This window comes from Enterobacter quasihormaechei (assembly GCF_004331385.1).
GTDB classification, from domain to species: Bacteria; Pseudomonadota; Gammaproteobacteria; order Enterobacterales; family Enterobacteriaceae; genus Enterobacter; species Enterobacter quasihormaechei.
The window spans coordinates 230,047-286,661 of sequence record NZ_SJON01000002.1; the positions used below are offsets into that span (position 1 = coordinate 230,047).

At 57.7% G+C, this 56,615-nt stretch carries 55 protein-coding genes, 1 tRNA gene, 1 other RNA gene and 2 pseudogenes (2 of these 59 only partly in view); 22 read left to right on the forward strand and 37 right to left on the reverse strand.

The genetic code is table 11. The features are described from left to right. Positions 1 to 1,106, reverse strand: partial view of an OmpP1/FadL family transporter gene (locus E0L16_RS03695; protein ID WP_131636349.1) — the 5' portion only. 70 nt of this gene lie to the left of the window's left edge; only the first 1,106 of its 1,176 coding nucleotides appear in the window; it begins with the start codon at positions 1,104 to 1,106; the stop codon falls past the left edge of the window. 491 nt (positions 1,107 to 1,597) lie between these two features. Between E0L16_RS03695 and E0L16_RS03700 the strand changes: the two are divergent. The 8 genes and pseudogenes from E0L16_RS03700 to E0L16_RS22280 form a co-directional block, all read left to right on the forward strand. Then, a pseudogene (locus E0L16_RS03700) lies at positions 1,598 to 1,693 on the forward strand (type VI secretion system tube protein Hcp); the annotation flags it as partial. 77 nt (positions 1,694 to 1,770) lie between these two features. Beyond that, the gene (locus tag E0L16_RS03705) at positions 1,771 to 2,142 is read left to right on the forward strand and encodes a hypothetical protein (RefSeq protein ID WP_131636350.1); all 372 of its coding nucleotides are present in this window, start codon (positions 1,771 to 1,773) and stop codon (positions 2,140 to 2,142) included. A 250-nt stretch (positions 2,143 to 2,392) separates the two neighbouring features. Beyond that, positions 2,393 to 2,752, forward strand: a pseudogene (locus E0L16_RS03710) (tyrosine-type recombinase/integrase); the annotation flags it as partial. Further along, positions 2,749 to 2,958 (forward strand): hypothetical protein, encoded by a 210-nt coding sequence (locus E0L16_RS03715; RefSeq protein ID WP_131636351.1) that lies wholly within the window; start codon positions 2,749 to 2,751, stop codon positions 2,956 to 2,958. The pseudogene E0L16_RS03710 and the gene E0L16_RS03715, both read left to right, overlap by 4 nt. 117 nt (positions 2,959 to 3,075) lie before the next feature. Continuing rightward, positions 3,076 to 3,537: a PAAR domain-containing protein gene (locus tag E0L16_RS03720; protein ID WP_207388499.1), complete on the forward strand. Its 462-nt coding sequence runs from the start codon at positions 3,076 to 3,078 to the stop codon at positions 3,535 to 3,537. A gap of 10 nt (positions 3,538 to 3,547) precedes the next feature. Then, a complete protein-coding gene (locus tag E0L16_RS03725) occupies positions 3,548 to 4,684 on the forward strand; it encodes a PAAR domain-containing protein (protein ID WP_131636352.1) in 1,137 nt (378 codons plus the stop codon). Beyond that, positions 4,668 to 4,943, forward strand: a complete 276-nt coding sequence (locus E0L16_RS22095; RefSeq protein WP_131636353.1) for a hypothetical protein — start codon at positions 4,668 to 4,670, stop codon at positions 4,941 to 4,943. Before E0L16_RS03725 ends, E0L16_RS22095 begins: the two co-directional genes overlap by 17 nt. Continuing rightward, positions 4,940 to 5,203, forward strand: coding sequence for a hypothetical protein (locus E0L16_RS22280; RefSeq protein ID WP_035889611.1), 264 nt, complete (start codon positions 4,940 to 4,942; stop codon positions 5,201 to 5,203). The genes E0L16_RS22095 and E0L16_RS22280 overlap by 4 nt, the downstream gene beginning before the upstream one ends. A 501-nt stretch (positions 5,204 to 5,704) precedes the next feature. Here the strand turns inward: E0L16_RS22280 and E0L16_RS03740 are convergent. Further along, positions 5,705 to 5,778, reverse strand: a tRNA-Gly gene (locus E0L16_RS03740). 80 nt (positions 5,779 to 5,858) lie between these two features. Beyond that, positions 5,859 to 6,599, reverse strand: coding sequence for an amidase activator ActS (gene actS / locus E0L16_RS03745; RefSeq protein WP_131636354.1), 741 nt, complete (start codon positions 6,597 to 6,599; stop codon positions 5,859 to 5,861). Between the two features lie 163 nt (positions 6,600 to 6,762). Here actS and idi point away from each other — a divergent pair, with 163 nt between their 5' ends. Next, positions 6,763 to 7,305 carry an isopentenyl-diphosphate Delta-isomerase gene (gene idi / locus E0L16_RS03750; RefSeq protein ID WP_131636355.1) on the forward strand — a complete coding sequence of 181 codons (543 nt, stop codon included), beginning with the start codon at positions 6,763 to 6,765 and terminating at the stop codon, positions 7,303 to 7,305. A gap of 48 nt (positions 7,306 to 7,353) precedes the next feature. On the opposite strand, the gene lysS is transcribed toward idi, so the two are convergent. The 5 genes from lysS to xerD form a co-directional block, all read right to left on the reverse strand. Beyond that, complete coding sequence (gene lysS, locus E0L16_RS03755) at positions 7,354 to 8,871, reverse strand: lysine--tRNA ligase (RefSeq protein ID WP_006811868.1); 1,518 nt, start codon at positions 8,869 to 8,871, stop codon at positions 7,354 to 7,356. A 9-nt stretch (positions 8,872 to 8,880) separates the two neighbouring features. Further along, a protein-coding gene (gene prfB / locus E0L16_RS03760; protein ID WP_102750013.1) for a peptide chain release factor 2 occupies positions 8,881 to 9,979 on the reverse strand; the annotation gives its coding sequence in 2 pieces (ribosomal slippage) (positions 8,881 to 9,903 and positions 9,905 to 9,979; 1,098 coding nt in all). Between the two features lie 90 nt (positions 9,980 to 10,069). Continuing rightward, positions 10,070 to 11,803: a single-stranded-DNA-specific exonuclease RecJ gene (recJ, locus tag E0L16_RS03765; protein WP_063867895.1), complete on the reverse strand. Its 1,734-nt coding sequence runs from the start codon at positions 11,801 to 11,803 to the stop codon at positions 10,070 to 10,072. A 5-nt stretch (positions 11,804 to 11,808) separates the two neighbouring features. Then, positions 11,809 to 12,522, reverse strand: coding sequence for a bifunctional protein-disulfide isomerase/oxidoreductase DsbC (dsbC, locus tag E0L16_RS03770; protein ID WP_063451984.1), 714 nt, complete (start codon positions 12,520 to 12,522; stop codon positions 11,809 to 11,811). Positions 12,523 to 12,550: 28 nt separating this feature from the next. Beyond that, positions 12,551 to 13,447, reverse strand: a complete 897-nt coding sequence (xerD, locus tag E0L16_RS03775) for a site-specific tyrosine recombinase XerD (protein ID WP_003863442.1) — start codon at positions 13,445 to 13,447, stop codon at positions 12,551 to 12,553. 101 nt (positions 13,448 to 13,548) lie between these two features. Between xerD and fldB the strand changes: the two genes are divergently transcribed. After that, positions 13,549 to 14,070 (forward strand): flavodoxin FldB, encoded by a 522-nt coding sequence (gene fldB, locus E0L16_RS03780; protein WP_063451986.1) that lies wholly within the window; start codon positions 13,549 to 13,551, stop codon positions 14,068 to 14,070. Between the two features lies 1 nt (position 14,071). Here fldB and E0L16_RS03785 read toward each other — a convergent pair whose 3' ends face one another. Then, complete coding sequence (locus E0L16_RS03785; RefSeq protein ID WP_063451987.1) at positions 14,072 to 14,482, reverse strand: protein YgfX; 411 nt, start codon at positions 14,480 to 14,482, stop codon at positions 14,072 to 14,074. Beyond that, entirely contained in the window at positions 14,463 to 14,729 is a 267-nt protein-coding gene (gene sdhE, locus E0L16_RS03790; RefSeq protein ID WP_003863437.1) for an FAD assembly factor SdhE, read from the reverse strand. Before sdhE ends, E0L16_RS03785 begins: the two co-directional genes overlap by 20 nt. Positions 14,730 to 15,022: 293 nt before the next feature. Between sdhE and ygfZ the strand changes: the two genes are divergently transcribed. Further along, positions 15,023 to 16,003: a tRNA-modifying protein YgfZ gene (gene ygfZ, locus E0L16_RS03795; protein ID WP_112791659.1), complete on the forward strand. Its 981-nt coding sequence runs from the start codon at positions 15,023 to 15,025 to the stop codon at positions 16,001 to 16,003. Between the two features lie 84 nt (positions 16,004 to 16,087). On the opposite strand, the gene trhA is transcribed toward ygfZ, so the two are convergent. Further along, entirely contained in the window at positions 16,088 to 16,747 is a 660-nt protein-coding gene (gene trhA / locus E0L16_RS03800) for a PAQR family membrane homeostasis protein TrhA (RefSeq protein WP_003863433.1), read from the reverse strand. A gap of 266 nt (positions 16,748 to 17,013) precedes the next feature. On the opposite strand from trhA, the gene E0L16_RS03805 reads away from it, so the two are divergent. The 6 genes from E0L16_RS03805 (at position 17,014) to E0L16_RS03830 (ending at position 22,931) form a co-directional block, all read left to right on the forward strand. Further along, positions 17,014 to 17,745, forward strand: a complete 732-nt coding sequence (locus E0L16_RS03805) for a MurR/RpiR family transcriptional regulator (protein WP_063867890.1) — start codon at positions 17,014 to 17,016, stop codon at positions 17,743 to 17,745. Between the two features lie 116 nt (positions 17,746 to 17,861). Then, the gene (gene bglA, locus E0L16_RS03810) at positions 17,862 to 19,295 is read left to right on the forward strand and encodes a 6-phospho-beta-glucosidase BglA (protein WP_063867889.1); all 1,434 of its coding nucleotides are present in this window, start codon (positions 17,862 to 17,864) and stop codon (positions 19,293 to 19,295) included. Positions 19,296 to 19,419: 124 nt separating this feature from the next. Beyond that, entirely contained in the window at positions 19,420 to 19,779 is a 360-nt protein-coding gene (locus tag E0L16_RS03815; protein WP_063451991.1) for a hypothetical protein, read from the forward strand. A 48-nt stretch (positions 19,780 to 19,827) separates the two neighbouring features. After that, a complete protein-coding gene (locus E0L16_RS03820) occupies positions 19,828 to 21,837 on the forward strand; it encodes a protein-disulfide reductase DsbD family protein (RefSeq protein ID WP_131636356.1) in 2,010 nt (669 codons plus the stop codon). 1 nt (position 21,838) lies between these two features. Next, the gene (locus E0L16_RS03825; RefSeq protein ID WP_131636357.1) at positions 21,839 to 22,441 is read left to right on the forward strand and encodes a DsbA family protein; all 603 of its coding nucleotides are present in this window, start codon (positions 21,839 to 21,841) and stop codon (positions 22,439 to 22,441) included. Continuing rightward, on the forward strand, positions 22,431 to 22,931 hold the full coding sequence (locus E0L16_RS03830; protein WP_131636358.1) for a protein disulfide oxidoreductase: 501 nt from the start codon (positions 22,431 to 22,433) through the stop codon (positions 22,929 to 22,931). The genes E0L16_RS03825 and E0L16_RS03830 overlap by 11 nt, the downstream gene beginning before the upstream one ends. Positions 22,932 to 22,933: 2 nt before the next feature. Here E0L16_RS03830 and E0L16_RS03835 read toward each other — a convergent pair whose 3' ends face one another. The 8 genes from E0L16_RS03835 to E0L16_RS03870 all read right to left on the reverse strand — a co-directional run bounded on the left by E0L16_RS03835 (position 22,934) and on the right by E0L16_RS03870 (position 32,963). Then, positions 22,934 to 23,677 carry an SDR family oxidoreductase gene (locus tag E0L16_RS03835; RefSeq protein ID WP_063451995.1) on the reverse strand — a complete coding sequence of 248 codons (744 nt, stop codon included), beginning with the start codon at positions 23,675 to 23,677 and terminating at the stop codon, positions 22,934 to 22,936. Between the two features lie 68 nt (positions 23,678 to 23,745). After that, a complete protein-coding gene (gcvP, locus tag E0L16_RS03840) occupies positions 23,746 to 26,619 on the reverse strand; it encodes an aminomethyl-transferring glycine dehydrogenase (protein ID WP_131636359.1) in 2,874 nt (957 codons plus the stop codon). 125 nt (positions 26,620 to 26,744) lie between these two features. Beyond that, entirely contained in the window at positions 26,745 to 27,134 is a 390-nt protein-coding gene (gene gcvH, locus E0L16_RS03845; protein WP_006811885.1) for a glycine cleavage system protein GcvH, read from the reverse strand. 23 nt (positions 27,135 to 27,157) lie between these two features. Next, complete coding sequence (gene gcvT / locus E0L16_RS03850) at positions 27,158 to 28,252, reverse strand: glycine cleavage system aminomethyltransferase GcvT (RefSeq protein ID WP_063867877.1); 1,095 nt, start codon at positions 28,250 to 28,252, stop codon at positions 27,158 to 27,160. 397 nt (positions 28,253 to 28,649) lie between these two features. Further along, on the reverse strand, positions 28,650 to 29,852 hold the full coding sequence (ubiI, locus tag E0L16_RS03855) for an FAD-dependent 2-octaprenylphenol hydroxylase (protein WP_131636360.1): 1,203 nt from the start codon (positions 29,850 to 29,852) through the stop codon (positions 28,650 to 28,652). 12 nt (positions 29,853 to 29,864) lie between these two features. Next, a complete protein-coding gene (gene ubiH, locus E0L16_RS03860; protein WP_107533691.1) occupies positions 29,865 to 31,043 on the reverse strand; it encodes a 2-octaprenyl-6-methoxyphenyl hydroxylase in 1,179 nt (392 codons plus the stop codon). Further along, on the reverse strand, positions 31,040 to 32,353 hold the full coding sequence (gene pepP, locus E0L16_RS03865; RefSeq protein ID WP_131636454.1) for a Xaa-Pro aminopeptidase: 1,314 nt from the start codon (positions 32,351 to 32,353) through the stop codon (positions 31,040 to 31,042). The genes ubiH and pepP overlap by 4 nt, the downstream gene beginning before the upstream one ends. Before the next feature lie 31 nt (positions 32,354 to 32,384). After that, positions 32,385 to 32,963, reverse strand: coding sequence for a YecA/YgfB family protein (locus E0L16_RS03870; RefSeq protein ID WP_003860099.1), 579 nt, complete (start codon positions 32,961 to 32,963; stop codon positions 32,385 to 32,387). Between the two features lie 167 nt (positions 32,964 to 33,130). On the opposite strand from E0L16_RS03870, the gene zapA reads away from it, so the two are divergent. From zapA to E0L16_RS03885, 3 genes are all read left to right on the forward strand, one after another. Then, a complete protein-coding gene (gene zapA / locus E0L16_RS03875) occupies positions 33,131 to 33,460 on the forward strand; it encodes a cell division protein ZapA (RefSeq protein ID WP_006811891.1) in 330 nt (109 codons plus the stop codon). A gap of 41 nt (positions 33,461 to 33,501) precedes the next feature. After that, positions 33,502 to 33,685, forward strand: a non-coding RNA gene (gene ssrS / locus E0L16_RS03880) — 6S RNA. Positions 33,686 to 33,709: 24 nt separating this feature from the next. Then, positions 33,710 to 34,306 carry a 5-formyltetrahydrofolate cyclo-ligase gene (locus E0L16_RS03885; RefSeq protein WP_131636361.1) on the forward strand — a complete coding sequence of 199 codons (597 nt, stop codon included), beginning with the start codon at positions 33,710 to 33,712 and terminating at the stop codon, positions 34,304 to 34,306. A gap of 260 nt (positions 34,307 to 34,566) precedes the next feature. Here the strand turns inward: E0L16_RS03885 and serA are convergent, their stop codons facing one another. Together serA and rpiA are read right to left on the reverse strand one after the other, a co-directional pair. Continuing rightward, entirely contained in the window at positions 34,567 to 35,799 is a 1,233-nt protein-coding gene (serA, locus tag E0L16_RS03890; RefSeq protein WP_063452002.1) for a phosphoglycerate dehydrogenase, read from the reverse strand. A gap of 267 nt (positions 35,800 to 36,066) precedes the next feature. Further along, positions 36,067 to 36,726, reverse strand: a complete 660-nt coding sequence (gene rpiA, locus E0L16_RS03895) for a ribose-5-phosphate isomerase RpiA (protein WP_047355196.1) — start codon at positions 36,724 to 36,726, stop codon at positions 36,067 to 36,069. 127 nt (positions 36,727 to 36,853) lie between these two features. On the opposite strand from rpiA, the gene argP reads away from it, so the two are divergent. Next, entirely contained in the window at positions 36,854 to 37,747 is an 894-nt protein-coding gene (gene argP / locus E0L16_RS03900) for a DNA-binding transcriptional regulator ArgP (RefSeq protein ID WP_003860089.1), read from the forward strand. A gap of 43 nt (positions 37,748 to 37,790) precedes the next feature. Here argP and E0L16_RS03905 read toward each other — a convergent pair whose 3' ends face one another. The 7 genes from E0L16_RS03905 to tkt all read right to left on the reverse strand — a co-directional run bounded on the left by E0L16_RS03905 (position 37,791) and on the right by tkt (position 46,150). Next, positions 37,791 to 38,513, reverse strand: a complete 723-nt coding sequence (locus E0L16_RS03905; RefSeq protein ID WP_131636362.1) for an oxidative stress defense protein — start codon at positions 38,511 to 38,513, stop codon at positions 37,791 to 37,793. A gap of 93 nt (positions 38,514 to 38,606) precedes the next feature. Beyond that, positions 38,607 to 39,242 carry an arginine exporter ArgO gene (gene argO, locus E0L16_RS03910; protein ID WP_063867866.1) on the reverse strand — a complete coding sequence of 212 codons (636 nt, stop codon included), beginning with the start codon at positions 39,240 to 39,242 and terminating at the stop codon, positions 38,607 to 38,609. Between the two features lie 145 nt (positions 39,243 to 39,387). Then, positions 39,388 to 40,242: a small-conductance mechanosensitive channel MscS gene (mscS, locus tag E0L16_RS03915; RefSeq protein ID WP_063452005.1), complete on the reverse strand. Its 855-nt coding sequence runs from the start codon at positions 40,240 to 40,242 to the stop codon at positions 39,388 to 39,390. Positions 40,243 to 40,428: 186 nt separating this feature from the next. Next, the gene (gene fbaA / locus E0L16_RS03920; RefSeq protein ID WP_063452006.1) at positions 40,429 to 41,508 is read right to left on the reverse strand and encodes a class II fructose-bisphosphate aldolase; all 1,080 of its coding nucleotides are present in this window, start codon (positions 41,506 to 41,508) and stop codon (positions 40,429 to 40,431) included. Positions 41,509 to 41,600: 92 nt separating this feature from the next. Beyond that, positions 41,601 to 42,764, reverse strand: a complete 1,164-nt coding sequence (pgk, locus tag E0L16_RS03925) for a phosphoglycerate kinase (protein WP_028014337.1) — start codon at positions 42,762 to 42,764, stop codon at positions 41,601 to 41,603. Between the two features lie 49 nt (positions 42,765 to 42,813). Next, on the reverse strand, positions 42,814 to 43,833 hold the full coding sequence (gene epd, locus E0L16_RS03930) for an erythrose-4-phosphate dehydrogenase (protein WP_063452007.1): 1,020 nt from the start codon (positions 43,831 to 43,833) through the stop codon (positions 42,814 to 42,816). Positions 43,834 to 44,158: 325 nt separating this feature from the next. Continuing rightward, positions 44,159 to 46,150 (reverse strand): transketolase, encoded by a 1,992-nt coding sequence (gene tkt / locus E0L16_RS03935; RefSeq protein ID WP_131636363.1) that lies wholly within the window; start codon positions 46,148 to 46,150, stop codon positions 44,159 to 44,161. A gap of 272 nt (positions 46,151 to 46,422) precedes the next feature. Between tkt and loiP the strand changes: the two genes are divergently transcribed. Then, positions 46,423 to 47,181, forward strand: coding sequence for a metalloprotease LoiP (gene loiP / locus E0L16_RS03940; RefSeq protein ID WP_003860073.1), 759 nt, complete (start codon positions 46,423 to 46,425; stop codon positions 47,179 to 47,181). Positions 47,182 to 47,229: 48 nt separating this feature from the next. On the opposite strand, the gene E0L16_RS03945 is transcribed toward loiP, so the two are convergent. The 9 genes in view from E0L16_RS03945 to E0L16_RS03985 are tightly spaced (at most 25 nt apart) and all read right to left on the reverse strand, a layout consistent with a single transcriptional unit that may run on beyond the window. Then, entirely contained in the window at positions 47,230 to 48,870 is a 1,641-nt protein-coding gene (locus tag E0L16_RS03945; RefSeq protein WP_131636364.1) for a thiamine pyrophosphate-binding protein, read from the reverse strand. Between the two features lie 13 nt (positions 48,871 to 48,883). Then, positions 48,884 to 50,353: an aldehyde dehydrogenase gene (locus E0L16_RS03950; RefSeq protein ID WP_131636365.1), complete on the reverse strand. Its 1,470-nt coding sequence runs from the start codon at positions 50,351 to 50,353 to the stop codon at positions 48,884 to 48,886. Positions 50,354 to 50,362: 9 nt separating this feature from the next. After that, complete coding sequence (locus tag E0L16_RS03955; RefSeq protein WP_131636366.1) at positions 50,363 to 51,133, reverse strand: aspartate dehydrogenase; 771 nt, start codon at positions 51,131 to 51,133, stop codon at positions 50,363 to 50,365. 9 nt (positions 51,134 to 51,142) lie between these two features. Next, complete coding sequence (locus tag E0L16_RS03960) at positions 51,143 to 51,937, reverse strand: SDR family oxidoreductase (protein WP_131636367.1); 795 nt, start codon at positions 51,935 to 51,937, stop codon at positions 51,143 to 51,145. After that, positions 51,921 to 52,691, reverse strand: coding sequence for an alpha/beta fold hydrolase (locus E0L16_RS03965; RefSeq protein ID WP_131636368.1), 771 nt, complete (start codon positions 52,689 to 52,691; stop codon positions 51,921 to 51,923). Before E0L16_RS03965 ends, E0L16_RS03960 begins: the two co-directional genes overlap by 17 nt. Positions 52,692 to 52,700: 9 nt before the next feature. After that, positions 52,701 to 53,231, reverse strand: a complete 531-nt coding sequence (locus E0L16_RS03970; protein ID WP_017382915.1) for a cupin domain-containing protein — start codon at positions 53,229 to 53,231, stop codon at positions 52,701 to 52,703. Positions 53,232 to 53,241: 10 nt separating this feature from the next. Further along, positions 53,242 to 54,498, reverse strand: a complete 1,257-nt coding sequence (locus tag E0L16_RS03975; protein ID WP_131636369.1) for an MFS transporter — start codon at positions 54,496 to 54,498, stop codon at positions 53,242 to 53,244. Between the two features lie 25 nt (positions 54,499 to 54,523). Then, complete coding sequence (locus tag E0L16_RS03980; protein WP_131636370.1) at positions 54,524 to 55,711, reverse strand: NAD(P)/FAD-dependent oxidoreductase; 1,188 nt, start codon at positions 55,709 to 55,711, stop codon at positions 54,524 to 54,526. Next, positions 55,708 to 56,615 carry the 3' portion of a VOC family protein gene (locus E0L16_RS03985; protein WP_107533707.1) on the reverse strand. Its footprint extends 19 nt past the window's final position, so the window shows 908 of its 927 coding nt (coding positions 20–927); the start codon falls outside the window, past its right edge; the stop codon is at positions 55,708 to 55,710. The genes E0L16_RS03980 and E0L16_RS03985 overlap by 4 nt, the downstream gene beginning before the upstream one ends.

Consider the following 56,615-nt stretch of genomic DNA (forward strand, 5'->3'; position numbering starts at 1 on the left):
GTCGGCGATTTCACATGCGAGGACTGCATATGAAGATACGAAACGGCAATACCCATATTGCTGGCCGGGGTGATCTGATACTGGGCTCCCGTGCCAAATCGCCACTCATCGCCGGTAGGTAAGGTTAAGGCCACATCACTCTGGCTTTCATACGGCGAGCTGTCGAACGCCACGCCGGCATTCAGTCGCCACTGAGGCGTTGGACGATACTGCACGCCCACCGCGCCATGCCACGTGTCCTTAAGGCGGCTGACGTTGTGCAGCTGCTGGTCCCCGACAACAATTTGCGGCGCGCCGAACCGGCTCCAGTCCTGCCAGCCGAGATCGCCCATAACCGACCACCGCGGATTTATATCATGGACCAGGCTGAGCATGATTTGCTGCGGCGCGCTGATTTGCGCCGACACCGGCAGGTCGTAGGTGCCGTTCTGTAGACGCGCTTTGCCGTCAATATTGAAGCTGTAGTCCGTTTCGCTGTTCCACGTAATACCGGCTCGCGTCTGGTCAGTCAGCTGCATCAGCAGCCCAAGCCGATAGCTCATGGCCAGGTCTTCATCGCGTTGCCGGTAGTCATCATCGTTAACGTTGCGGGTCAGCGAGAAGTAACCATAGTTAACGTTGGCAGACGCACCAATCGAGAGACGGTCGTTAAGCTTATAGGCCAGCGAGGGGCTGAGCGTCATGGCCACCATGGTGCTCTTTTTGATCAGCCTGTCGCCCGTCCAGCTGCCATAGTCGATCCCCAGGCCGTAATTACCGTAAAGCCCGACCCCGGCATAGAGATTATCGGTCACCTTCTGGCTATAAAAGGCGCTGGCATTTGGGATGGTTTTCATCACGTCGCCGGGGCTTTGATCGTTATCGTTATCCAGCTGGTTATCGATGGAGCCGTCCATCACCTGTAACCCACCGGTGACCATATGATCCGGTAACCGCGTCATGCCGGCAGGGTTGGTCATAATTGTCGAGGCATCCTGCGCACGAGCGGCCTGCCCTGCGCCGGCAAGCGCGGTATCTTCGGTGCCTGCTTCATAAAAATAGAGGGCGCTGGCATGGGCACTGGAGGCGGCTAATACGCCAGCGCACAGGAGGAGTCGTGTATTCATCTGCGATCCGGGAAATAAAAAATTTGCCGACAGATATAACAGGGGCGCCTGATGACGTAAAAAGGAAGAGGGTTTAATTTTAAATTATGCGCGCGCGTAATTATATTTATGACACTCCAGCGACAGCCGGAATACGGCACCGCGATTTTGCCTGCACCTGGAGAAGAATGTCTTACCATGCCGTTTGTATTCGTTCGGCTTAAGACAAGCGTTACTCGCTACTGGGATCGCTCTTATCCTCTCGCATGGATTCGATAAACTCCCGTTGCTCCGGTGTGAGTTCAAGCTCATCCAGCAGGCGATCTAACTCTTCTTCAGGCGATTCCTTTTGATTCTTTCTCTTCCCGCTAGCCATACTCACCCTTGAGTTATTAGGATTAATCTCAGGGTATCCAGGGTACAGGAAATGTGCAACTCACCGTGTTACGTCGATAACCGATCATAACAATGAACGAAAGGGGGAAGCAGGTACGCCAGTACAGGGAACTAATCTTTATAAAGCTGTTGCTACTGGTCAGACGCTTAACTCTGCTGAGTTCAAATGGTACAAGATCAACGACGCAGGACAGGAAGCGGAATACTTCAACTTCCTGCCTGATGTGTGAGAGTTACTTCCCGCCGTAAGTAAGTAACCTCGCTCCATCAGTGAGCATAAGGAAACAACATGGACATCATTCAAGGTAAAGACAGCTTCAACGAGATGGCAACTGGAATCCTGGTGAAACTTTTTGCGGACTATCCGTTTTACTCATCGTTCGACTTTTCAGACTTCGGCTGGAAGCCCAGAGGAGACAGAACTCAGATAGACCTGCTGTGCTATACGCTCCAGGCGCTCACCGATATGGGTTACACGGAGATAATCTCTTCAACCGACATGGACACCGCCGCCAAGTTAACACCTCGTGGTTTGAATTTACTTCAACAGCAGGCACCTGGTGCAGGCGATGCAGTTATAAACGTTCTCAAAGGAGCAGCAGGTGAGACCCGCTCTGCGGTAATCGGTGCCATCATCGGTTGGATTTTCGGCGGGAAATAGTTGAGTTTGAATACCCGTTAATTGCGGTTAACTGATAGAAAATCCTGTCTGTTGTCACTGGCTCGCCTGTGGGATGACGCGCTGTAGCGCTTCTGGTGGAGCATACGGGCTAATGGCGGGACTGCTTGCTATCCGGTCTTGATTCCCCGGCCTCAAATGCCGGAATCGGAATCAAGATGAACGGTACTTTCACCGCTATGCGGCCATGCGCTGGTGTGGATTTCAGGAAATAAAAAACCCCGCCGGAGCGAGATCAAAGGTGACAGCCGCGATGCTGTCAGTGATGGCACAACGCAAGGCAGAGCAAGCCGATATGCCAGTGAAGACGGATTTCATCTTTAGCAAGGGCGATCTCCGTAGCAAAGGCAACGCCGTAACCCGTAACACGGTATTCACTGAATTTGGGAAGATGGGACGTAGAGCCGGATTCTCTAACATGGGCAGCCATACGCCGCGAAAAAGTCGGGGGCGAATCCTATTCGAAAATGGAGTGGCTATTGAAACTATCGCCCATTTCCTGGGACAGACAGATCCGCGCTCAACCATGTATTACATCGGGTACGGTCAGGACGTGCAGGACGATTTAACAGAGGAGTTTTCTTTAGAATGATGATCGATATGAAACATTTGATTGTGCTGATAGTGGCGCTATTACCAGCCCTGGCGAATGCCGGACAGATAACCCTGATTCTCAGTAATGAAGAGGAGACAGGCAACGCGAAGATTTGCGTATACAGCAACGCCAATTATACGGAGATAGTGACGATCAGACCGTCGCAGCAATGCCGCTACACAATGACCTTTGAGGAGGAGTAACCCCCTTTACTGGTTGTTACGAAACATAATTTCGCTTAAGTCTAATACTTATTGCTCATGTGGTCATTGCTTGTAAAATAGCCACTGAAATTATTTCCATTGCAAGTAGAAGGACTTATGAAGCAATACACCAATGAACTCACCGCCGAAACGCTGGCAGCATTTGACCAATCACCATACACAGCTGAACAGCTCGCGGAAATGAACGAAGAAGCCCGTAATCTGATCGCTGAAAGAAACGCCTACAATCTCGCTCACCCAGTTACAGCCGCTTATTTGATTGCTACAGAGGGTAGCTTAACCCGCAACGGGGGAACGGTTATCAGTGAATACAACGGGCAGCAGATCGAAATTGAAGACGGAACACGCCTAAATGTATCTCTTGTGGGTGATGAAGTTCGTTATCCAGATGGAACCACCGCGAAAATCAGCACTGGAGTAGGTAATACCTCTGGTGACTCCGCCGCTCTTGTCGGTAGCTTACTCGACAACGGCGACGAAATTATCAGTAGCCCACAGAATGCCGGAAGAAGAGTAGTCCGAGCAGGGGAATCGTTGCCAGAAAACTTTCTGAAATAAGGCGGTCACTATGGCATCGGTTAACAGAGGCTGCACAGTTCACGGTAAGAACGTTGGTCTACATGGAGATAAAACATCTACAGGCGCACAATGTATTGCCGCGCGCCCCGGTATGTCTGTCATGGGCAAGTGGAAACTCTATATCGGCGATAAGACCACCCCTTGCCCGAAATGCGGGAAAGTGGGGGTGATAGTGAGCGGTGATCCTCGCTGCTCAAATAGCGCTGCAGTCGCCGTGGACGGTGCAGAAATCCACTGCGGTTGTCCACTGGGTACTAATTTTCTTATCGCGCCTGGCACCGTTGAGGTGAATACTCCTTCTTGGGCGACAGCGCCTGTAGAGCCAGTGCAACATACACAGGCAGCGAAGAAGCAAAACACCTTTGCTGACACCTGCAAGCCAGAAGATAACCAGCTATTGAACGGCGTTTACATCTGGACTGAAACCAAAAACGCAGGTCACGCTTTCGTTTCGGTGCATGAGAATAACAGTGTCTATCTCTACACGTATGGTCGCTATGGCAGAACCAATCGTGGAGGCTTTACGGGAGATGGTGTTCTTAACTTCCTGCAAGATGAAGATGCAAGGGTTTACTATCGTTCTGAACTCTATGAGATGGGTGCTCGTGTTTTCCGCATAGACGATGCTGACCCGATGAAGACAAGAGCGTTCTTCGAAGACCTATGGAACAACAGTAAGCCAGCTATACAAACATCAAAAATGCCAGAGACAACAAGGAGGAGAGGCCATACCATTGATGAGTATGACGTTACTGGCAGCAACTGCACCACACATTCAGTTGCGGGGATTAAGTTTGCTGGCTCTACGGTATTTGAGCACGGTTACACATCTACTACGACCCAACTACCTATTAAAGCTGAGGAAGATTTCACCGTTCCGGTATCGCTGCAAAGATTTCTCATCGCAAAGGGTGGAGACATGTCCTCAATGCTTGTCGTTGAGATGACCGGAGTATTCAAAGAGCAATACCCTAATTCAGGCAATTTACAACCATTCCAGGAAACTCGCGGTGGTGTAGCTCAGCATGTTGCAGCGGAAGGTGCAGCCACTGGCGATTCATTGTCTCCGTATTCCGGCGGCACTGTAGGTGGCGTATTAGGGGGATCTTATGGCGCTGACGAATAGAACTAAAACCGTTTTTCGATGGGGTGGGATTGTAATTGTATCGCTTTGCTACTTTATCGCACTGGTGCTATCTACCTTCTCTTTTTCCGCATTCAGCGAGAGTGAAAGTATGCGGTTTTCTGGCCCAATCCCATTAAAAGAGTACCAAGCATCTATAGACTCGATCATGCAAGCCACTGATGGCGTTTTTACTGTCGCCCTTTTTGGCTTTGCGATCTGCGTGCCTCTCATCCTACTAATCTTTAAAAAGGTGAGATGATGAATAAGAAGTTCTGGATCAGGTGGGTGAGTATCGCGCTGATCTGCGTAGCGTATTACGTTATCGTGCTTTATTTCGATCTGGTCTTCGCTCTTAACTTTTCAGAGACAATGAGCCAAGGAGGAGAATTTACCCCTTCTCAATGCACTTGGTTTGTTAAGGAGCTATCACAAAATCACTCTGATTCGGCTTTAGCCTCTATCATTGGTTTCGCTGTCTGCGTCCCTCTGATCCTGCTTATCTTCAAGAAAGTGAGATGACCGCAAAAGGCTGGAGAGATCCAGCCTTTCCCCTTTTCCCTTTTCCCTTTTCCCTAATTTTAGACAATCGAAGCCATAAAGCCCCGCTGGTGATACAACAACAAGCGGAGCGTAGCGACTTCATCAGACTGTCAGAGGGATCACACCTTATCAGGATAACCGTGTACCCTTGCGGGAGCGTGGCTGAAACGCTGATAGAGCCTATATGTCGTTTGTAGTTTACATAGCTCTGAGAGCCGCACATCGGGCTTGAAATGCGTATGATCAATCTGTCGATGACATAACTATGCCTGGATGGGCTTTTTCTTCACGTTGTGCTATCGCGGTGTGAGGATGCAACTGCCGCCAACGCTGAGTTATACTGTCATCTCACCATGTAACTTAGCGTGACAGTTACCAAGGGCGGATCACAATGGTAGAACCCATAGGCGACTAAAATAGGTAACTATTTAAGTTGCTGATAGAGAAGGCTTTTAAGGCTTCTCCACAAGGGGAGAGATTTGGAGCGGGCGAAGGGAATCGAACCCTCGTATAGAGCTTGGGAAGCTCTCGTTCTACCATTGAACTACGCCCGCTTTGAGGTGCGTAAGGCATTATAGACCTTACGCTTCTGCATACAAGCCTCTTCACAGCTAACTGGCGATAATCTAATCACTTAGCACTTCGGTTTGCTGCCCTGCGCCGGAAGATAACGCTGCGGATCGATGGCCGTGGCCTTATAGCGGATCTGGAAGTGCAGCTTCACCGTATCCGTCCCGGTACTGCCCATGGTCGCGATCTTCTGCCCCGCCTTTACGTTCTGACCGTTGTTGACCAGCATCGTGTCGTTATGCGCATAGGCCGTAATGTAGTCCTCACCATGCTTAATCATGATCAGGTTGCCATAACCGCGCAGCTGATTACCGACATACACCACCTTCCCGGCTCCCGATGCGTAAACCGGCGTGCCGCGCGCAGCTGCGATATCAATGCCTTTATTGCCCCCTTCCGAGAGCGAGTACGGCGCCACCACTTTTCCGCTGGCAGGCCAGATCCAGCAGCGCTGACCGACCGGCGGCCAGGAGGATTTTGGTACCTGGTAGGATGGTGTGACTTTGGCCGTTTTGCGCGTTGAGGATTTTTTCTCTGAAGAGGAACCGCCGTTAACCTTGAGCTTCTGCCCTATCTCAATGGTATACGGTGGAGAGATGTTATTCAGGCGCGCCAGCTCCTTCACGCTGGTCCCCGTGGCACGTGAGATGCGGTAGAGTGTGTCTCCGCGCTTAACGGTATAGACGGCACCGGAATAACTGCCCATATCCGACGATTTACTCCCCGAGCATCCGGCTACAAGTAGCGTCAGCGTCAGGCAGAAAACGGCAATGATCGGGTTTCTCGTCAGGCTTCCTGCAAACAAAACAGCTCCTCGGTCAGCGTGAATGGCGCACTATGATAGCAGCCCAAACTGATGCCGGTCATGCCCTTTTCCGCTCTGTGGGCCAAACCGTTCGCATAAGAATGCAGTATAATAATTCTGCTGATGGTGCTGAACCATTTGGCATTTTGGCACTGGAGCATCAATGAGTATTCAAGAACACGTTATTTTGGTAAATGACCAGGGAAAGGTGATTGGCACTCAGGAGAAGTACGCCGCGCACACGACACACACCCCGCTACATCTGGCTTTCTCTTCGTGGCTGTTTAACGCTAACGGAGAATGTCTGATTACCCGGCGCGCCTTAGGTAAAAAAGCCTGGCCTGGCGTGTGGACGAACTCCGTTTGCGGTCATCCACAGACCGATGAAGCGACGGAGCAGGCGATTATCCGCCGCTGCCGCTTTGAAATCGGCGCCGAAATCACCGACATCACTCCCGTTGCCCCGGCGTTCCGCTACCGCGAAGCCGACCCATCCGGGATCGTTGAAAATGAGATTTGCCCGGTCTACGCGGCCCGCGTCACGAATACCCTCGCAATCAATAGCGACGAAGTGATGGAGTATCAGTGGGTGGAGCTGGACGCGCTATTCCGCGCGCTGGATGCCACGCCGTGGGCGTTCAGTCCGTGGATGGTGCTGGAAGCGACAGCCGCGCGCGAAGAACTCAGCGCCTTCGCCGCGCAATAAAAAAGCCCCGGCGAAATACGCGCGGGGCTTTTTTTACATCTTAACGGCTTATTTCACCGGACGCATCGCCGGGAACAGGATCACGTCGCGGATGGTGTGGCTGTTGGTGAACAGCATAACCATACGGTCGATACCAATACCCAGGCCAGCCGTCGGCGGCAGGCCGTGTTCCAGCGCGGTTACGTAGTCTTCGTCGAAGAACATCGCTTCGTCGTCGCCTGCCGCTTTCGCATTAACCTGATCCTGGAAGCGCTGCGCCTGATCTTCTGCATCGTTCAGCTCGCTGAAACCGTTGCCGATTTCGCGGCCACCGATGAAGAATTCGAAGCGGTCAGTAATTTCCGGGTTCTCGTCATTACGACGCGCCAGCGGAGACACTTCCGCCGGGTATTCGGTGATGAAGGTCGGCTGAATCAGGTGCGCTTCTGCCACTTCTTCGAAGATCTCGGTCACGATACGGCCCAGACCCCAGCTCTTCTCCACCTTGATACCGATGCTTTCGGCGATCGCTTTCGCAGAGTCAAAGTTATCCAGATCCGCCATCTCGGTTTCCGGACGGTATTTCTTGATCGCTTCGCGCATGGTCAGTTTTTCGAATGGCTTGCCGAAGTCGAACACTTCTTCACCGTAAGGCACTTCGGTGGTGCCCAGAATATCCTGCGCCAGGGTGCGGAACAGGGATTCGGTCAGCTCGATCAGATCTTTGTAATCCGCATACGCCATGTAGAGTTCCATCATGGTGAACTCTGGGTTATGGCGCACAGAGATGCCTTCGTTACGGAAGTTACGGTTGATCTCAAACACGCGGTCGAAACCACCTACCACCAGACGCTTCAGGTACAGTTCCGGCGCGATACGCAGGTACATGTCGAGATCCAGGGCGTTGTGATGGGTGATGAACGGACGGGCAGATGCGCCGCCAGGGATCACCTGCATCATCGGGGTTTCCACTTCCATAAAGTCGCGGTTAACCATGAACTGGCGAATACCGGCCATGATCTGAGAGCGAATTTTGAAGGTCTTACGGGATTCATCGTTAGAGATGAGGTCCAGGTAGCGCTGACGATAGCGCGCTTCCTGATCCTGCAAACCGTGGAACTTGTCCGGCAGCGGGCGCAGGGCTTTGGTCAGCAAACGCAGCTCTGTGCAGTGGATAGACAGTTCACCGGTCTTGGTTTTGAACAGTTTACCTTTTGCGCCCAGGATATCGCCCAGGTCCCACTTCTTGAACTGCTCGTTGTAGATGCCTTCCGGCAGGTCGTCACGGGAGACGTACAGCTGAATGCGGCCGCCAACGTCCTGCAAGGTCACGAAGGACGCCTTACCCATGATACGACGGGTCATCATACGGCCAGCCACGGACACTTCAACGTTCAGCGCTTCAAGCTCTTCGTTCTCTTTACCGTCGAAGTCAGCGTGCAGTTGGTCTGAGGTGTGGTCACGACGAAAATCGTTCGGGAACGGCACGCCCTGCTCGCGCAGCGCTGCCAGCTTCTCGCGGCGGGTTTTCAGTTCGTTGTTAAGATCGACTACCGCGTCAGCGCCCTGTGCTTGTTGTTCAGACATGTTGGTTCCTCATAACCCTGCTTTCAAACTTGCTTCGATAAATTGGTCCAGGCTGCCGTCCAGCACCGCCTGCGTGTTACGGGTTTCAACCCCGGTACGCAGGTCTTTGATGCGGGAGTCATCAAGGACGTAAGAACGGATCTGGCTGCCCCAGCCGATGTCGGACTTGTTGTCTTCCATCGCCTGCTTCTCAGCATTTTTCTTCTGCATCTCCAGCTCATAAAGCTTCGCTTTCATCTGCTTCATGGCCTGGTCTTTGTTCTTATGCTGGGAACGGTCGTTCTGGCACTGTGTGACCAGCCCGGTTGGAATGTGGGTAATACGCACCGCCGATTCCGTACGGTTAACGTGCTGACCACCCGCGCCGGATGCGCGGTACACGTCAATACGCAGGTCCGCCGGGTTGATGTCGATATCGATATCTTCATCCACTTCCGGGTAGACAAACGCGGAGCTGAAGGAGGTGTGGCGACGGCCACCGGAGTCAAATGGACTCTTACGCACCAGGCGGTGAACGCCGGTTTCAGTACGCAGCCAGCCGTAGGCGTAGTCACCGATGATCTTGATGGTGACGGACTTAATGCCGGCAACTTCACCTTCAGACTCTTCGATAATCTCGGTTTTGAAACCGCGCGCTTCCGCCCAGCGCAGATACATACGCATCAGCATGCTGGCCCAGTCCTGCGCTTCGGTACCGCCAGAACCTGCCTGAATATCGAGATAGCAGTCAGCGCTGTCGTATTCGCCGGAGAACATACGACGGAATTCCAGCTGCGCCAGCTTTTCTTCCAGCACGTCGAGTTCTGCCACGGCTTCGTTAAAGGTTTCTTCGTCGTCGGCTTCGACGGCCAGCTCCAGCAGCCCAGAAACATCTTCCAGACCCTGCGACATCTGATCCAGCGTATCTACGATAGCTTCGAGGGAGGAACGCTCTTTACCCAGCGCCTGAGCGCGTTCAGGTTCGTTCCAGACGTCCGGCTGTTCCAGCTCGGCGTTTACTTCTTCGAGACGCTCTTTCTTGGCATCGTAGTCAAAGATACCCCCTAAGAACGTCAGAGCGCTCCGTGAGGTCCTGAATGCGGTTTTTTACCGGATTAATTTCAAACATGGTCTGTTTTCTTTTATGAGCTTGTCAAAATGCGGTGATAAGAGCGGGATTGTACCGAATCCACGCCCTTTTTTATAGAGATTACTGACGCTAAATTGGCCAGATATTGTCGATGATGATCTGAAGGGAGCGGTTACCGCGAAACTCGTTAATATCCAGCTTATAGGCCAGCTCAACCTCGCGCACGCCGTTGTCCGGCCAGATGGAGGTATCAACGTTAAACGCAATGCCGTCCAGCAGCGGCCCGCCGCCGACCGGTTCCACCATCACTTTGAGGTGGCGTTCGCCGACAATACGCTGTTGCAGCAAACGAAAACGCCCGTCGAAAAGCGGCTCCGGGAACATCTGCCCCCACGGGCCCGCATCGCGCAGCATCTGTGCCACGTCCATGGTCATTTCAGCCGGGGAAAGCTCACCGTCAGAAACCACTTCCCCCTGCAACAGCGACGGATCGATCCAGTCGGTGACCAGTTCGCCAAACAGACGCTGGAATTCGTCGAACTTCGCTTCTTCGAGCGACAGGCCCGCGGCCATTGCGTGGCCGCCGAACTTAATCATCAGGTTCGGATGAAGCGTGTCGAGACGCTCCAGCGCGTCGCGCATGTGCAGCCCCTGAATCGAGCGTCCGGAGCCTTTCAGCGTGCCGTCCCCGGCAGGCGCAAACGCGATCACCGGACGGTGGAAGCGCTCCTTGATGCGTGAGGCCAGAATGCCCACCACGCCCTGGTGCCATTCAGGGTGATACATCGCCAGCCCGCCCGGCAGGGTATCGCCGCTGCGCTCCAGCTTTTCGCACAGGGTCAGCGCTTCGGCCTGCATCCCCTGCTCAATCTCTTTACGGGTCTGGTTGAGCGCGTCCAGCTCGTTGGCCAGCACGCGCGCTTCGCCGATGTTGTCGCACAGCAGCAGCGCGACGCCAACGGACATATCGTCCAGCCGCCCCGCCGCGTTCAGGCGCGGGCCGAGGGCAAAGCCCAAATCGCTGGCCGCGAGCTTAAGCGGATCGCGGTTGGCAATTTCCAGCAGCGCCTTGATCCCCGGACGGCATTTACCTGCGCGAATACGGCTTAAACCTTGCCAGGTGAGAATCCGGTTATTGGTATCGAGCGGCACCACGTCCGCTACGGTTCCCAGCGCCACCAGATCGAGATATTCCGCCAGGTTCGGCACGGCTATCCCGCGCGATTCAAACCAGCCCTTATCGCGCAGCAACGTGCGCAGCGCCAGCATCAGATAAAACGCCACCCCTACCCCGGCCAGCGATTTCGACGGGAAATCACAGTCGCGCAGGTTGGGGTTAATGATGGCTTCGGCGGCCGGCAGGGTTTCTCCTGGCAGGTGGTGATCGGTGACCAGGACCGGGATCCCCAGCGCATGGGCATGATCGACCCCCGCATGAGAGGAGATCCCGTTATCCACGGTCATGATCATCTGTGCGCCACGGGCGTGGGCCTGATCGACCACTTCCGGGCTGAGGCCGTAGCCATCTTCAAACCGGTTCGGCACCAGATAAGTCACGTTATCGCAGCCCAGGGCCCGCAGGCTGAGCACGCTCAGCGCGGTGCTGGTTGCGCCGTCGGCATCGAAATCGCCCACCACGACAATCCGCGTCCCTTCACGGAACGCGTCGTAGAGCATGTCAGTCGCTTTTTCGATGCCGCTCAGCGCCTGCCAGGGCAGCATGCCTTTGACGCTGCGCTCAAGATCGCTTGCCGTTCGCACGCCACGGCTGGCATACAGCCGCTTTAGCAGCGGAGGAAGGTCGGCGGGTAAATCGGCCGTATCAACCGCTTCACGGCGGCGCAGTTTTATCGGGGCTTTCACGCGAATTACTTACCGCCCGTCTGTTTCTGATGCGCGTCGAGGAACGCTTTCATCTCTTTTGGACCCTGATAGCCCGGCACCACGTAACCGTTGCTCAGGACAATGGCTGGCGTTCCGCTCACGCCAAACTGGACGCCCAGCGCGTAGTGGTTAGCGATGTCGATATCGCAGGACGCAGGCTTCACGCCTTTGCCGTTCATCGCGTCATCAAAGGCCTTATTGCGGTCTTTCGCACACCAGATCGCCTTCATATCCTGCTCGGGCTGGCTCTGCACGCCGGCGCGTGGGAAGGCCAGGTAACGCACGGTAATGCCCAGTGCGTTGTAGTCTTTCATCTCTTCATGCAGCTTGTGGCAGTAGCCGCAGGTGATGTCGGTGAAGACGGTAATGACGTGTTTTTCCTGCGCCGCTTTGTAGACGATCATCTCTTTTTCAAGCGCGTTCAGGTTTTTCATCAGCAGCTGGTTAGTGACGTTCACCGGCTGCGCGCCGCTCACGTCGTACATTGGCCCCTGAATGATGTGCTTGCCGTCTTCGGTCACGTACAGCACGCCGCTGTTGGTCAGCACCGTTTTCATGCCAGCCACCGGCGATGGCTGGATCTCGCTGCTGGCGACGCCGAGTTTCGTCAGAGACTGTTTAATGGCGGCATCGTCCGCATGGGCAAATCCGGAAACTGAAGCTGCCAGCAGGGTGAACAGCGCTAAAGACTTTTTCATATATGATCCTGTAACAATTCGTCGGCACTCACGCGCGAGGGTGGTGCTGTTGGTGTAGCTGCCGCAGGCGTTCCGTCGCGACATGGGTGTAAATCTGCGTCGTTGAAAGATCGCTGTGTCCAAGCAACATCTGCACCACGCGTAAATCAGCGCCGTGGTTTAACAGATGCGTCGCGAAGGCGTGACGCAAAACGTGCGGCGACAGCTTTTCACTGTCAATACCCGCCAGTGTGGCGTAATGTTTAATGCGATGCCAGAACGTTTGTCGCGTCATCTGCTGCGCGCGCTGGCTCGGGAATAATACATCAATGGAAACGCCGTTCAGCAGCCACGGACGCCCGTGTTCCAGATACGTCTCCAGCCAGTAGACCGCCTCTTCACCCAGCGGCACCAGCCGTTCTTTGTTCCCTTTACCGATGACGCGCACCACGCCCTGACGCAGGCTGATATCGCTCATCGTCAGGCCAACCAGTTCGGAAACGCGCAGGCCCGTGGCATACAATAGTTCAAGCATGGCTTTATCGCGTAACTCCAGCGGAAGGTCAACTGCGGGCGACTGTAATAATCTCTCAACTTGTGCTTCGCTGAGATCTTTTGGCAGCCGCTGAGGCAGTTTAGGCGATGCCAGCAGTGCGCTGGGATCGTCCGCGCGGATCTTCTCGCGGTAAAGGTGCTGGAACAGTCGGCGCATGGCGCTCAGCAGACGCGCGGAGCTGGTGGCTTTGTACCCCCCTTCCATCCGCTCGGCCAGTAACCCTTGCAGGTCATCGCTTTGCGCGCTTTCAAGCGTCAGCCCCCGGTGCGCCAGCCACTCCACCAGCAGGGTAAGATCCCGGCGGTAGGCGCTGAGCGTATTTTCAGCGAGGTTTTTTTCCAGCCACAGCGCGTCGAGAAACTGTTCGATGAGTGCGAGATCCTTTTCCACATCAGCCCCTTTGGTTCTGCAATCCGCCCATTATGCCTGATTGCCATCGGTTTCTGGTACACTACGCGCAAAGTCATAGCAAGAATTGAGATTGTTACGCGATGAATATTGGTCTGTTCTATGGTTCCAGCACCTGCTACACCGAAATGGCGGCGGAGAAAATTCGCGACATCATTGGCCCGGAACTGGTGACGTTGCATAACCTGAAAGATGACTCGGTCGCCTTGATGGAGCAGTACGATGTGCTGATCCTGGGCATCCCAACCTGGGACTTTGGTGAGATTCAGGAAGACTGGGAAGCCATCTGGGATCGGCTCGATACGGTCAATTTCGAGGGCAAAATCATTGCGATGTACGGCATGGGCGACCAGCTGGGCTACGGGGAGTGGTTCCTCGACGCGCTCGGCATGCTGCATGACAAACTGGCGCCTAAGGGCGCGACGTTTATCGGCTACTGGCCTACGGAAGGCTATGAGTTCACCAGCCCAAAACCCGTCATTGCCGACGGCCAGCTGTTTGTCGGGCTCGCGCTGGATGAAACCAACCAGTACGATCTCAGCGACGAGCGCCTCCAGACCTGGTGCGAGCAAATTCTGGGTGAGATGGCCGAGCAGTTTAGCTGATTTATTCCTGCGTCGGCTGTTGCACGATTAGTCGGCGCAGATCCCGCCACTCCGCGGCATCCATACTGTCTGCTGCCAGCCACAGGTGCTGGCGTCGATTGTCCTCAACCCGACGCAGCCGTAGCATCATCCCGGTGTTGAGCATCCACGGCGTCCCTATCATCTCCCACTCTTTTCCCTGCCAGCGCAGGCGAGAATCCATCAGCAGCTTAATTTCACCCTGACGGGCGTTGATTCGACGCTGGCTTCGCACGCTGTCAAACACCACAAACGACAGCAACAGCAACCACAGAGGGGTGTAGCTAAGCGGCCACGGCACCAGTAACACCAATGCCGCGACCAGTCCGTGGAGCAGTAACGACATCCACTGTGAGCGCCACGAGACGCGAAGATCAGATTGCCACAGGACCACGTTCCTGATTCCGTGTTTGAATTAATTGCACCATCCGTTGCAACTCGGTGTCGGCGGGCTTGCCGTGATTCATCAGCCAGTTGAATAAATCCGGATCGTCAGACTCAAGCAGGCGGACAAACAGACGCTTATCGTCATCGCTTAAGCTGTCGTACTCATACTCAAAGAAAGGCATGATGGAGATATCAAGTTCACGCATGCCGCGACGGCACGCCCAGTGAATACGGGCCTTGTTGTTAATATCCATGTTCTGTTTCCTGCATTACGTTTGGCACAGTCGGTATCCCGCTCGGTATTCATTATTGCTTTCCGGGACACCTGGTAGTGTAACGTGTTTTTGACCGTTTCTTTACTGGAATATTGCGAACTACGAGCAGGCTTCCAGAATAATCCCTATTAAGACAGTGGATTACACTATTTTGCGTAGCGCTACGCATAACCAGGTAATGGCACGAATGGCCTGCTGAAAGCGCTTGCAATGAATACAGTCTCTTTTACCATTAGGTATTATCAAAGCGTTAAGCAATTCAGGACATCACTATGGCATTTACACCATTTTCTCCTCGCCAGCCCGCCGCCTCTGCGCGTCTGCCGCTGACGCTGATTACTCTTGATGACTGGGCACTGGCGACCCTGACCGGTGCGGACAGCGAAAAATACCTGCAAGGCCAGGTCACAGCGGACGTAGCGCAGTTGACTGAACACCAGCATCTGCTGGTCGCCCATTGCGATCCAAAAGGCAAAATGTGGAGCAACCTGCGTCTGTTCCGCCGTCAGGACGGGTTCGCCTTCATTGAGCGCCGCAGCCTGCGTGACGCCCAGCTCAAAGAGCTGAAAAAATATGCAGTCTTTTCTAAAGTCACTATCGCCCCGGACGATGAACACGTCCTGCTGGGGGTTGCGGGTTTCCAGGCGCGTGCAGCGCTGAAAAACTTGTTTGCCGAGCTACCGGATGCCGAAAAACAGCTGGTCAGCGAGGGAGCGACCTCCATTCTGTGGTTCGAGCACCCGGCGGAGCGCTTCCTGCTGGTAACAGACGTGGCAACGGCGGAACGGGTCACCGAGGCCCTTCGCGGTGAAGCACAGCTCAACAACAGCCAGCAGTGGCTGGCGCTGAACATCGAAGCGGGCCTGCCGGTGATTGACGCGGCAAACAGCGCGCAGTTTATCCCGCAGGCGACCAACATCCAGGCGCTGGGCGGTATCAGCTTTAAGAAAGGCTGCTACACCGGTCAGGAGATGGTGGCGCGGGCGAAATTCCGCGGCGCGAACAAACGTGCCCTGTGGACGCTGGCGGGCCACGCCAGCCGCGTGCCGGAAGCGGGTGAAGATCTCGAGATGAAGATGGGTGAAAACTGGCGTCGTACCGGCACCGTGTTAGCCGCCGTACAGCTCGATGATGGCCGCCTGCTGGTGCAGGTTGTCATGAATAATGATATGGAGCCCGACAGCGTATTCCGCGTGCGGGATGATGCGAACACGCTCAGCATTGAGCCACTGCCGTATTCACTGGAAGAGTGAGGCAATAGCGCCCGGTGGCGCTGCGCTTACCGGGCCTACAGATCCCGTAGGTCGGGTAAGGCGAAGCCGCCACCCGACAACAAACTACACCTGCCCCACATACAAATAAATCGCCAGGAAGTGGCACACGCTGCCGCCCAGCACAAAGCCGTGCCAGATCGCATGGTTGTACGGGATGCGCTTACAAACGTAGAAAATCACGCCCAGCGAATAGACCACACCGCCCACCGCCAGCAGCGTCACGCCCCCGACCGCAAGCTTAATGGCTAACTGATACACCACAATCAGCGAGAGCCAGCCCATTGTCAGATAGGTGACCAGCGACAGCACTTTGAACCGGTGCGCGATGGTCAGCTTAAACAGGATCCCCAGCAGCGCCAGGCTCCAGATCACAATCATCAGGCCACGCGACAGCGGTGAGTTGAGCCCCACCAGCAAAAACGGCGTGTAGGTGCCTGCAATAAGAAGATAGATAGCGCAGTGGTCAAATTTCTTGAGCCATATCTTCGCCCGCTGGTGCGGAATAGCGTGATACAGCGTTGAGGCCAGAAATAGCAGGATCATACTCCCGCCATAGAGGCTGTAGCTGGTGATGGCCATCGCGCTGGCGTTGGTATCCACCGCCTGCACCAGCAGCAATACTAAACCGACAATCCCAAACACCAGGCCAATGCCATGGCTTATACTGTTGGCTACTTCCTCAGCCAGCGAATATCCCTGTGCGATTAATGGTCTGCTCACCATACTTAACTCCGGGAAAACAAAAGATGATTATTCATCGCCAGTCTATGCTAACTGAGAATGATTCCAGTGAACACCTGTTAGCTAAAATAAATCCACAATAAAGATTTATCCTTATAATTCAATATAATGAAAAAATAATCCGCCGTACAGATGTAAATTATTTCATTAACGTCTGAGTAATCAATGAGATAAAACCGTCTCCCGCCGCCGGGCGGCATGGTATGATTCAGGAATAGTGTCCGACAGCGAGTTTAGCCATTGTGAGTATGTTCACCCATTCCGCCATTGCCAGCCTCAACAATCTGGAAATGATGGTCTACAACTACGTCATTAAGAACCGTGACAAAGTGATGTACATGACCATCCGCGAGCTGGCGGATGCGGCGGGCGTTTCCACTACCACCATCCTGCGCTTTTGCCGCAAGCTCAACTGCGATGGCTACTCTGAGTTCCGCGTGCGCTTTAAGCTCTACCTGGAGCAGAACGAGCCGCAGCAGGCAAATTTTGGCGCCAGCGAAATTATCAGCTTCTTTAAAAGCGTAAATAACGAAGAGTTCGATGCGTTATTAAATGAGGCCGTCGATATTATTTTATCCTCCGAGCGCATTATTTTCGTCGGCGCTGGCACGTCCGGATCGCTGGCAAAATATGGCGCGCGTTTCTTTTCAAATATCGGCAAATTCAGCAACCATATTGACGATCCCTATTTCCCGGTCACGAACGATATGGCTAAAAATGCGCTGGCTATTGTGCTCTCCGTCTCCGGCGAAACCGAAGAGATCTTACGCTTTGCCAGCCAGTTCAGCCTGCACCGCTGCAAGGTACTCTCCATTACCAGCCATGAACACTCTCGTCTCGCGAAGCTGGCAGACTTCAATCTCTCCTGGCACGTTCCGCAAACGCGAATCGGCGGCGTTTACGATATCACCACCCAAATTCCTGTGATCTATATTCTGGAATCATTAGGCCGCAAGCTGGCGAAGAAATTAACAGAATAAAACACCCTGTTTTTTTGATGTGACAAATTACAATTTCCGCAAATTGTTATATCGTGACATTTAATTCCGCTTTGCTAGACTCGAAATCATTAAGTCCTGAATTGAGAATAGCAAAGATGAAAAAACTCACCTTACCGAAAGATTTTTTATGGGGCGGCGCGGTGGCGGCGCACCAGGTTGAAGGCGGCTGGAACAAAGGCGGCAAAGGCCCCAGCATCTGCGACGTCCTCACCGGCGGCGCCCACGGCGTTCCGCGTGAAATCACTCAGGAAGTGATTGAAGGCAAATATTACCCGAACCACGAGGCCGTAGACTTCTACGGCCATTACAAAGAAGACATCAAGCTGTTTGCCGAGATGGGTTTCAAATGCTTCCGTACCTCCATCGCCTGGACGCGCATCTTCCCGAAAGGGGATGAAGCTCAGCCAAACGAAGAGGGGCTGAAGTTCTACGACGACATGTTCGACGAGCTGCTGAAGTACAACATCGAGCCGGTGATCACCCTCTCCCACTTTGAAATGCCGCTGCACCTCGTTCAGGAATACGGCGGCTGGACCAACCGTAAAGTGGTGGATTTCTTCGTGCGCTTCTCGGAAGTGGTGTTTGAGCGCTACAAAAATAAGGTCAAATACTGGATGACCTTTAACGAAATCAACAACCAGCGCAACTGGCGCGCGCCGCTGTTCGGCTACTGCTGCTCCGGCGTGGTGTATACCGAGCACGATAACCCCGAAGAGACCATGTACCAGGTGCTGCACCACCAGTTCGTGGCCAGCGCGCTGGCGGTGAAGGCCGCACGCCGCATTAACCCGGAGATGAAGGTCGGCTGCATGCTGGCGATGGTGGCGCTCTATCCTTACTCCTGCAAGCCAGAAGATGTGATGTTCGCCCAGGAATCCATGCGCGAGCGCTACGTCTTTACCGACGTTCAGCTGCGCGGCTACTACCCGTCTTACGTGCTGAACGAGTGGGAGCGCCGTGGCTTCTCCATCAAAATGGAAGCGGGCGACGAGCAAATCCTGCGTGAAGGCACCTGCGACTACTTAGGTTTCAGCTACTACATGACCAACGCGGTCAAAGCGGAAGGCGGCACCGGCGACGCCATTTCCGGCTTCGAGGGCAGCGTGCCGAACCCGCACGTGAAGGCGTCCGACTGGGGCTGGCAGATCGATCCTGTGGGCCTGCGCTATTCGCTGTGCGAGCTGTACGAGCGCTACCAGAAGCCGCTGTTTATCGTGGAAAATGGTTTCGGTGCCTACGACAAAGTGGAAGCAGACGGCAGCATCAACGATGATTACCGCATCGACTACCTGCGCGCCCACGTAGAAGAGATGATGAAGGCCGTGACCTGGGACGGCGTGGATCTGATGGGCTACACCCCGTGGGGCTGCATCGACTGCGTCTCCTTCACCACCGGCCAGTACAGCAAGCGCTACGGCTTTATCTACGTTAACAAGCACGACGACGGCACAGGCGACATGTCCCGCTCCCGCAAAAAGAGCTTCGAGTGGTATAAAACCGTCATTGCCAGCAACGGCGAAACGCTGTAATCGCTCGCCCTCTCTGCAACCGGAGAGGGCAAACCGCTTATCTTCCAGACACTTCTTTACAGCATTTGCGTTGCCAAAAGATGTTCGCCCGATAATATAGGCGTCCTGAATATTAGAGGCGAACATGATTAAGCGACAACGCAACGCTATCCTGCTTGTAGCCCTGGCCTGCCTGGTGGTGCTGATATGCACCGCCCAGCGGATGGCCGGGATGCACGCGCTTGTCATGAACGTCACCGCCGTAAGCCAGTCTGTCCAGCAGGGGCAGGAAAGTTCCGATGCACCGGTCACCCCGTGTGAGCTTAGCGCCAAATCGCTGATGTCGGTCCCGCCGGTGTTGTTTGAAGGCGCCCTGTTTGCCGTTACCCTGCTGCTGGCGTTGCTGGCAGCCATTCCGCCGCGCCGCGAGCGGCAGTGGCCTCCCCGCGTTATCTCCCCGCCCCGGTTACGGGTGCATCTGCGATTATGCGTCTTCCGTGAATGAGTCTTCGCCTGTCACTTCAGGTTAATTTATCATTTACGGAGAAAATTTATGTTTACTGTATTCAGGCGACTGCTGGTCTGCCTGCTTTGGCTATGGCTGCCCTTCAGCCAGGCTGCCGACAGCGGCTGGCTGCGCGCCGCCGATAATCAGCACGCCAGCGTCAGGCTGCGTGCGCAACCCGAAAGCACTGGCGAAACCCGCCTGCTGCTGGACGTCGCCCTGCAAAAAGGGTGGAAAACCTACTGGCGCTCGCCGGGCGAAGGCGGCGTCGCACCCGCCATTATCTGGCATCAACCCGTTGAGGCGATCTGGCGCTGGCCTACGCCGCAGCGTTTCGACGTCGCGGGCATCACCACGCAGGGCTATCACGGCGATGTGAGCTTTCCCATCACCCTGCGGGGCGACGTCCCGAAGATCCTGAGCGGCGTGCTGACGCTCTCCACCTGTAGCAACGTCTGTATTCTTACTGACTACCCGTTCTCGCTGAACATGACCGCATCCGCAGACGCCGGTTTTGATTATGATTTCAGTCGGGCCATGGGCACCCTTCCGCTCAGCGGCGGGTTGACCTCAACGCTTAACGCCACCTACGCCCCCGGCAAGCTGACCGTAACGGCGCAGCGTGAGGCTGGCTGGCAGGCGCCGTCGCTGTTTATCGACGGCATGGACGACGTGGATTTCGGCAAGCCGACCCTCGCCGTGCGCGGTGATTCGCTGGTGGCCACCGTGCCCGTGACGGACAGCTGGGGCGAGGCCGCGCCGAGCCTCAGCGGGAAAACGCTATCGCTGGTGCTCGCCGACAGCGGCCAGGCGCAGGAGTCCCGCGTGGAGATCCAGCCGGGCAGCGCCGCCCCCGCGTTCTCGTTAGGCTGGGTGCTGCTGATGGCGCTGGCTGGTGGCCTGATCCTCAACGTAATGCCCTGCGTGCTGCCGGTGCTGGCCATGAAGCTGGGCACGCTGATGCAAACCGAACGGCAGGCGCGCGGTCAGGTGCGCAGGCAGTTTCTTGCTTCGGTGTCCGGGATCGTGATGTCGTTCCTCGCGCTGGCGCTGATGATGACGGTTTTACGCTTAGGCAATCAGGCGCTTGGCTGGGGGATCCAGTTCCAGAATCCGTGGTTTATTGGCGCGATGGCGCTGGTGATGGTGCTTTTCAGCGCCAGCCTGCTGGGGCTGTTTGAAATCCGCCTCCCTTCCGGGGCCAGCACGTTCCTCGCCACGCGCGGAGGAAACGGTCTGGCAGGCCATTTCTGGCAGGGCGCGTTTGCGACGCTGCTGGCAACGCCCTGCACCGCGCCGTTCCTGGGCACTGCGGTATCGGTCGCGCTGGCGTCGCCGCTTCCTCTGCTGTGGGGGATCTTCCTGGCAATGGGCATCGGCATGAGCCTGCCGTGGCTGCTGGTGGCGGCCTGGCCGGCGCTGGCACAGCGGTTGCCGCGTCCGGGACGCTGGATGAACATCGTGCGCGTCGTGCTGGGGATGATGATGCTTGGCTCATCGCTGTGGCTGCTGAGCTTACTGACGGTGCATATCGGCACCCTGCCCGTTATCACGCTGGGCGTGCTCCTCATCCTTGCGCTGCTGCTGGTCACCGCCTGGCGCTACCGCTGGCAAACGGCCCTGCGCGCCGGAGCGTTTGCCATCGTCGTGGCCGGGGCGGTTGCGTTTGTTTCCGGCTCCGGCAGCGAGGGGGCCCGACGCGATCGCATTCACTGGCAGCCGCTCAGCGAGCAGGCCATCACCCAGGCGCTGGCGGAGAACAAACGGGTGTTCGTCGACGTGACCGCTGACTGGTGCGTGACCTGTAAAGCCAATAAATACAACGTGCTGCTGCGCGACGACGTACAGGATGCGCTCTCTGCCCCGGACGTCGTTGCCCTGCGCGGTGACTGGAGCCGCCCCTCCGATACCATCAGCCAGTTCTTAACCACGCGCGGCAGCGCCGCCGTACCGTTTAACCAGATTTACGGACCAGGGTTACCGCAGGGCCACGTGCTGCCCCCGCTGTTAAGCCGTGAAGCGGTGCTGAGCACCCTGTCCGATGCGAAAGGAAAATAATATGCGCACGTTTATCGCCTTACTGCTGCTCTCTTTATCGGCGTTCAGTTTTGCCGAGCCGACAGAGGACGCTTCCGATGACCAGCTGGCGGCGCTGCTGTTCAACGATCCGGCCAGCCCGCGAACCGGCGCGACGTCGCCGAAGCTCACCATCGTCTCCTTCACGGATTACAATTGCCCTTACTGCAAGCAGTTCGACCCGATGCTGGAGAAAATCGTACGTGATAATCCCGACGTGCAGCTCATCGTTAAACTGCTGCCGTTTAAGGGGCAAAGCTCGGTGAATGCCGCTAAGGCGGCGCTCTCGACGTGGCAGCAGGCGCCAGACAAATTCTGGGCGCTCCACCAGCGGCTGATGATGAAAAAAGGCTATCACGATGACGCCAGCATCGCCGCCGCGCGGGCCAAAACCGGAACGGACGGCATTAAAACGGATGATAAAACCATGGACAGCCTAAAGATGAACCTGATCCTGGCGCAGGTACTGAATATTCAGGGTACGCCGGCAACCATCATCGGTGACCAGATGGTGGCGGGCGCCATTCCTTATGACGATCTGGAGGGGCTGGTCAAAGAACAGCTGGCAAACGCCCGTGGCAGGTAAGCTTCCGCGCCTGCTGCGCGAGCTGGCCGTGTGGCTGCTGATTGGCGTAGCCGTGAGCCTGGCGGTGGATTATTTCCGCCAGCCCGCGCTGCCGCAGAACTTCGCGTCCACCACGCTGCAAACCCTCGACGGCGAGACCGTCGATCTTATCGCCATGAGTGAGGAGCGTCCGCTGCTGGTCTACGTCTGGGCGACGTGGTGCGGCGTCTGCCGCTACACCACGCCGTCGGTAGCGGCGCTGGCCGCGGACGGGGGTAACGTGATGTCGGTTGCGCTGCGCTCAGGCGATAACGCGGCGCTCGAAACATGGATGAGGAAGAAGAAGGCTGCGATGCCCACGGTCAACGACGCCAGCGGAGAGCTGGCGCGTCAGTGGGACGTTCAGGTGACGCCCACACTGGTGGTGATCTCTCACGGTGAAGTGACGTCGATCACCACCGGCTGGACCAGCAGCTGGGGGATGCGCCTGCGGCTGTGGCTGGCGTCGTAGCGTTACTTCCCGCCGGCCAGCTCCAGGAAGCTGCCGGTGACATAGGAGGCCTTGTCGCTCAGCAGCCAGGCAATGGCCTGGGCCACCTCCTCCGGCTGTCCGCCACGCTGCATGGGTAACAGAGACTTCACCCGATCCACACGCCCCGGCTCGCCGCCGGAGGCGTGAATATCGGTATAAATCAGGCCAGGCCGCACGCAGTTCACGCGAATGCCCTGCGCCGCTACCTCCAGCGCGAGGCCGGTCGTCAGGGAATCCACTGCCCCTTTGGAGGCGGCATAATCCACATATTCCCCGGGCGCGCCCAGGCGTGACGCCGCCGAAGAGACGTTCACAATCGCGCCGCCCTTGCCGCCGTGTTTATGCGACATGCGCTTTACCGCCTCACGGCAGCAGAGAAAATAGCCGGTGACGTTGGTGGCCAGCACGCGGTTAATACGCTCAGCGGAGAGGTTTTCGAGGGTGGATTGTTCAAACAGAATTCCGGCGTTGTTCACCAGCGCGGCGAGCGGCTCACCTTCGCGATCGATGCTGTCGAACATCGCCATCACCTGCGCTTCGTCGCTGATATCCGCGCGCACGGCAAAGGCCTGACCGCCCGCGTCCACGATCTGATTAATAACGTCCGTCGCAGCGGTGATGTTGTGATGAAAATTCACCGCTACGGTGTAGCCTTCGCTTGCCAGCTGTAGCGCGGTGGCTTTACCAATGCCGCGGCTGGCGCCGGTGACCAGTGCAATTGCCATTCACAACCTCCAGATAAAAAAAAGCCGGGTGGCGCTTACGCTTACCCGGCCTACAGTATGGCAAATAATTACTGGTATTCGCTCATCGGTACGCAGGAGCAGAACAGGTTACGGTCGCCGTAGACGTCATCAAGACGCTTCACGGTCGGCCAGTATTTGTTTGCCACGCCCGCCGGGAAGACGGCCAGCTCGCGGGTGTAACCGTGATTCCACTCTGCCACCAGTTCGTTCTGGGTATGCGGCGCGTTAACCAGCGGGTTATCTTCCAGCGTCCACTCTCCGCCCTTCACGCGGTCGATTTCGCTACGAATGGCCAGCATCGCGTCGATAAAGCGGTCCAGCTCCACCTTGCTTTCAGACTCGGTCGGCTCAACCATCAGCGTACCCGCCACCGGGAAGGACATGGTTGGTGCGTGGAAACCGTAGTCGATCAGGCGCTTGGCAATATCCAGCTCGCTGATGCCCGTCTCGTCCTTCAGAGGACGAATATCGAGGATGCACTCATGCGCCACGCGACCGTCGCGGCCAGTGTAGAGCACCGGATAGGCGTCCTTCAGGCGCGTTGCGATGTAGTTGGCGTTCAGGATCGCCACCTGGCTGGCCTGCTTCAGGCCTTCCGCGCCCATCATGCGGATGTACATCCAGCTGATAGGCAGGATAGAGGCGCTGCCGAACGGGGCCGCAGAGACCGCGCCCTGACGGGTCAGCATGCCTTCAATCTGCACCACGCTGTGCCCCGGCACAAACGGCGCCAGGTGCGCTTTGACGCCAATTGGCCCCATGCCTGGGCCGCCGCCGCCGTGTGGAATGCAGAACGTTTTGTGCAGGTTCAGGTGCGACACGTCCGCGCCAATGAAGCCCGGAGAGGTGATGCCCACCTGGGCGTTCATGTTCGCGCCGTCGAGGTAAACCTGACCGCCGAACTGATGCACCACTTCACACACTTCACGGATGGTCTCTTCGTACACGCCGTGGGTAGACGGGTAGGTCACCATGATGCACGAAAGTTTGTCGCCCGCCTGCCCGGCTTTCGCGCGCAGGTCGGCCAAATCGATGTTGCCGTTTTTGTCACACGCCACGACCACCACTTCCATCCCCGCCATCTGGGCAGAGGCCGGGTTGGTGCCGTGGGCGGAGCTTGGGATCAGGCAGATATCACGGTGGCCTTCATTGCGGCTTTCGTGATAGTGACGGATCGCCAGCAGACCGGCGTATTCACCCTGCGCGCCGGAGTTCGGCTGCATGCAGAGCGCGTCGTACCCGGTCAGCTTCACCAGCCAGTCGGAAAGCTGGTTGATCATCATGTGATAACCTTCCGCCTGCTCGGCCGGGCAGAACGGGTGCAGCTCGGAGAACTCAGGCCAGGTAATCGGGATCATCTCTGCCGCAGCGTTCAGCTTCATGGTGCAGGAGCCCAGCGGGATCATCGCCTGGTTCAGCGCCAGATCCTTGCGCTCCAGAGAGTGCATGTAGCGCATCATCTCGGTTTCGCTGTGGTAGCGGTTGAACACCGGGTGAGTCAGGATCGCGTCATTGCGCAGCATGCTTTCCTGAATGGAGCGGCTGTCGAGCGCGACCTCTTTGTCGAGCGTATCAATGTCCAGACCGTGTGCGTCGCCCAGCAGCACGTCAAACAGCGTTGCGATATCGTCACGCGTCGTCGATTCATCCAAGGTGATCCCTACCGCGTGATGAATGTCGCTGCGCAGGTTGATTTGCGCGGCCTCGGCGCGCGCCAGCACGGCGGCCTTGTCTGCCACGTCGACGCACAGGGTGTCGAAATAGTGCTCATGACGCAGCCTGAGGCCTTTTTGTTGCAGTCCGCAGGCCAGAATGTCGGCCAGACGGTGGATGCGGCTGGCAATACGTTTCAGCCCAGCCGGACCATGGAACACCGCGTACAGGCTGGCAATGTTTGCCAGCAGCACCTGAGAGGTACAGATGTTGGAGTTCGCTTTCTCGCGGCGGATATGCTGCTCGCGGGTCTGCATCGCCATGCGCAGCGCGGTGTTACCGGCGGCATCTTTCGATACGCCAATAATACGGCCCGGCATGGAGCGTTTAAATTCATCTTTTGCGCCAAAGAATGCAGCGTGCGGGCCGCCGTAGCCCATCGGCACGCCGAAGCGTTGCGCTGAGCCAAAGACAATGTCCGCGCCCTGTTTGCCCGGTGCGGTCAGCAGCACCAGCGCCATAAAATCAGCGGCGACGCTCACAATCACCTTACGGGATTTGAGTTCAGCGATCAGCGCGCTGTAATCATGCACTTCTCCGGTGGTGCCCACCTGCTGTAACAGCACGCCGAAGACGTCCTGGTGATCCAGCACTTTGTCAGCGTCGTCGACAATCACCTCAAAGCCGAAGGTTTCCGCACGGGTGCGCACCACGTCCAGCGTCTGGGGATGCACGTCTGCCGCTACGAAGAAGCGGTTGGCGTTTTTCAGCTTGCTCACGCGCTTCGCCATCGCCATCGCTTCGGCGGCGGCGGTGGCTTCATCCAGCAGAGAGGCGGAAGCGATATCCATGCCGGTCAGATCCAGGGTCACCTGCTGGAAGTTCAGCAGCGCTTCCAGACGGCCCTGAGAGACTTCTGGCTGATAGGGGGTATAAGCGGTGTACCAGCCCGGGTTTTCCAGCATGTTGCGCAGGATAACCGGCGGTAACTGCACGTTGGTGTAGCCCATGCCGATGTAAGACTTATAGCGCTTGTTGAGGCCGGCGATAGCCTTCAGCTCCGCCAGCGCGGCGAACTCCGTTATGGACTCGCCAACCTGCGGCGGCGTGGCAAGCTGGATGTCTTTTGGCACGATCTGGCCGATCAGTGCGTTTAATGAATCCGCGCCAACTGTCTTCAGCATCTCCTGCTGTTGCTGAGCATCCGGCCCAATGTGACGTTCAATGAAGGCGCCACGGTTTTCAAGCTGGCTTAAAGTCTGTGTCATGAGCGATGGTTCCTGAAACGTGCAGTGAATCGTAGTTATCTGTAACGCTGTTGCCCGGTGGCGCTAACGCTTGCCGGGCCTACGCAGATCGGTAGGCCGGATGCGCAGCGCCATCCGGCACAACGTTATTCGTCTTCCAGTAATGCTTCGTACGCGGTCGCATCCAGCAGCGCGGCAACCTGCGCTTCGTCGCTGGCTTTGATCTTGAAGATCCAGCCGCCTTCATACGGCTCGCTGTTGACCAGCTCCGGGGAGTCGCTCAGCGCGTCGTTCACGGCAACAATTTCACCGCTCACAGGCGCGTAGATGTCAGAAGCCGCTTTGACGGATTCCGCCACCGCACAGTCGTCGCCTGCGCTCACGGTTGCGCCCACTTCCGGCAGGTCAACAAACACCATGTCGCCCAGCAGCTCCTGCGCGTGCTCGGTGATCCCAACGGTGTAAGTGCCGTCCGCCTCTTTGCGCAGCCACTCGTGTTCTTTGCTGTATTTCAGTTCTGCTGGCACATTGCTCATTGAAGTTCTCCTGATAAAAATAATTAGGCGACCGGCTTACCGGCGCGAACAAAAATCGGTTTGGTCACGTTGACCGGCATTTCGCGGTTGCGGATCTGCACCACCGCCGTTTCGCCAATGCCCGCCGGCACGCGCGCCAGGGCAATACTGTAGCCGAGCGTCGGGGAGAAGGTTCCGCTGGTGATCACGCCTTCGCGATGATTGCCGTCAGCATCGGTGAAGCGCACCGGCAGCTCGCCGCGCAGCACACCTTTTTCCTTCATCACCAGGCCAACCAGCTGTTCGGTGCCCTTCTCGCGCTGCATCTCCAGCGCTTCACGACCAATAAATTCACGGTCGGCCGGTTCCCACGCGATGGTCCAGCCCATGTTGGCCGCCAGCGGAGAGACGCCTTCATCCATCTCCTGGCCGTAGAGGTTCATGCCCGCTTCCAGACGCAGCGTATCGCGCGCGCCCAGACCCGCAGGCTTCACGCCCGCCTCAACCAGGGCACGCCAGAAATCGGCGGCTTTCTCGTTCGGCATGGCAATTTCATAGCCCGCTTCACCGGTGTAGCCGGTGGTGGCGATAAACAGATCCCCCGCCTGCACGCCGAAGAACGGTTTCATCCCTTCGGTGGCGTTGCGTTGCTCGTCGCTGAACAGAGACGCGGCTTTCGCCTGGGCATTGGGTCCCTGCACGGCGATCAGCGACAGGTCGTCACGAACGGTGATATCGATGGCGTAAGGTTCAGCGTGTTGGGAAATCCAGGAGAGGTCTTTTTCGCGAGTGGCGGAGTTTACAACGAGGCGGAAGAAATCTTCGGTGAAGTAGTAGACGATGAGGTCGTCAATCACGCCGCCCGAGGCATTGAGCATGCCGGTATAAAGCGCTTTGCCCGGCGTCTTCAGTTTGGCGACGTCGTTTGCCAGCAGATAACGCAAAAACTCCCGGGTGCGGCTTCCGCGCAGGTCGACAATCGTCATGTGTGACACGTCGAACATACCGGCATCGGTGCGCACCGCGTGGTGCTCATCAATTTGCGAGCCGTAGTGCAGCGGCATCATCCAGCCGTGGAAGTCCACCATGCGGGCGCCGCATAACACGTGCTGTTCGTACAAAGGAGTCTGTTGAGCCATCTTTTCCTCGTTGAAAAATTCACCGTGAAACCCGGTGTCGGCCTCGCAATCGGTAGCCGACGCAAACGTTCTCTTTTACCTGAACTTACCACCGAAACCGGCGGTTAACCATAAGGTAAAGCGGGTCATCACATTAGCTTATGGCTAAAAAACGCAGGAAAGCGTACAGAGTATTTGACTGGGAAAATGCGATTAAACCCGCATAATATTAACAATGATCTAACAGGATTTAGCGGATGATGATATTTCGTGCGGAAAAACGGGCCGAATTTCCGTAACATAAAAATTGTAAGATTAGATTTTCTAATGCGAAAAATGGCGTGAAATTAGATTATTTCAAACGAGGAATTTTCCCCGGCGCAGAGGCCGGGAAAATAAAGTGTGACGGGGATCGAGATTAACGTAACCAGTCGGGTAGATCGTTGAGGCCCATTGCCTGACGGAGAAGCTGAGGCTTCACGCCGGGAAGGGTATCGGCAAGCTTCAGACCGATATCGCGCAGCAGTTTTTTCGCCGGGTTCGCCCCGGCAAACAGCTCGCGGAAGCCCTGCATGCCCGCCAGCATCATCGCCGCGCTGTGTTTGCGGCTGCGCTCGTAGCGACGCAAATACAGATGCTGACCAATGTCTTTGCCTTCACGATGCAGACGACGCAGCTCTTCAACCAGCTCAGCCGCGTCCATAAAGCCGAGGTTAACCCCCTGCCCGGCCAGCGGATGAATGGTATGCGCCGCATCCCCCACCAGCGCCAGACGGTGCGCCGCGAACTGCCGCGCGTAGCGGCCCGTTAACGGAAACGCACGGCGCTCGCTTTCAAGCTCGCACAGGCCCAGACGGTTATCAAACGCCACGCACAGTGCCTGACTGAAGGCGTCCTGCGTCGCCTCCTGCATCTGCTGCGCTTTCTCCGGCTCTAAGGACCAGACGATGGAGCACAGATGCGGATCGGCAAGCGGCAGGAAGGCCAGAATGCCGTCGTTGTGGAAAATCTGGCGTGCGACGCCGCCGTGCGGCTCTTCGGTGCGGATTGTGGCAACCAGGGCGTGATGACGGTAATCCCAGAAGGTCAGCGGAATATCCGCTTTGTTACGCAGCCAGGAATTCGCGCCGTCGGCACCCACCACCAGACGCGCGGTCAGCATGTCGCCGCTTTCAAGGGTGATAAACGCGTCGTTCTCGCCCCACGCCACCTGCTGAAGTTTCGCCGGCGCGATGAGGGTGACGTCGCTGCACTGCTGTGCTTTCTGCCACAGCGCGTAATGGATCACCGCGTTTTCAACGATGTGTCCAAGATGGCTGTAGCCCATGCTTTCATCGTCAAAGGCGATGTGGCCAAAGCTGTCTTTATCCCACACCTCCATTCCGTGGTAGCAGCTTGCGCGCTGCGCCACGATCTCTGACCAGACGCCGAGGTGCGTCAGTAATTTTTCGCTGGCTGCGTTGATAGCTGAGACGCGCAGCTCCGGCGGGGCATCCTGCGCCACGGGCTGCGGCGCGTTTTGCTCAAGCACGGCCACGCGCAGGCCGCTGCCCTGTAAACCACAGGCCAGCGCCAGTCCTACCATTCCGCCGCCGACAATGGCGACATCAACATTTTGCACGGTGATTACTCCTTAACGCGCGACCCAACCCAGGGTCCGCTGCGCCAGCACGTCACGTGCCGGAATGAACAGTTCCATCGCCATCAGCCCGAGGTTGCGACCCGCAACCAGCGGCGCCCAGCGATTGGCAAACAGGTGGACTAAACCGTCGGTAACGCCAATGGTCGCCGCCTTGTCCGCCTGACGTCGTTTCTGATAATGGCTCAGCACTGAGTATGCGCCACAATCCTGTTGTTCGCTCCACGTCCGGGCCAGGAGCTCGGCCAGACTCATCACGTCGCGCAGGCCAAGGTTGAAGCCTTGCCCGGCGATGGGGTGCAGCGTCTGCGCGGCGTTGCCGACCAGCGCGACGCGGTGGGAAACCGTCTGCGATGCGGTCGTCAGCGAGAGCGGATAGGCCACGCGCTTACCGGCGTGGGTGATACGTCCAAGCCGCCAGCCGAAAGCCTTTTGCAGCTCGGAACAAAAACGTTCATCGGACCAGGAGAGCACCTCGTCGGCGCGATCCTGCGCATGGCACCACACCAGCGAGCAGCGCCCGTTCGACATCGGCAGCATGGCCAGGGGGCCGTGCTCGGTGAAACGCTCAAAGGCCCTGCCGTTATGCGCGCCTGCCGTGGAAACGTTAGCGATAACCGCCACCTGACCATAGGGTTGAGCGCGCGACTCTACGCCGCACTGCGTGGCGATCGACGAGCGTGAACCATCCGCCGCCACCAGCAGTTGCCCCTCCAGCGTGGTGCCATTGTCCAGCGTCACGCTGACGGCCTCGTCGCTGCGGCTAAAGCTGGCGACGCGCGCCGGACAGTGCAGCGTGACGCCAGGGGCATCCTGTAACAGACGGAACAGCCGCAGCCCCACGTCATGCAGTTCAACGACCTGCCCCAGCGCCTCAATTCGGTAATCGTGGGCATCCAGCGTCACAAACCCGGCGTGGCCGCGATCGCTGACGTGAACGGTGCCGATGGCCGTCGCGCAGTCCGCTATCGCCTGCCAGATGCCAATGCGCGCAAGCTGCTGGCAGGTTCCCTGGGCCAGTGCGATGGCGCGGGCGTCGAAACCGGGATGATCGGCCGCCTGCGGCGCAACCGCCTCAACAAGATGCACCGGAAGCTGACCTTTGGTTAACTGCGAAATGGCCAGCGCCAGGGTAGCGCCGGTCATGCCTCCGCCAACGATGATCACGCTCATACGCGTGCCGCCGCCATCAGCGCCTCGATATCGTCGGCGTTTTTCACCACGGTCGCGGTCAGGTTTTCGTTGCCGGTTTCGGTGATGACGATGTCGTCTTCAATACGAATGCCGATCCCGCGGTACTGGTCCGGCACGTCCGCATCCGGCGCGATGTACAGCCCCGGCTCAACGGTCAGCACCATGCCAGGCTCCAGCACGCGCGAACGATCCGTACCGTATGCGCCTACGTCGTGTACGTCGAGCCCCAGCCAGTGGCTCAGGCCGTGCATAAAGTACGGGCGATGGGCGTTTTCAGCGATAAGCGTGTCCACTTCGCCTTTCAGGATACCAAGCTTAACCAGACCGCTGATCATGATGCGCACCACCTCGCCCGTCACGTCCTGGATAGAGGTGCCCGGACGGAACAGCGTCAGCGCGGTTTCAAGCGACTCCAGCACGATGTCATAGATTTCACGCTGCGCGGGCGTGAATTTGCCGTTCACCGGGAAGGTGCGCGTGATGTCGCCCGCGTACCCCTGATATTCACAGCCGGCGTCAATCAGCACCAGATCGCCGTCGCGCAGCTCACTTTCGTTTTCGGTGTAGTGCAGAATGCAGCCGTTTTCCCCGCCGCCAACGATGGTGTTGTAGGACGGGAAGCGCGCGCCGTGGCGGTTAAATTCATGGTGAATTTCGCCTTCCAGCTGGTACTCGAACATACCGGGACGGCACTTTTCCATGGCGCGAGTATGCGCCAGGGCGCTAATTTCGCCCGCGCGGCGCATCACGTTGAGTTCTTCTTCTGACTTGAACAGACGCATCTCGTGCACCACCGGACGCCAGTCCGTTAGCGTGGCGGGCGCGGAAAGGTTCTGCCTGGAGCCTTTGCGCAGCTTGTCCAGCGCGGTAAACACAATCTCATCCGCATAGGCGTATTCGCCCTGTGCGTGGTAGAGCACGTCGAGACCGTTAAGCAGCTGGTAAAGCTGCTGGTTGATTTCGCTGAAGGCCAGCGCGCGGTCTACGCCCAACTTTTCCGGCGCTGCCTCTTGCCCCAGGCGGCGGCCAAACCAGATTTCCGCAGTTAAATCGCGCACGCGGTTGAAGATCACGCTGTGGTTGTGGGTGTCATCGCTTTTAATCAGCACCAGCACCGCTTCCGGCTCGTTGAAGCCGGTGAAGTACCAGAAATCGCTGCTCTGTCGATAGGGGTATTCGCTGTCGGCGCTGCGCGTCACTTCCGGCGCGGCAAAAATCAGGGCGGCGCTACCCGGCTGCATTTTTGCCAGCAGCGCCTGACGACGGCGAGAATACTCTTGATTCGAGATAACCATGACACCCTCCTGTGCGTTATTTTTCTTAATGTAAGGTCGGCTTACGAACTTCCGGCGCGGTCGGCTGCGAGCGCGTGAAGTTGTCGTGGCACAGCAGAGACGCCACGCGAACGTATTCGATAATCTCTTCGAGAGACATCTCCAGCTCTTCCTGATCTTCGTCTTCGTCGTAGCCAAGCTGCGCAATGTTGCGCAGATCGTCGATCGCTTCACCCGCTTCGCCGGTCACTTTATCCAGTTTAGGCTGGGTGACGCCGAGGCCGAGCAGATAGTGATTTACCCAACCCGCGAGCGCATCGGCGCGATCGAAGACGCTGACATCATCGCCTTCAGGCAGATAAAGCTGAAAAAGAAAGCCATCGTCTTCCAGGGAATCGCTGGTTGCCGCATGCATTTTGCGCAGCGCTTCCGCCAGCTCGTGACCAAACGCCAGCCCTTCGTTGGTGAGGTCGTGGATCAGCGGCTGCCAGGAGCTGTCGCTGTTTCCGCCGCACAGTATGCCGCTGATCAGACCGTGCATTTCGGCAGGGGTTAAACCGACTCCCTGCTGGTTCAGTAACTGGTTTAAATCCTTGTAACCAGGCATTTCGTTCTGTATAGACATACGCATTCATCATCAAAGGGAGGATATTCATGATATGCTACCACTTTGGACCCTGGTGATACCAGAAAAGGGCTTGTATCTTCACATCAGGGTAGCTATAGTGTCGCCCCTTCGCAGCCCCCGGGGCAGTAAGCGAAGGCAGCGCAGTCAATCAGCAGGAAGGTGGCATGTCTGCACAACCCGTCGATCTCCAGATTTTTGGCCGTTCACTGCGAGTGAATTGTCCACCTGAACAAAGGGATGCCCTGAATCAGGCTGCGGACGATTTGAATCAGCGGTTGCAAGATCTAAAAGAACGCACTAGAGTCACAAATACTGAGCAGCTGGTTTTCATCGCCGCGTTGAACATCAGCTATGAACTGACTCAGGAAAAAGCGAAGACCCGCGATTACGCGGCCAGCATGGAGCAGCGCATTAAAATGCTCCAGCAGACCATAGAACAGGCGTTGCTTGATCAAGGTCGCAATCCCGAAAGACCGGGACCAAAGTTTGAATAACACTTCGCAGTTGACTATGGTAGAGTAACTGTGAAGACAAAATTTCTCTGAGATGTTTGCAAGCGGGCCAGTCCCCTGAGCCGATATTTCATACCACAAGAATGTGGCGCTCCATGGTTGGTGAGCATGCTCGGTTCGTCCGAGAAGCCTTAAAACTATGACGACACATTCACCTTGAACCAAGGGTTCAAGGGTTACAGCCTGCGGCGGCATCTCGGAGATTCCCTCTCTCTTCTTCTACCGACTACCATGACTCAATTCCCTGAAGTTTCTGCCTCACGCCAGGACATCCGTCAGCTCATTCGCCAGCGTCGTCGCGCCTTAAGCGCCGAACAACAGGCACACTTTGCCCAGCAGGCCGCCGCCCGCATGATGGCCTATCCGCCCGTAGTGATGGCAAACACCGTCGCGCTGTTTCTCTCGTTTGACGGCGAGCTGGACACCCAGCCGCTTATCGACCAGCTCTGGCGCACCGGGAAAAAAGTGTACCTGCCGGTACTGCATCCGTTCAGCCGGGGCAATCTGCTGTTTCTGCACTACCATCCGCACAGCGAGCTGGTGGTGAATCGTCTGAAAATCACCGAACCCAAACTCGACGTGCGCGACGTGCTGCCGCTTTCTGAGCTGGACGTGCTGATTACGCCGCTGGTGGCATTTGATGAACAGGGCCAGCGATTAGGCATGGGCGGGGGATTCTATGACAGAACGCTGCAAAACTGGCAGCGCTACGGATTGCAGCCGGTAGGGTATGCGCATGATTGCCAGGCTGTAGAAGCGTTGCCTGTAGAGAAGTGGGATATTCCGCTGCCGGCGGTAGTGACGCCCAGCAAAACGTGGCTTTGGTAGCATAAAGCCGGGTGGCGGCTGCGCCTTACCCGGCCTACATAAAACCTCGGAATTTGTAGGTCGGGTAAGCGTAAGCGCCACCCGACACCACAAACCGCACGACCATCGTAGGTCGGGTAAGCGTAAGCGCCACCCGACCCCACAGACCGCACAACCATCGTAGGTCGGGTAAGGCGTAGCCGCCACCCGACACCACAAACCGCACAACCGTCGTAGGTCGGGTAAGGCGTAGCCGCCACCCGACACCACAGACCGCACCATCAGTACAACAGACGCGCGCGAATCGTCCCCGGAATGGTCTTCATGCTCTGCAACGCTTTCTCGGCGATGTCTTCATCCGCTTCAATATCAATCACCACGTAGCCCATCTGCGAATTAGTTTGCAGGTACTGCGCGGCGATGTTAACGCCCTGCTCGGCAAAGATCTGGTTGATGGCAGTCAGCACGCCCGGACGGTTCTCGTGGATGTGCAGCAGACGGCGACCACCGTGCAGCGGCAGAGACACTTCCGGGAAGTTCACCGCAGAGAGCGTTGAACCGTTGTCAGAATATTTGCTCAGCTTACCTGCCACTTCGAGGCCGATGTTCTCCTGCGCTTCCTGGGTCGAGCCGCCGATGTGCGGCGTCAGGATCACGTTGTCGAACTCGCACAGCGGAGAGGTAAACGGATCGCTGTTGGTGGCCGGCTCCGTCGGGAATACGTCGATAGCCGCCCCCGCCAGATGCTTACGCTTCAGCGCGTCGCACAGCGCAGGAATGTCAACTACCGTACCGCGCGCGGCGTTGATCAGCAGCGAGCCCGGCTTCATCAGCGCCAGCTCCTCCGCGCCCATCATGTTTTTAGTGGAGGCGTTTTCCGGCACGTGCAGGCTGACCACGTCGCTCATGTTCAGCAGGTCAGACAGATGCTGCACCTGCGTCGCGTTACCCAGCGGCAGTTTGCTTTCGATATCGTAGAAAAATACGTGCATACCGAGGGATTCCGCCAGAATACCGAGCTGCGTACCGATATGACCGTAACCGATAATCCCCAGCTTTTTACCACGCGCTTCGAAGGAGCCCGCGGCCAGCTTGTTCCACACCCCGCGGTGCGCTTTGGCGTTGGCTTCCGGAATGCCGCGAAGGAGCAGCAGCAGTTCGCCGATCACCAGCTCCGCTACGGAACGGGTGTTCGAGAACGGCGCGTTAAAGACCGGAATACCGCGCTTAGCGGCGGCGTTTAGATCAACCTGGTTGGTGCCGATGCAGAAACAGCCGATCGCCACCAGCTTTTCCGCCGCAGCAATAACGTCTTCAGTCAGTTGGGTACGGGATCGCAGGCCAATAAAATGGGCATCACGGATGGACGCTTTCAGCTCTTCGGAGTCCAGCGCGCCTTTGTGAAATTCGATGTTGGTGTAACCTGCCGCACGAAGGCTATCAAGCGCTTTCTGGTGCACGCCCTCGACCAGCAGGAATTTAATCTTGTCTTTCTCCAGTGATACCTTTGCCATTTACCCGACCCTGTTTTTTATCTGAACTGATGTTGTGCTGGATTGAAATCCCGTGCAGCCAACATATCAAAAAAAACTATTGCAGCAATATGAACGTTTGCGTCGGCACTCTGAAGAAAAGTCATACAGGGCAAAATGACAGAGGAAAATGCTGCGGATAATTGTGAACGTGGAAGGATCGGCAAATGAGGTGGAAAAACGTGACACAAGTCACCGAATTTAGCGCTTCAAAATTTTTTTAGCGGGGGGAGCGCTCCCCCCGTCAGATCATTTTACGATGGTTTTCACGCCGTCAGCCGTGCCGATCAGCGCCACGTCCGCGCCGCGGTTGGCAAACAACCCTACGGTCACGACGCCCGGAATGCCGTTAATCGCATTTTCCAGCGCAACGGCATCGAGGATTTCGAGACCGTGAACGTCGAGGATGACGTTGCCGTTATCGGTCACCACACCCTGACGGTATTCCGGACGACCACCCAGCTTCACCAGCTGACGCGCTACGGCGCTGCGCGCCATCGGGATCACTTCAACCGGCAGCGGGAAATTCCCCAGAATATCGACCTGCTTGGAGGCGTCCGCGATGCAGATGAACTTGTCCGCTACTGACGCGATGATCTTTTCACGGGTCAGCGCCGCGCCGCCGCCTTTGATCATCTGCATGTGGCCGTTGATTTCATCCGCGCCATCAACGTAAATGCCCAGGCGGTCCACTTCGTTGAGGTCGAAAACGGTGATGCCAAGGCTCTTCAGCTTTTCCGTGGACGCATCGGAGCTGGAAACTGCGCCCTCGATCTGCCCCTTCATCGTGCCCAGTGCATCGATAAAGTGTGCCGCCGTCGACCCCGTACCCACCCCGACAATGGTACCCGGCTGTACGTACTGGAGAGCGGCCCATCCTACTGCTTTTTTCAGTTCATCCTGCGTCATGATCGTTTTGCCTGTGGTATGAAAACTCAGGGCGCATTATAGAACACGTCGAATGGATTTCGTCTGCCACGAAGGGAAAATTGTGTCATAGTGCAGATTAAGCAAAATTAAGGAGTCAGCCAGAGCAATGAAACGTCCGGACTACAGAACACTACAGGCACTTGATGCAGTTATTCGTGAACGCGGTTTTGAGCGCGCGGCGCAAAAGCTGTGCATCACCCAGTCCGCCGTATCACAACGTATCAAACAGCTTGAAAACATGTTCGGGCAGCCGCTGCTGGTGCGTACCGTGCCGCCGCGCCCCACGGAGCAAGGGCAAAAGCTTCTCGCCCTGCTGCGCCAGGTTGAACTGCTGGAAGATGAGTGGCTGGGCGATGAACAGACCGGCTCTACGCCGCTGCTACTGTCGCTGGCGGTGAACGCCGACAGTCTGGCAACGTGGCTGCTGCCGGCCCTTGCGCCGGTGCTGGCCGACTCCCCAATCCGCCTGAACCTTCAGGTTGAAGACGAGACCCGCACTCAGGAGCGCCTGCGCCGTGGCGAAGTGGTTGGGGCGGTCAGTATTCAGCCTCAGGCCCTGCCAAGCTGTCTTGTCGATCAGCTGGGCGCACTGGATTACCTGTTTGTCGGTTCAAAAGCTTTTGCCGAGCGCTACTTCCCGAACGGCGTGACCCGCGCCGCGCTGCTGAAAGCCCCTGCCGTCGCGTTCGACCATCTGGACGATATGCATCAGGCCTTCCTGCAACAAAACTTCGACCTGCCGCCGGGCAGCGTGCCGTGTCATATCGTTAATTCCTCCGAAGCCTTCGTACAGCTCGCGCGTCAGGGCACCACCTGCTGCATGATCCCGCATTTGCAGATTGAGAAAGAGTTAAAAAGCGGTGAGCTGATTGATTTAACGCCGGGGCTGTATCAGCGCCGGATGCTGTACTGGCACCGTTTTGCGCCGGAAAGCCGCATGATGCGCAACGTCACGGATGCGCTGCTGGCGTTTGGGCATAAGGTGTTGAGACAGGATTAAAAAGAAAAGCCGGGTGGCGGCTACGCCTTACCCGGCCTACGGATTACTGAGCTGGCTTTTCAGTTGGCTCAAGCTGGAACACCACATCAACCTGATCGTCGAACTGAATGGTTGGCTGCTCGTAGGTTTCCTGAGCAGAAACCGGCGCGGCGTCTGCCTTCATCATCCGCACCATCGGGCTTGGCTGGTAGTTAGAGACGTGATAACGCACGCTGTAAACCGGGCCGAGTTTGCTCTTGAAGCCGGATGCCAGCTGTTCCGCCTGATGAATGGCATCATTAATTGCCGCTTTACGCGCTTCGTCTTTATATTTCTCCGGTTGTGCAACGCCCAGCGAGACGGAACGGATTTCGTTCAGGCCTGCTTTCAGCGCACCATCCAGCAGCGAGTTGAGCTTATCGAGCTGGCGCAACGTCACTTCAACAGTACGCACGGCGCGATAGCCTTTCAGGATGCTTTTACCGTTCTGGTAGTCGTAATCCGGTTGAGTACGCAGGTTCGCAGAGCTGATATCTTTTTTCGCGATACTGTTCTGTTCCAGGAAAGAGAGGTATTGCGCAACACGATCGTCTGCCTGTTTCTTGGCGGAAGCCGCATCTTTCGCCGCGACGTTCACTTCAATTGCCAGGGTTGCAACATCCGGAACCGCATCCACGCTTGCGGTGCCTGAAGTGACAATGTGCGGGCCGTTTGGCAGTTCATTCGCCTGCACCGACACCGAACCTAAACTTACTAATGCCGCCAGGGCCATCACCTTAAACTTCACTGTCATTCCTCCATGTTGCGAAGAGTGCCCCATCAACAGGGCTCATGCCAGCAAGCTTAGCGGCTCCTGCTCAGATGTCCATAAGACAAACGCTTAGTTGAACAATCCCTGTACGTGATGAATGCCCTCTTTCGCCAGCTGGAAGGCAATAAACCACATCACCAGCCCCACCAGCGTATTGATAATGCGCTGCGCTTTGGCGGTACGCAGTCGTGGCGCCAGCCACGCCGCCAGGATCGCAAGACCGAAGAACCAGAGGAAGGAGGCGCTGACCGTACCGAGCGCAAACCAGCGCTTCGGCTCAACGTCCAGCTGTCCACCCAGGCTGCCGAGTACCACGAACGTATCAAGGTAAACGTGCGGGTTAAGCCAGGTCACGGCGAGCATGGTGACGATAATCTTCCAGCGCCCCTGCTTCATCACTTCGGCGCTCGCCAGCTCAAGATTACTGCTCATGGCCGTTCTCAGGGCACCGAATCCGTACCAGAGCAGAAACGCCACGCCGCCCCAGGTAACCAGCGCCAGCAGCCACGGCGACTGCATCAGCAGCGCGCTGCCGCCAAAAATTCCGGCGCAAATCAGCAGCAGATCGCTCACCGCACACAGCAGAGCAATCATCAGGTGGTACTGGCGGCGAATGCCCTGGTTCATCACGAACGCATTTTGCGGGCCGAGGGGGAGGATCATGGCTGCGCCTAACGCAAGCCCCTGAAAATAATAAGATAACATGACGTAATTCTCACAAAGTTGTCCTGGAGGCAGACTATACTGCGGGAATGTCATTAGAGGAAATGGATAATATTAATCGGGGATTAGTGAGGCTAATAACAAAAAAGCCCGGTGGCGCTCGCGCTTACCGGGCCTACTGGTAAAGTTACTCTGCTTCTTTGACTTTTTTGACGTTGACGTCCATCTGCGGGTACGGGAAGCTGATGCCGTTGGCATCGAAATCGCGCTTGATGCGCTCCAGCACGTCCCAGTAAACGTTTTGCAGATCGCTGCTTTTGCTCCAGATGCGTACCACAAAATTAATGGATGACGCGCCCAGCTCGTTCAGACGAACGGTCTGCTCGCGGTCCTTCAGAATGCGGTCGTCAGAATCAATGATGTTAGCGATCAGCGATTTCACCTGGTCGATATCGGAATCGTACGCCACGCTGATGATCAGCTCGTTACGACGCACCGGCTCGCGGGAGAAGTTAATGATATTGCCCGCAATGATTTTCCCGTTCGGTACCACAACAATACGACCGTCGACGGTACGCAGGGTGGTAGAGAAAATCTGTACCTGCAACACGGTACCGGCGATGCCGCCTAAATCCACATATTCACCGGAACGGAACGGACGGAAGGTCACCAGCAGTACGCCCGCCGCCAGGTTTGAAAGCGAACCCTGCAATGCCAGACCAATGGCCAGACCGGCAGCACCGAGCACGGCGATGACGGATGCCGTCTGCACGCCGACGCGCCCCAGCGCGGCAATCAGCGTAAAGGCGATGATGCCGTAGCGCACCAGCGCGGAGAGGAAATCGGCGACCGTGGCGTCAATGTGTCGAGAGACCATCACCCGGTTGACAGCGTTCGAGACGATACGCGCCACGATCATCCCGACGATGATAATGGCAATAGCGGCAACAATATTCACGGCGTAGCTCAGCAGTAGCGCCTGGTTACGCACCAGCCAGTTACCCGCGTTATTGATGCTGTCTACAACATCAAGTTGTTCCATTTATTCTTCCTTTTGCTAAACCAAAACTCAAAATCTATCCCTTGAGGGGACAGGCAGGTCAGTAAAGGGTAAACAAAAAGCGCAGGTATTGCCAAGCAGATCACAAAAACAGGTATTGCAGGATATTGAAAAAGCATAAAAAAAGGCCCGCGTTTGCGGGCCTTCTGATGCTGTTAGCGGATCAAATTACAGAACGTCGATCGCGTTCAGTTCTTTGAATGCCTGCTCCAGACGCGTCACCATGGACGTCTGCGCAGCGCGCAGCCATACGCGTGGATCGTAGTATTTCTTGTTCGGCTGGTCTTCGCCTTTCGGGTTGCCCAGCTGGCCTTGCAGGTAAGCTTCGTTGGTTTTGTAGTATTGCAGGATACCGTCCCAGGTTGCCCATTGGGTGTCAGTATCAATGTTCATTTTCACTACGCCGTAGCTTACGGAATCTTTGATTTCCTGAGCAGAAGAACCGGAACCGCCGTGGAAGACGAAGTTCAGGCTGTTGTGCGGCAGGTTGTGTTTCCTGGAAACGTATTCCTGAGAATCGCGCAGGATGGTTGGGGTCAGAACCACGTTACCTGGCTTATAAACGCCGTGCACGTTACCGAAGGACGCTGCGATGGTGAAGCGCGGGCTGATTTTGCTCAGCTCGGTGTAAGCGTAATCAACGTCTTCTGGTTGGGTGTACAGTGCAGAAGCGTCCATGTGGCTGTTGTCCACGCCGTCTTCTTCACCGCCGGTGCAGCCCAGTTCGATTTCCAGGGTCATGCCCATTTTGGACATACGCGCCAGGTACTTAGAGCAGATCTCGATGTTTTCTTCCAGAGACTCTTCGGACAGGTCAATCATGTGAGAAGAGAACAGTGGCTTACCGGTTGCTGCGAAGTGTTTTTCACCCGCGTCCAGCAGACCGTCGATCCACGGCAGCAGTTTCTTCGCGCAGTGGTCAGTGTGCAGGATAACTGGAACACCGTAATGCTCAGCCATCTGGTGAACGTGGTGCGCACCAGAGATAGCGCCCAGGATAGCAGCACCCTGAGGAACGTCAGTTTTCACGCCTTTACCCGCGATGAACGCAGCGCCGCCGTTGGAGAACTGAACGATAACCGGTGCTTTAACTTTTGCAGCGGTTTCCAGTACGGCGTTGATGGAGTCGGTACCTACGCAGTTAACTGCTGGCAGAGCGAAGTTGTTTTCTTTAGCTACCTGGAACACTTTCTGTACGTCATCACCAGTGATAACGCCAGGTTTTACGAAATCAAAAATTTTAGACATGTTGCTTAGTCCTGTATCTTCGGCCGTTAGAAAAGGTGCGAGCTCTGATAAGCGCGCTGAAAATTGGGCAGGTTTCCCTGCCCCTGAATGGCTTACTTCTTAGCGCGCTCTTCGAGCATTGCTACTGCTGGCAGTACTTTGCCTTCCACGAATTCGAGGAATGCGCCGCCACCAGTGGAGATGTAGGAGATCTTGTCAGCGATACCGAACAGGTCGATAGCTGCCAGGGTGTCACCACCGCCTGCGATAGAGAACGCTTCGCTGTCTGCGATAGCGTTAGCAACGATTTCAGTCCCTTTGCGGAAGTTCGGGAATTCGAACACGCCGACTGGACCGTTCCACAGGATAGTTTTTGCGTTTTTCAGGATTTCAGCCAGTTTCTGTGCAGAAACGTCGCCCAGGTCCAGAATCTGCTCTTCATCTTTGATGTCGTTAACAGATTTCAGGGTCGCGGTAGCGGTTTCGGAGAACTCGGTTGCCACGCGAACGTCAGTTGGAACCGGGATATCGCAGGTGCCCAGCAGGCGTTTGGCTTCGTCAACCAGGTCTGCTTCGTACAGGGATTTACCCACGTTGTGGCCCTGAGCGGCAACGAAGGTGTTCGCGATACCACCGCCAACGATCAGCTGGTCAGCGATTTTGGACAGGGAATCCAGTACGGTCAGTTTGGTAGACACTTTAGAACCACCAACGATAGCAACCATTGGACGAGCAGGTTCTTTCAGTGCTTTACCCAGTGCTTCCAGTTCGTCAGCCAGCAGCGGACCTGCACACGCAACGTCTGCGAATTTACCGATACCGTGGGTAGATGCCTGCGCACGGTGAGCCGTACCGAATGCATCCATCACGAACACGTCGCACAGTGCAGCGTATTTTTTGGACAGGGTTTCGTCGTCTTTCTTTTCGCCTTTGTTGAAGCGAACGTTTTCCAGAACTACCAGCTCACCTTCGGCAACGTCTACGCCGTCCAGGTAATCTTTCACCAGGCGAACCGGGTTAGACAGTTTGTCTTTCAGGTAATTAACAACCGGCAGCAGAGAGAACTCTTCGTTGTACTCGCCTTCAGTTGGACGGCCCAGGTGGGAGGTGACCATTACTTTAGCGCCCTGCTTCAGAGCCAGTTCAATGGTTGGCAGAGATGCACGGATACGCGCGTCGCTGGTCACTTTGCCATCTTTAACCGGTACGTTCAGATCGGCACGGATGAAAACGCGTTTACCTGCCAGATCCAGATCGGTCATCTTAATTACAGACATGGTGAATCCTCTCGTTGATTCTTAAAGTTTTGCAAGCGCAAGGTGCGCTCTACCTGAAACCTTTTGCGGCCATGGCTAACGTGGTGTCGAGCATTCGGTTAGCAAAGCCCCATTCGTTATCACACCAGACCAGCGTCTTGATAAGGTGCGCACCACTGACTCGCGTCTGCGTGCCATCCACGATGGCGCTGTGCGGGTCGTGGTTAAAATCTACTGAGACCAACGGTAATTCCGTATAGTCAACTATACCATGAAATGCTCCCTGTGCCGCTTTTTGCAGCAACAGGTTGACTTCACAGGCTTTTACCGGTTTTTTTACCGTCACGCTAAGATCGATTGCGGTGACGTTTATCGTCGGAACACGCACGGCAATCGCTTCGAAACGGTCGTTAAACTGCGGGAAAATACGGGTGATCCCCGCAGCCAGTTTCGTATCCACCGGAATAATGGACTGGCTCGCCGCGCGAGTGCGTCGTAAATCCGGATGATAGGCGTCGATAACCTGCTGATCGTGCATGGCGGAGTGAATCGTGGTCACGGTGCCGGATTCAATGCCGTACGCATCGTCTAACAGTTTAATGACCGGAATAATGCAGTTGGTGGTGCAGGAGGCGTTGGAGACAATGCGGTGTTCAGCGTGCAGCTCGTGCTGGTTGACGCCAAACACGACGGTGGCGTCGAGGTCGTGGCTGCCAGGATGGGAGAACAGGACTTTTTTCGCACCGGCCTTCAGATGCGCTTCGCCATGTTCGCGGTTACCGTACACGCCGGTACAGTCCAGGACCACATCCACACCCAGTTCGCGCCAGGGCAGCCCTTCAATACTGTTCTCATGCAGCACGCGGATTGCATCGTCACCGACGAACAGCTGTTCTCTTTCCTGGCGAACGTCCCAGGCAAAGCGGCCGTGGCTGGTGTCATATTTCAATAAATGCGCCATGCCCGCAGCATCCGCCAGTTCATTGATTGCCACCACGGTGATTTCCGCACGACGCCCGGATTCATATAATGCACGAACCACGTTGCGCCCGATGCGACCGAAGCCATTAATCGCTACGCGTACGGTCATAGATCTCCTGCAAAGCTATCCCTGAGTTTGAGGTGGCTGAAAGAGTAATCCAGCGACGCCCGAAGGGGAATCCTTGCTGTCACAAACTGCGATTGATTGGTCAATTGTCGAACATTTAATCGACTGAAACGCTTCAGCAAGAATAAGCGAATCGCGGAATAAAAGGAATGGTTGTCCAGATGAATAAGCGAGCTATATGACTTGCGTCACATTTCTGGTGGAATAATGTCTACAAAAAAGCCGGGTGACGCTTACGCGTACCCGGCCTACGTTTTGTGCCATTTGTAGGCCCGGTAAGCGTAAGCGCCACCGGGCAAAACAGCAATTACAGCAGTTCTTTCGCCTTCGCGACAACGTTCTCAACGGTGAAGCCGAACTCTTCAAACAGCTGCTCAGCCGGTGCAGACTCACCGAAGGTGGTCATACCGACGATAGCACCGTTCAGGCCCACGTATTTGAACCAGTAGTCAGCGATACCCGCTTCCACCGCCACGCGAGCGGAAACCGCTTTAGGCAGTACGGATTCACGGTAAGCTGCATCCTGCTTGTCGAACGCATCGGTAGACGGCATGGAGACCACGCGCGCCTTCACGCCTTCGGCAGTCAGTTTTTCCCATGCTGCAACAGCCAGTTCAACTTCAGAACCGGTCGCGATGAAGATCAGCTCAGGCTGGCCCGCGCAATCTTTCAGCACGTAACCACCGCGTGCGATGTTCGCCAGCTGCTCTGGGGTACGCTCCTGCTGCGCCAGGTTCTGACGGGAGAGGATCAGCGCGGTCGGGCCGTCCTGACGCTCAACGCCGTATTTCCACGCCACCGCAGATTCAACCTGGTCACATGGACGCCATGTGCTCATGTTCGGGGTCACGCGCAGGGAAGCTACCTGCTCTACCGGCTGGTGAGTTGGACCATCTTCGCCGAGACCAATGGAGTCGTGGGTGTAGACCATCACCTGACGCTGTTTCATCAGCGCTGCCATACGCACGGCGTTACGTGCATATTCCACGAACATCAGGAAGGTAGAGGTGTACGGCAGGAAACCACCGTGCAGGGAGATACCGTTGGCAATAGCGGTCATACCGAATTCACGTACACCGTAATGGATGTAGTTACCGGCAGCATCTTCGTTGATTGGCTTAGATCCAGACCACAGGGTCAGGTTAGATGGCGCCAGGTCAGCGGAACCGCCGAGGAATTCTGGAAGCCATGGACCAAACGCTTCGATCGCATTCTGAGACGCTTTACGGCTGGCGATTTTAGACGGGTTCGCCTGCAATTTCGCAATGAACTCGTTCGCTTTCGCGTCGAAGTCAGACGGCATGTCGCCTTTCATACGGCGGGTGAACTCGGCTGCTTCCTGCGGGAAGGCTTTTGCGTAAGCCGCGAATTTCTCGTTCCAGGCCGCTTCTTTCGCCTGGCCCACTTCTTTCGCATCCCACTGAGCATAGATCTCAGACGGGATTTCAAAGGCTGGGTGTTTCCAGCCAAGCGCTTCACGGGTCAGTGCGATTTCCGCGTCGCCCAGCGGTGCGCCGTGGGAGTCATGGGTGCCCGCTTTGTTCGGGGAGCCGAAGCCGATGATGGTTTTGCACATCAGCAGGGACGGTTTGTCGGTCACGGCGCGCGCTTCTTCTACTGCACGTTTAATCGAGTCAGCATCGTGGCCATCAACGCCACGCACAACGTGCCAGCCGTAGGCTTCGAAACGTGCGGCGGTGTCGTCAGTGAACCAGCCTTCAACGTGACCGTCGATGGAGATGCCGTTGTCGTCGTAGAACGCAACCAGTTTACCCAGCTTCAGGGTACCTGCCAGGGAGCACACTTCGTGAGAAATGCCTTCCATCATGCAGCCGTCGCCCAGGAACGCGTAGGTGAAGTGGTCAACGATGTCGTAGCCCGGACGGTTGAACTGTGCCGCCAGGGTCTTCTCAGCAATCGCCATACCCACTGCGTTCGCAATGCCCTGACCCAGCGGGCCGGTGGTGGTTTCAACGCCTGCGGTGTAGCCCACTTCCGGGTGACCTGGAGTTTTGGAGTGCAGCTGACGGAAGTTTTTCAGCTCTTCGATGGGCAGATCGTAGCCGGTGAGGTGCAGCAGGCTGTAGATCAGCATAGAGCCGTGGCCGTTAGACAGCACGAAACGGTCGCGGTCTGCCCATGCCGGGTTCTGTGGGTTGTGGTTAAGGAAATCACGCCACAGGACTTCGGCGATGTCAGCCATGCCCATTGGGGCGCCCGGGTGGCCGGATTTGGCTTTCTGTACTGCGTCCATGCTCAGCGCACGAATAGCATTAGCAAGCTCTTTACGTGAGGACATTTTAACTCCAGATCGGACTGTTAAAGGCCATGCCCTTGACGACAGCGCGTTTTGGGCTACGCCGGAAAAAAGTGCCAACAATGTAACCCAAGCCGCAGGGCATGTACATGGAGCATTCTTTTGCAGCTTAAGAAATCTCTGGATCATGCTCGCATGTTGCGCAATCTGCTCGCCCGCCCCTGTAGATATTCCTTATACTTAGCCCGACACCGGCTTCGTTGACGGTGCATTTTTCAGAATTAATTCAGATTAACGAGTACGGAAGCGACATCATGAAAATGCGTGCAATTGGGCTGGCTGTGGGAACAACGCTCCTGCTAAGCGGCTGTCAGAATATGGATTCTAACGGCCTGATGACCTCAGGCGCAGAAGCTTTTCAGGCCTACTCTCTGAGCGATGCGCAGGTCAAAGCGCTGAGCGACGAGGCCTGTAAGGATATGGATGGAAAAGCTACGCTTGCCCCGGCAAACAGCACCTACACGCAGCGTCTGAACAAGATTGCTTCCGCGCTGGGCGACAACATTAATGGCCAGCCGGTGAACTATAAGGTGTACATGGCGAAAGACGTGAACGCCTTCGCGATGGCCAACGGCTGTATCCGCGTTTACAGCGGCCTGATGGACATGATGACCGACAACGAAGTGGAAGCGGTGATCGGCCATGAAATGGGCCACGTAGCCCTGGGTCACGTGAAGAAAGGGATGCAGGTTGCGCTGGGCACCAACGCCGTGCGCGCCGCGGCAGCCTCAGCGGGCGGTATTGTCGGCAGCCTGTCCCAGTCGCAGCTTGGCGACGTGGGCGAGAAACTGGTGAACTCCCAGTTCTCCCAGCGTCAGGAGTCTGAAGCGGATGACTACTCTTACGATCTGTTGCGCAAACGCGGCATCAATCCATCCGGTTTAGCCACCAGCTTCGAGAAACTGGCGAAGCTGGAAGAAGGCCGTCAGAGCTCCATGTTTGACGACCACCCGGCCTCCGTTGAACGCGCGCAGCATATCCGCGACCGCATGGCGGCTGACGGTATTAAATAACGGCACATCTGCCCGGTGCGCGCCGCGCCGCCGGGCAACAAGACCAAATCAGTACAGCGTTTTCTGCGGCGGCCCGGCAAACTTCAGGGCGCCTATCTGCCCCATCCGCACTTCCACCACCGACGGCCCCGGCATGGCCAGCGCCTCCGTCATAATCGCATCAAAGTCCTCGGCCCGCTCAACGCTCCAGGCCTGTAAGCCAATCGCCTGCGCCAGCAGGGTAAAGTCCGGCGTGTGCAATTCGTTGTAATACTGTCGCCCGCCGAAATACTTATCCTGAATGCCGCGCATGACGCCGTAGCCCCCGTCGTTCATGATCAGCAGCGTCACGTTGGCTTTCTCCTGCGCCAGCGTCGCCAGCTCGCCTAAATTCAGGCTCAGGCCGCCGTCGCCCACCAGCCCCACCACCTTACGCTGCGGATTGGCAATGGCGGTACCGATGGCCATCGGCAGCCCCATGCCAATCGCCCCGGCCAGAGAGTGAATGTTCATCAGCGGGCCGTTAGCCCTGAACAGGCGGCTGCCCCACAGGCTGCCGGAGACGGTGATATCGCGCACCAGCAGGCCGTCCTTCGGCAGGGCTTTATCTATGGCGTCGTTGAGCTTCGCATAGGCGCCGCACTGCTCGCGCAGGCCCTGTTCAGCCTGCAATACCGCCTGCTGCACCTGCGCGTCCCACTGGGCGTTGCCCCACTCGCGGCCCTGCGCTTTATCGGCCAGGGCACCAAGCAGCGCTGAACAGTCGGCTATCAGCGTGTTATCCATCAGATAGTTACGGCTCGCCGCCGCCGGATCGATATCAATCTGCACCCGCGGAGACGGCAACTCCAGCGTCCAGGAGCGGGTTTCGTTGCTGCGCAGGCGAGAACCGGCCACCAGCGTAAAATCACACTGCGCAATCAGCGCCTCTACCGACGGCGAGTTGTGGAACGCGCGCAGGCTGGCACGATGGCCGTCCGGCAGCACGCCGCGCGCGTGGGTGCTGGAGATCACCGTCACGCCCGCCTCCGCCAGTTTTTTCACCGCGTCAGCGCTTCCCAGCGCCCCGCCGCCCAGCCACAGCAGCGGCTGTTTAGCCTGCTTAAGCTGCGCCCACAGCGTATCGACAGCGCTCGCATCTACGCTCACACCCGGAGCCGGTTTCACCGGCGCCGTCACCAGAGACAGGGGGATCTTCGCGCCCTGAATATCAATCGGGATTTCCACGGAGACCGGCCCGCACGGCGGCGTCTGCGCCTCCTGAATCGCTTTATGCAGAATCGCTATCGCCTGGCTGGCATTGCTGATGCGGTACGCCCGTTTTGAACTGGCCTTCAGGAAGGTCAGCTGGTCGCGGGTTTCATGGATAAACCCGGTGTCGGCGTCCAGCCAGGCCTTTTCCACCTGCCCGGTTAAATGCAGCAGCGGCGTGCAGGCGTTCATCGCCTCCACCAGCGCGCCTACCGCGTTCCCCGCCCCCGCGCCGGTGCTGGTCAGCGCCACGCCGAGGCCGGAAAACCGCCCGTGGGCGTCGGCCATGGTGACGGAACCCGCTTCGCCGCGCGCGGGCACAAAGCGGATTTTGCCCCGCTGCCCGACCGCATCCGCGATCGGCAGGTTGTGAATGGAGATGACGCCGTAGATGGCCTCAACCTGATACTGCTCCAGCGTTCTGGCGATGGCGTCGCCGACGGTTATCATTTCGCTCATTGCTCACCCTTTCTCAGTCGCACCAGTGGTTGACGCTGTTACCCGTCGCCAGATAAATGCTCTTTTGCTGCATCCAGGCTTTCAGCCCCTGAATGCCCTTTTCGCGGCCCAGACCGCTCTCTTTAAAGCCCCCGAACGGGGTCGAAATCGCAAAAACTTTGTAGGTGTTGATCCACACCGTCCCGGCCTCCAGCTGCTCGCTCAGGCGCAGCGCCCGCCCGGTGTCGCGGGTCCAGACCCCTGCCGCCAGGCCGTAAACCGAATCGTTCGCCTCGCGGATCAACGCCGCTTCATCGCCAAACGGCATAGCCACCAGCACCGGGCCGAAAATCTCCTCCTGGCAGGCGCGGGCGCCGTTCGTCAGCCCTTCAATAATGGTTGGCAGGAAGAAGCTGCCGTTTGCGAGCGCCGGATCTGCCGGGATTTCGCCGCCGCACAGCACCCGGCCCCCTTCGCGCTTCGCCAGCTCGACGTACTCGAGCACGCCCTGACGATGCTTGTCGTTGATCAGCGGTCCTACATGGATGCCGTCAGCAAACGGATGTCCCACGCGCAGGCCGCGCGTGAGCTCCAGCAGCCGCGCCATCAGCGGCGCGTACAGGCTTTCGTGGATAAACAGCCGGGACCCGGCGATGCACGCCTGCCCCGCCGAGCTGAAAATGCCGTAACAGATCCCGCGCGCGGCCTGCTCAACGTCGGCATCCTCCAGCACGATGGTCGGGGATTTTCCGCCCAGCTCCAGCGACGCCGGGATAAGCTTTTCCGCCGCCACGTGCGCCAGATGGCGGCCCGTATTGGTGCCGCCGGTAAAGGAAATTTTTCGCACGCGAGGATGGCGCGCCAGCGCGTCGCCAATCACCGAGCCTTTACCCGGCAGCACGCTCAGCAGCCCGGCGGGCAGCCCGGCCTGTTCAAAAATGCGCGCCAGCTCGAGCGCCATCAGCGGCGTGGCTTCGGCAGGCTTGAGGATCACCGCGTTTCCGGCGGCGATGGCCGGGGCGACCTTCTGCATCTCGCTGGCAATCGGCGAGTTCCACGGCGTGATGGCCGCCACCACGCCGAGCGGCTCATAGCGGCTTAGCGTCAGCAGATCCGGCTGGCGCGGCGTGGGCAGTTCCCCTTCCAGCAGCTCGCAGGCGGCGGCAAAGTAGCGCGCCGTCCCCGCCGCGCTCATCACCAGCCCGCGCGCCTCCGCCAGCGGCTTGCCGTTATCCCGGCTCTGCATCTGCGCCAGCTCGTCAGCGCGGGACTCAATCAAATCCGCCACCTTGTGCAGGATCTTCGCCCGCACGTGCGGCAGGCTGTTGCGCCAGACGGGATCGCGCCACGCGCGCTCGCCGGCCTCGATCGCGTCGTGCAGATCGTCAAGGTTTGCCGCGTTCAGCGTCGCATTGAGCGACCCGTCTGCCGGGAAGTGGCTCTGCATCGGGTTACCGCCGCCGCGTCGCCACTGGCCGCCGATAAAAATCTTCAGATCGTCCATCGTCACTCCTCAGCTCAGGGCCAGCTCGCGGCAGGCGCGCACCGCGCTGAGTGCCGCCAGGGTGGAGGTTTTAGGGTTAGACGCCAGCGGCAGCCCGCTCAACTCCAGATGGAATTCGCCAAACAGCCCTTCAACGTGCAGCGTGTGGGTGTTACGTTTCGTTGTCGGGTCAACCATCAGCTGCACGCGGGTTTCATCCATCCCGACGCCGCCGAGCGCCACGGTCGCCGCCACGTTGGCGTTCGCCGGGAACAGGCGCGCCGCCTCGCGGGCGCTGCCTTCAAAAAAGACCTGCGCCTCTCTGACTGCGTTAAGATCGATAAGCTGCTCGGCGTAGCTGCCGCGCCAGCTGGCCGGGCTTTTGCGCGACTGATAGGTGACGCGCTCAAGCCCGCCCTCTTTCGCCGCCGCCAGCCCGTCGATGCCCGCCACCGCCCCGGAGAGCAGGGTCAGTTTTCCGCCCGCCGCGAGCAGGCGCTGCTCCAGCGCGCTGTCCGCCAGCGCGCCGGTGGAAATGACCGCCAGATGCCAGCCGCGACGGAGAATATCTTCACCGTACTGCGCCACCGCCTGCTGGCTGGCGCACTCCAGCACCAGATCGGGCGTTTCCGTGCAGTCCATCGGCGAGCCCAGCGCCACCGCCGTATCGCTAAACCGTTCCGCGATCGCCGCGTGGTGAGACTCGCGCGCGACGATCCAGCCGATCGTCACCCCGGCAGGCAGGCGTTCGATCACCGCCTGCGCCATCGCGCCGTAACCAATTAACATGACCTTTTTCATGATGCGTCCTTACAGATGGCGGCAGAAGCCGCCGGAAACGTCCAGCGCCGCGCCGGTGGTAAACGATGCCAGCGGCGAGGCGAGGAACAGCAGCGCCTGCGCGGGCTCCTGCGGCTTGCCGAGGCGCGCCATCGGAATGCCGCGCTTGCGCGCGATCTCCGCCGTCCACTCCGGCCAGCTCTGGCTTTTGTCCGCCCGGTTTTCGAAGCGGCGCTGCCACTGGCCGGACTCGACCATGCCGAGCAGTATGGAATTGACGCGAATCCCTTTGCCCACCAGCTCTTTCGAGAGCGTCAGCGTCATGTTCAGTAGCGCGGCGCGGGCTGCCGACGTGGCGATCATGTGCTCTTCCGGCTGAAGCGCCAGCAGGGAGTTCACGCAGGTGATGGAAGCGATGTCGGACCGTTCCAGCAGCGGCTGAAACGCCTGAACCGGGTTAATGACGCCAAACAGTTTGAGTTCGGCTTCGTGCAGCCACGCCTCGCGCGGCGTGTCATGGAAGTGCGCCACGTAGCCCTGACCGGCGTTGTTGATCAGCATATCCGCCGCGCCAAAGCGCGCCTGCACCGCATCCGCGAAGGCCTGCACCTCGTCGGCGTTCAGCACGTCGCAGCGGTAAGAGAAAATCTCCCCGTCGGGATAGTCGTTTTGCAGCGTCGCATGGGCGCTGGCGAGCCGGTCCGGGTCGCGGCCACAGAAAGCCACTTTCGCCCCTTCGCCCAGCAGCAGGCGCAGCGTTTCAAAGCCAATGCCGGACGAACCGCCGGTAACGACCGCTACGCGGCCGTCAATGTGTGCATTCATCGCGCACCTCTTCGTTAATGCGTAAAAGCTGTTGGTTAAAAAACGCGTCGTTATCGAGATAGCTCGCGTGTCCAGCCTGCGGAATGGCGGTAAACGGCATGCCGTAGCGCAGCGCCAGCCCCTGCACCAGCTCGGGCTGCGTTATCGCGTCCTGCTCGCCGCACCAGACTTCAAATTGACCGGCGTAACGCTTAAGCCAGCCGTGAACGTCGTCGTGCGCCAGCATCCACGCGGCGGCAAGGTAGCCTTCCGGTCGCAGCCCGCGCATGCCCGCCGCGACGGTGGCGATATCTTCCACCCGCGCGCCGGTGCGCAGCAGCGTCGCGGCGCGGGTCTGGGCGAGGATGTCGCCGCCGAGCGCCATCTGCTGCTCGCGATTACGCCAGACCTGCTCCCGCTGCGCCGGCGCGGCATTGCCATAGCCCTGCGCGGCGTCCGCCAGCACCAGATGAATGACGCGTTCAGGAAACTTTGCCGCAAAGGCGCTGGCCACCAGCGCGCCCAGGGAATGGCCCACCAGCACCGCCTGCCAGACACCGGCGCGATCGAGCATCGCCGCCAGCGCGTCGGCGTAATCCCCCGCGTTCGCCCGCTCAACCGCCAGCATCGGGCTTTCACCGTAACCGGGCATGTCCCACGCCAGCACGCGAAAACCGTTCAGCGCCATCTGCTTGTGCCAGGACGCAGCGCCAGAGCTGATCCCGTGCAGCAGCATCAGCGGAATGCCGCTTCCCTGTTCACGAAAACCCGTCATGGCGCCCCCTTAGTTCCGCTTCACTTTTGAGAGCGGATGGTCGGAGGGGTAGGTCGGGATTTCCGGCTTATTTGTTCCCAGCATGACGCACATCAGCGCCTCTTCTTCCCCGTGGTTAAACAGGCCGCGATAGATACCCGGCGGGACGGAGATCAGGTCACGCTCGCGCAGCACGGTTTCGGTGTAGTTGTCGCCGTCCTGGATCATCAGCGTGATCTGCCCTTTGAGCATGAAGAACACCTCCTCCACGTCATCGTGCAGGTGCAGCGGCCCTTCGCACTTCGACGGCAGCACCATGGTGGAGAAGGTAAAATGGTCCGCCTGCACGGTATTGGTGTCGTTCGCCACGCCGGTTGCGCCGGTGCCGATGTAGCGCATCTGCGCCCGGCGGTATTTCGGGTCAAAATCGGCCTGGAACTTCAGCGCGTTCCAGTCGTATTTACGGCCTTCGAAGCGCGCGATGCGCGACTCGACCCACTCTTCCATCGTCAGGTGGTCAGGTTTGATGCCTGTTTTATTGGTTACGGTTGAATCAGTCATGACACTCTCCTCAGTAACGTCTCAGCAGCGGCAGTAACAGGACGCAGCCCACCGCCGCCATCACCGCCAGAAAAATCAGCCCGGAATCCATGCTGTGGGTGAAGGCGATAAGCGCGCCCATCACCGCCGGCGACAGCGCGCCCGCAAAGTTTCCCAGCCCGTTGAAGATGCCGCCCGCCGTGGCGCTCACCCGGGGATGGGTGGCCTTCGCCAGCAGGGCGAAAATGTTGGGGGCGCCGGTGCCCCACATAAAGGTGCTGAAGCTCATCGCCGCGATGATGGCAAGCGGGGTATCAAGGTGCATCACCGCCGTCAGCCCGACGGCCGCCCCCGCCATCGAGATAAAGCAGGCCGCCGCGCGCTTATCGACCCGGTCAGAGAGCCACGCGCCAATCACCTCTCCCGCCAGCATGGCGATGAACGGCATCGACGACAGCCAGCCCGCGTGCTCCAGGTGGATGCCTTTGCCCTTGATTAAGTAGCCAGGCAGCCAGCCATTGATGCCCCACAGGTAGGTCAGGAACGCGATGTTAAAGATGCAGATGATCCAGAAGTGCGGGCTGACAAACAGCTCGCGCCGCGCCGCGCGCCGCTCGTCCTGAGACGCCTGCGAGGTGCCGGGTTTTGCTTCCAGACGGATCCCGCGCAGGCCGATGCGCACAAAAATAAGCACCGGCACGGTCAGCATTGCCATGACAAAGAAGGTACTCTGCCAGCCGAAGGTGTTCAGCAGCCAGAGGGAGAGCGGGAAGCCAATCGCCGCGCCGACCGGCGTGCCCAGCAGCCACAGCATGGTGGCGCGCGCCTGTAAATGCTGCGGGAAGTTGTGGCGCACGATGGCGAAAGCCAGCGGGAACAGCGGCCCTTCCGCCACGCCCAGCAGGATGCGCAGGACGATCATCAGCGTGTAGTTATGGGTAAAGCCCATCGCCACCATCAGCACGCACCAGATCGCCATCATCCCGGTGAGCAGGCGCAGCGGCGCGATTTTGTCGCCTAAACCGCTCAAAAATACCGACGAAAAGCCGTAGCTCAGCAGGAAGGCGCTCATCAGAATGCCGAGGCGCGTGGTGTCAAAATCGATGCCCATCGCCTGCTGGAAATGGGTGTCGGAAAAGAGCGCCGCGATGCTGATTTTGTCGAAAAACGCCAGCAGCACACAGGCCAGCAGCGACAGCGGGATGGCCCAGCGCACCGCTTTTTCAGGCGTGCGGGTTCCCTCACCGCTCGCCTCGACGGGCGCGGTGTTGGTCTCTAATGTGGTCATGTCTCCCCCTACGGGTGCGGGTTAGCTATCGCAGTGACATCAGTGAAAAAGTCGGGTCGGCGAGCGGTACGTCCGACAGGTCCCGCCCCGCCGCCATCCAGCGCTTCGCCAGCTTGACGGTGCGCGCATCGTTGAACGCCACCAGCTGCGTTAGCCGACCGTTGTCGTCCAGCGAGAAGTACAGCGCCTCTTCACGCACTATCGTTCGGCTGCCCGGCTGCGGAATGCCGAGGATCTGAATATTGTGCTGGTATTGATCCGACCACAGCCACGGCGCGTCGTCGTAGCCTGGCGCATCGGGGTTAAGCATGGCTTTCGCCGTCGCCACCGCCTGATTCTGCGCGAAGGCCCAGGACTGGATGCACAGGCCGTAGTGATGGTGCTGTGCCACGTCGCCTGCGGCAAAGATGAACGGATCGGACGTGCGCCCCTGGGCGTCCACCACGATCCCCCGCTCGGTGCGAAGTCCCGCATCGCGCGCCAGCTCCAGATTGAGATCGACGCCGATCCCCACCACTACCGCATCAAAGGTTTCACGCTGGCCGTCGCAGTGGATGACCGGCAGGCCGTTATCGTCCTCCAGCTCCAGCGCGCCGCAGCCGGTACGGATCTCCACCCCCTGCTCACGGTGGATAGCCTCTAAGCGCTGCGACACCTCGCCGCTCACCGAGCGCATGCACAGCGCGGGCTGCTGCTCAAACAGCGTGACCGCCACGCCGCTTTTGCGCGCGGAAGCGGCAATCTCCAGGCCGATCCAGCCGCCGCCAACAATCGCCAGTTTTTTACTTTCTGCCAGACGCGCTTTCAGGCGCTGCGCGTCCTGCCAGTGGCGCAGGGTGTAGACCTGCGGGTGCGCCGCCCACGCCTGCGAAGGCAGGCGCGCCCGCCCGCCGGTGGCCATTAAAAGGATGTTGTAACTAAGGCGTTCGCCGTTGCTCAAACGCACGGATTTCGCTTCACGATCGACTGATTCAGCACGCAGCGGGCGGTACCAGGTCAGGTTCAGCGCCTGCTGTGCTTCTTCGCTAAACAGCCGCGGGAGCGCTGCGTCCGGCTCCAGCAGAGACGCTTTCGACAGCGGCGGACGTTCGTAGAAATCCCACTCCTCTTCCGCCACCACGCAGATCTCGCCGTCGAAGCCCTCGTCGCGCAAGGTTTTCGCCGCCCATCCGCCCGCCTGACCGCCGCCGATAATGACAATGCGCGACGTCATACCGCCTCCGGCTTTTTCTGCTGGCGGCGCGTGTCGTGGTCAATCCCGCCTTCTACCGCCCATTCGGTAAAGGAGACCAGGGAGTGCTCCAGCTCGCGCGGCTGCCAGTTTTCCGTCAGATAGTCGTCGTTGGTGTAATACTCAAACGCGCCGCCGGTCGGGCTATTGACGTACCAGAAGTACGCCGACGACACCGGATGGCGGCCCGGCCCGATAAAGGTGCTCCATTCATTTTTATTCATCGCGATACCGCCGCCGATCACCTCGTGGATGTCGCGCACGGTGAAGGCCACGTGGTTGAGGCCGCGCTTGCGGTTCGGCAGTTGCAGCAGGAACAGGTTGTGATGTCCGCCGCGCACCCCGCAGCGCAGGAACACGGCGCGGTTGATGTAGCGGTCCGAAACCTGGAAGCCGAGCACCTCGCGGTAGAATTTTTCCACCGCCGCCAGCTCCTCCACGAAGAACACCACGTGCCCGACGTTGATCGGCTGCGCGCGATCGTAAACCGGACTGGGCGTGTCGATACGGCGGGCATCGCCCCACTGGTTGATCGGCTCAACGTTCAGCTCCACGTCGGTCTGCTGGCTGACCTGCACACGCAGGGTCATGCCGTTCGGATCGAGGCATTCCAGCGCGTCGCCCACTTCGCGAAAGCCGGGCTGCTGCGCAAGCTTCGGGCGCAGCGCGTCGAGATCGGACTGTGCGGCCACCGCCCAGGTCATGCGGCGCAGGGTGTTGCCCGCTTCAAACGCCGGCGGCAGGTCGGGGCTGTCGATGGGGTTCAGCTCCACGCGCGCGCCGCTCAGGGTGGTAAAACGCTGGCCGCTGGCATCGCCCGTCAGGCCAAAATCACGCATAAATTTGGCGCAGTGCGTCAGGTCTTCCACGCCAAATTCCAGCTTTT

Bases quoted from the DNA above. Each gene is read 5' to 3' on its own strand.
- E0L16_RS22280 (WP_035889611.1), top strand. From the start codon at position 4,940: ATGATGAATAAGAAGTTCTGGATCAGGTGGGTGAGTATCGCGCTGATC.
- rpiA (WP_047355196.1), bottom strand. From the start codon at position 36,726: ATGACGCAGGATGAACTGAAAAAAGCAGTAGGATGGGCCGCTCTCCAG.
- E0L16_RS03960 (WP_131636367.1), bottom strand. From the start codon at position 51,937: ATGAATGCACACATTGACGGCCGCGTAGCGGTCGTTACCGGCGGTTCG.
- E0L16_RS03980 (WP_131636370.1), bottom strand. From the start codon at position 55,711: ATGACGTCGCGCATTGTCATTATCGGCGGCGGTCAGGCGGGCGGATGG.
- argO (WP_063867866.1), bottom strand. From the start codon at position 39,242: ATGTTATCTTATTATTTTCAGGGGCTTGCGTTAGGCGCAGCCATGATC.
- trhA (WP_003863433.1), bottom strand. From the start codon at position 16,747: ATGGTGAGCAGACCATTAATCGCACAGGGATATTCGCTGGCTGAGGAA.
- E0L16_RS03970 (WP_017382915.1), bottom strand. From the start codon at position 53,231: ATGACTGATTCAACCGTAACCAATAAAACAGGCATCAAACCTGACCAC.
- tkt (WP_131636363.1), bottom strand. From the start codon at position 46,150: ATGTCCTCACGTAAAGAGCTTGCTAATGCTATTCGTGCGCTGAGCATG.
- pgk (WP_028014337.1), bottom strand. From the start codon at position 42,764: ATGTCTGTAATTAAGATGACCGATCTGGATCTGGCAGGTAAACGCGTT.
- argP (WP_003860089.1), top strand. From the start codon at position 36,854: ATGAAACGTCCGGACTACAGAACACTACAGGCACTTGATGCAGTTATT.
- E0L16_RS03885 (WP_131636361.1), top strand. From the start codon at position 33,710: ATGACTCAATTCCCTGAAGTTTCTGCCTCACGCCAGGACATCCGTCAG.
- E0L16_RS03805 (WP_063867890.1), top strand. From the start codon at position 17,014: ATGTTCACCCATTCCGCCATTGCCAGCCTCAACAATCTGGAAATGATG.
- serA (WP_063452002.1), bottom strand. From the start codon at position 35,799: ATGGCAAAGGTATCACTGGAGAAAGACAAGATTAAATTCCTGCTGGTC.
- E0L16_RS03945 (WP_131636364.1), bottom strand. From the start codon at position 48,870: ATGAGCGAAATGATAACCGTCGGCGACGCCATCGCCAGAACGCTGGAG.
- gcvT (WP_063867877.1), bottom strand. From the start codon at position 28,252: ATGGCTCAACAGACTCCTTTGTACGAACAGCACGTGTTATGCGGCGCC.
- fldB (WP_063451986.1), top strand. From the start codon at position 13,549: ATGAATATTGGTCTGTTCTATGGTTCCAGCACCTGCTACACCGAAATG.
- E0L16_RS03725 (WP_131636352.1), top strand. From the start codon at position 3,548: ATGGCATCGGTTAACAGAGGCTGCACAGTTCACGGTAAGAACGTTGGT.
- epd (WP_063452007.1), bottom strand. From the start codon at position 43,833: ATGACCGTACGCGTAGCGATTAATGGCTTCGGTCGCATCGGGCGCAAC.
- E0L16_RS03825 (WP_131636357.1), top strand. From the start codon at position 21,839: ATGCGCACGTTTATCGCCTTACTGCTGCTCTCTTTATCGGCGTTCAGT.
- gcvH (WP_006811885.1), bottom strand. From the start codon at position 27,134: ATGAGCAATGTGCCAGCAGAACTGAAATACAGCAAAGAACACGAGTGG.
- E0L16_RS03965 (WP_131636368.1), bottom strand. From the start codon at position 52,691: ATGACGGGTTTTCGTGAACAGGGAAGCGGCATTCCGCTGATGCTGCTG.
- bglA (WP_063867889.1), top strand. From the start codon at position 17,862: ATGAAAAAACTCACCTTACCGAAAGATTTTTTATGGGGCGGCGCGGTG.
- idi (WP_131636355.1), top strand. From the start codon at position 6,763: ATGAGTATTCAAGAACACGTTATTTTGGTAAATGACCAGGGAAAGGTG.
- E0L16_RS03950 (WP_131636365.1), bottom strand. From the start codon at position 50,353: ATGGACGATCTGAAGATTTTTATCGGCGGCCAGTGGCGACGCGGCGGC.
- sdhE (WP_003863437.1), bottom strand. From the start codon at position 14,729: ATGGATATTAACAACAAGGCCCGTATTCACTGGGCGTGCCGTCGCGGC.
- mscS (WP_063452005.1), bottom strand. From the start codon at position 40,242: ATGGAACAACTTGATGTTGTAGACAGCATCAATAACGCGGGTAACTGG.
- fbaA (WP_063452006.1), bottom strand. From the start codon at position 41,508: ATGTCTAAAATTTTTGATTTCGTAAAACCTGGCGTTATCACTGGTGAT.
- lysS (WP_006811868.1), bottom strand. From the start codon at position 8,871: ATGTCTGAACAACAAGCACAGGGCGCTGACGCGGTAGTCGATCTTAAC.
- zapA (WP_006811891.1), top strand. From the start codon at position 33,131: ATGTCTGCACAACCCGTCGATCTCCAGATTTTTGGCCGTTCACTGCGA.
- E0L16_RS03715 (WP_131636351.1), top strand. From the start codon at position 2,749: ATGATGATCGATATGAAACATTTGATTGTGCTGATAGTGGCGCTATTA.
- E0L16_RS03705 (WP_131636350.1), top strand. From the start codon at position 1,771: ATGGACATCATTCAAGGTAAAGACAGCTTCAACGAGATGGCAACTGGA.
- E0L16_RS03955 (WP_131636366.1), bottom strand. From the start codon at position 51,133: ATGAAAAAGGTCATGTTAATTGGTTACGGCGCGATGGCGCAGGCGGTG.
- dsbC (WP_063451984.1), bottom strand. From the start codon at position 12,522: ATGAAAAAGTCTTTAGCGCTGTTCACCCTGCTGGCAGCTTCAGTTTCC.
- loiP (WP_003860073.1), top strand. From the start codon at position 46,423: ATGAAAATGCGTGCAATTGGGCTGGCTGTGGGAACAACGCTCCTGCTA.
- E0L16_RS03815 (WP_063451991.1), top strand. From the start codon at position 19,420: ATGATTAAGCGACAACGCAACGCTATCCTGCTTGTAGCCCTGGCCTGC.
- E0L16_RS22095 (WP_131636353.1), top strand. From the start codon at position 4,668: ATGGCGCTGACGAATAGAACTAAAACCGTTTTTCGATGGGGTGGGATT.
- E0L16_RS03720 (WP_207388499.1), top strand. From the start codon at position 3,076: ATGAAGCAATACACCAATGAACTCACCGCCGAAACGCTGGCAGCATTT.
- E0L16_RS03870 (WP_003860099.1), bottom strand. From the start codon at position 32,963: ATGTCTATACAGAACGAAATGCCTGGTTACAAGGATTTAAACCAGTTA.
- E0L16_RS03835 (WP_063451995.1), bottom strand. From the start codon at position 23,677: ATGGCAATTGCACTGGTCACCGGCGCCAGCCGCGGCATTGGTAAAGCC.
- ygfZ (WP_112791659.1), top strand. From the start codon at position 15,023: ATGGCATTTACACCATTTTCTCCTCGCCAGCCCGCCGCCTCTGCGCGT.
- gcvP (WP_131636359.1), bottom strand. From the start codon at position 26,619: ATGACACAGACTTTAAGCCAGCTTGAAAACCGTGGCGCCTTCATTGAA.
- E0L16_RS03975 (WP_131636369.1), bottom strand. From the start codon at position 54,498: ATGACCACATTAGAGACCAACACCGCGCCCGTCGAGGCGAGCGGTGAG.
- E0L16_RS03820 (WP_131636356.1), top strand. From the start codon at position 19,828: ATGTTTACTGTATTCAGGCGACTGCTGGTCTGCCTGCTTTGGCTATGG.
- ubiH (WP_107533691.1), bottom strand. From the start codon at position 31,043: ATGAGCGTGATCATCGTTGGCGGAGGCATGACCGGCGCTACCCTGGCG.